We start from the raw sequence: 57,671 nt of genomic DNA, 5'->3' as shown, positions 1-57,671 counted from the left end.
GCAGGTAAAAGCAGCCAGAAGCCATATACTGATCGAGCTGGGAAAACAGCAGAAACAGAAGTTTATGGAATTTTATCTTGGCAGGGAAGTGGAGATCCTCTTTGAGGAAAAAGCTGAGATCCATGGAAAAACATACTGGATCGGGCATACCAGAGAGTATTTAAAAGTGGCGGCAGAGACAAAAGAAAAACTGGAGAATTGCATAAAAATTGGCAAAATTGGCGGATTTGTCGAAGATGGCGTTTTTATTTGCGCAATATAATGGTTGAATTTCCCTTCAAGATATATTAGAATAAGGATATGGTTTAGAGAACTATCCGGCGGCGGGCGTGCTCATTGGCTGTTTTACCCAATGGCCCATAGCTTATCAGTAAGTGATGATTTATGGAGCGGACGGTAACCCGAATAGTTACAAGTTTAGATAAGGGCGTGAGAGATTATGGAGAATAATTTAGGAAATACCCAGTATTTCAAAGTTAAGACAGAACCGGAAGTCCGGGTAAAGGAAGTTCTGGACCTGGTGTACAATGCCATGGCGGAGAAAGGATATAATCCGGTAAACCAGATTGTTGGATACATTATGTCCGGCGACCCGACTTATATCACCAGCTACAAAGGTGCCAGAAGCACCATCATGAAAGTAGAGCGTGATGAGTTAGTGGAGGAGCTTTTGAAGGAATATATCAAGAACGAATCCTGGAAGCGTGACTGATGATGAGGATCATGGGACTTGACTATGGCTCTAAGACAATAGGGGTGGCGATCAGCGACCCTCTGGGTCTTACTGCCCAGGGAATCGAAATTATCCGTCGGGAAGATGAAAATAAACTCAGAAAATCCCTTCGCCGGATAGAGGAGCTTATAAGCGAATATCAGGTGGAAGAGATTGTTCTTGGATTTCCCAAGAACATGAATAATACCATAGGAGAACGGGCGCAGAAGTCTCTGGAGCTGAAGGAAATGCTGGAGAGAAGGTGCAGTCTGCCCGTGGTCATGTGGGATGAGAGGCTGACTACTGTTGAGGCCAATCGTACACTTATGGAAAGCGGTGTACGGCGAGAGAACAGAAGTAAATACGTGGATATGATAGCTGCAGTGTTTATTTTGCAGGGCTATCTGGATGCAAAAGCAAACCCGGGTACAGTTTGATTTCAGCTTGATACCGTATTTGGATTATTGAGGGAAAGAAGGCTCGTTTCCGGGTTTGGGTGTTTATGCACGTAAAAAGAACGACAGAAAGGAAGAATGTATGGAGACAATTATTTTTGATGGAGAAGACGGAACAGAATTGGAGTTAGGGATTCTGGAACAGACAAGAGTGAACGGAAGCGTATATCTGCTGGTAGTGGACCCTGAGGATTCGGACGATGAAGGGGCGGCAGCATATATTTTAAAGGACATTTCAGAGGATGGCGACGAAGAAGGCTGCTACGTGTTCGTGGAGGACGACACGGAATACGATGCGGTTTACAAAGTCTTTGAGGCCATGTTAGAGGACATTGAATTTGAAAATTGAACGGAGAAATTGGAGGAATTAACTTGAAAAAAAACAACAACTCAAAATTGAAGATCATTCCTTTGGGCGGGTTGGAACAGATAGGAATGAATATTACTGCCTTTGAATATGAGGACAGTATTGTCGTAGTGGACTGCGGTCTGTCATTTCCCGAGGACGATATGCTGGGAATTGACCTTGTGATACCGGACATCACTTATCTGAAGGACAATATTGACAAAGTCAAAGGATTCGTTATCACCCATGGCCACGAGGACCATATCGGTGCACTTCCTTATGTAATGAAGGAGATCAATATACCCATCTATGCAACAAAGCTTACGATCGGATTAATCGAAAATAAATTTAAAGAGCACAATTTGCTCAGAAGTACCAAGAGAAAAGTGATCAAACATGGACAGTCCATTAATCTGGGCTGCTTTCGTATAGAATTTATCAAGACAAACCACAGCATCCAGGATGCGTCCGCACTGGCGATCTATTCCCCAGCGGGAATCGTGGTGCATACCGGTGACTTTAAAGTGGACTACACGCCTGTATTCGGAGATGCCATTGACCTGCAGCGGTTTGCGGAAATCGGAAAGAAAGGTGTACTGGCACTGATGTGCGACAGTACCAATGCGGAGCGCAAGGGATTTACCATGTCTGAGCGCACGGTTGGAAAGACCTTTGACAATATATTTGCGGAACATAAGAACACCAGGATCATTATCGCAACCTTTGCCTCCAATGTGGACAGGGTGCAGCAGATCATCAATTCTGCCTACAAATACGGCAGGAAGGTGGCTGTGGAGGGCCGGAGCATGGTAAACGTTATCGGCACGGCCTCTGAGCTGGGGTATCTGAAGATCCCGGACAAGACGCTGATCGAGATTGACCAGCTTCGGAATTACCCGGATGAGAAGGTTACGCTGATCACCACGGGAAGCCAGGGCGAATCCATGGCAGCCCTCTCCAGAATGGCAGCCAGTATTCATAAAAAAGTGACCATCAAACCAAATGATACGATCATTTTCAGTTCCAATCCCATTCCGGGCAATGAAAAGGCAGTATCCAAGGTTATCAATGAACTGAGCATGAAAGGTGCGGATGTTATCTTCCAGGATGCCCACGTATCCGGACATGCCTGCCAGGAAGAGATCAAACTGATCTATTCCCTGGTAAAACCAAAATATGCCATTCCGGTGCACGGTGAATACCGTCATCTGAAAGCCCAGGCAGGACTTGCCCTGGATTTGGGAATCCCCAAGGAAAATGTGTTTATCCTGCAGTCCGGCGACGTGCTGGAGCTGAATGAGGAGGAGCCAGCCAAAGTTACAGGCAAAGTGCGCACAGGCGCTATCCTGGTTGACGGACTTGGCGTGGGTGATGTGGGAAATATCGTGCTGCGTGACCGCCAGCATCTGGCAGAGGATGGTATCATGATCGTGGTGCTGACTCTGGAGAAGCGTTCCAGCCGTCTTCTGGCAGGACCGGATATTGTCTCACGGGGATTTGTGTACGTGAGGGAATCCGAAGATTTGATGGATGAGGCCAGAATCGTGGTGGAGGACGCCATAGATGTGTGCCTGGATAAGCATATAACAGACTGGGGCAAAATAAAGAATGTCATCAAGGACTCCCTGGGTGAATTCTTATGGAAGAGAACTAAGAGAAACCCCATGATCCTGCCGATTATCATGGAGGCTTAGGAAAATGAGTATAATCGACGTCTGCGTGGACAAGCTGGTACATGCGATCAAGAACGGTGTTGTCTACAAGCAGTATTGCACGGCTCTGGAGGAGATCAAGGCAATTCCGGGGCTGAAAGAACAGGTAGATGAACTGCGCAAGCTGAATTATCAGATTCAGGCGGAAGGTGATGAGATCAATCTCTATGATGCGATTGATGATGTAGACAGCAAGATGGATGAGCTGTGCAGGATACCGGAGGTAAACCGTTTTTTAGAAGCGGAGCTTACGCTGTGCAGACAGCTTCAAAGTATTGATGCGTCCATCCATCAGGGAATACAGCTGGATATTCCGGATCTTTAAGAATAAGGAGAACAACATGGCAAAAGGAATCAGAAAACAGGGTGCGGCATCTATTATGGCGAGTGGTTTTTTCAGGCTGGCAGTTTATGCCTGTATTGTATTTGCCGTCATTTTTGTGGGCAAATCTGCCTATGATTTCGGATATGCGATTTTTAATGAAGTTCCTGTGGCTGAGGGGGAGGGAACAGACATCACCGTGGTGATCAAGGATGGTTCCTCTGTTTATCAGATCGGCAAGATCCTGAAGAAAAAAGGGCTGATCGAGGATGCAAAGGTCTTTGTGGTGCAGGAAAAGCTGTCCAATTATAAGGACAAGCTGCAGGCAGGTACCTATATTCTGAATACCAATATGACGGCAGATGATATGATGGCGATCCTGTCCCGTGAAAATGTGGATGGCCAGCCCACCCAGGGCTCCGGTACAGACGGCAATTCTGCTGTGCAGGACACCTCCAAGGCAACCGGGGGAGACGGTACAGAGCAGGAAAGCGGAGATACCGGAGAAGGTGAAGAGGCCGGTACCGGTGAAGAACAGGAAGGCCAGCAGGCAGAATAGCAGAGGAAGTAAAAGTGATCGTTGATGAGAGAATGGTAACTTATATCAATTCCCTGGACCGGGGCAACACCCCCTTTCTCAATGAACTGGAAAGAAAAGCCAGGGAGGACAGGGTGCCCATTATCCGCAGGGAGATGCAGAGTTTCCTGAAAGTACTGCTTCAGATAAAACGTCCCCGCCTCATTTTAGAGGTGGGGACTGCTGTTGGGTTCTCCACACTTCTGATGAGCGAATATGCGCCGGCAAAGTGTGAGATCACCACCATAGAGAACTATGAGAAACGGATCCCCATAGCACGGGAAAATTTTAGACGGGCCGGAAGGGAAGAGCAGATCACCCTGCTTTGCGGGGATGCTGCCCAGGTGTTGAAAACCCTTGAGGGGCCGTTTGATCTTATTTTTATGGATGCTGCCAAGGCACAGTATATCCATTTTCTGCCCGAGGTGTTAAGACTTCTGCCATCCGGGGGAATCCTGGTATCTGACAATGTGCTTCAGGATGGGGATTTAATAGAGTCCCATTTTGCCGTGGAGCGCAGGGACCGTACCATTTATAAGCGGATGCGGGAGTATCTCTATGTGCTGAAGAACCATGAAGAATTGGAAACGTCCATTCTGCCTCTGGGAGATGGAGTGACTTTGAGTATAAAGAAATAAAAACAGGATGAAGAAAATGAGAGAAAAACCAGAATTACTGATTCCCGCCAGCAGCTTAGAAGTCCTGAAGATTGCTGTTATCTACGGCGCGGATGCCGTATATATCGGCGGTGAAGTATTTGGACTGAGGGCAAAAGCCCGGAATTTTTCCATGAAGGATATGGCAGAGGGTATGGGGTTTGCCCACAGATATGGGGTGAAAGTGTATGTGACTGCCAATATCCTGGCCCACAACAGGGACCTGGAGGGTGTGCGGGAATATTTTGAAGAATTAAGAGAGATAAAGCCGGATGCGCTGATCATTTCAGACCCCGGTGTTTTTATGATCGCAAAGGAAGTCTGCCCGGAAATCGAGCGGCATATCAGTACACAGGCTAATAATACCAATTATGGCACTTACCGGTTTTGGCATGATCTGGGAGCAAAGCGCGTGGTATGTGCAAGGGAACTTTCCCTGGAGGAAATCCGGGAGATCCGTGCCCATATTCCGGGGGATATGGAGATAGAGACCTTTATCCATGGTGCTATGTGTATCTCTTATTCGGGAAGATGCCTGCTGAGCAATTTCTTTACAGGAAGGGATGCGAACCAGGGGGCATGTACCCATCCCTGCCGCTGGAAATACTCCATTGTGGAGGAGACCAGGCCGGGAGAATATATGCCTGTCTTTGAAAATGAGAGAGGGACTTATATCTTCAATTCCAAAGATTTGTGTATGATCGAGCATATGGATGATATTCTCACAGCGGGAATAGACAGCCTGAAAATAGAGGGGCGTATGAAGACAGCCCTGTATGTGGCAACGGTGGCAAGGACCTACCGAAAAGCCATAGATGACTATTTTGACAGCCCGGAGCTTTACAAAAAGAATATGCCATGGTACCGGGAACAGATCATGGGCTGTACCTACAGACAGTTTACCACAGGATTTTTCTATGGCAAACCGGATGAGACAGCGCAGATATATGACAGTAATACCTATGCCAAGGATTACACCTATCTGGGATATCTGGAGGATAAGACACCGGAAGGGCTGTACCGCATCACCCAGAGGAATAAATTCCTCGTGGGAGAGACCATAGAGGTCATGAAACCGGACGGAGAGAACCGCCCGGTGGTTGTGAAAGCTATATATGATGAGGAAGGGAATTCCTGTGATAGCGCCCCGCATCCCCAGCAGATTCTGCATGTAGACCTGGGTGAAGGGCTTGATCTGTACGACATTTTAAGACGGAAGGAAGCAGTTCCGGAGCTTTAGGACAGCATTTTTTTCAATACGGGAGACATAAGAGCGGCTGATATTCAGCCGCTTAGCTATTTCCCTCTGTGTCAGTTCCTTTTCCCCGTAGAGTCCGTACCGCAGTTTCAGAACCTCCAGCTCACGTTCGTTCAAGACCTGGTCCAGGAGGCTGTAGAGCTTTTTGATATCTTCTTTCAGGGAATAATGATCCACCACGTCTACAGGTTCATTCTCGATCACATCCAGAAGATTTATCTCATTCCCCTCTTTGTCTGTACCGATTGGTTCGTAGAGGGAAACTTCCTTATTGGTCTTTTTCTTGGAACGCAGCAGCATAAGCAGTTCATTGTCAATACAGCGCGCAGCATAGGTGGAGAGACGGTTAGATTTCTCCCCATTGAATGTATGGATGGCTTTGATAAGCCCAATGGTTCCAATTGAAATCAAATCATCTAAATCTTCCTCAACCCCTTGATATTTTTTCACAATATGTGCAACAAGGCGCAGATTGCGCTCTATGAGAATATTTTTAGCTTCCTGGCTGCCCCTTTTGTATTCTTGAAGATAATATTTCTCTTCTTCGGAAGTCAAGGGCTTAAGAAATGTTTTCAAGCAGCTTTACCTCAAAGGGATTTAATTATAGTCTATGTGCAAATCCGTCAAATTGTGCTTTTCCCACTCATTTAGGGACGGGTAGGCTGCCCAAAAATTCAGTTTGTGCGTCTGGGATAAGGTTTTTTATCGTCTGTAAGGCCTGCCAGATAGTCCATACTGGTATCCAGCGCCAGGGCGATCCGTTTGCATTGTTCAAAGGTATAATAGCGTTTTCCATTTTCAATTTTAGAGTAGTCACTCTGGTCAATGCCGGTCAGATGCTGCATTTTGATCTGTGTATATCCTTTTTCCATTCTTAAATCTTTTAATCTGGATTTCATTGATACACTCCATTTCTTTCTTTTATGGCTTTCCATTGATAATCAATTATGGCGCTGTGACCTATTGACTCTAGGGTGAAATTGACCTATAATCTTAGGAAAAAGAGTAAAGGCAGAGGGCTGTTTATATGGGCGGAAATAGTAAAAGTCAGCAGCAGGACAAAGACAGTGTACAGGGCAGCATAAGTCTGCGGTCTGTGGAATGGAACTGCCTGGGGCAGGACATAGAAACGTACCGGACAGGAAGCGGGGAATACGCTTTATATATCATAACCAAAGGGCGTGGAAGTATAACGGCAGGTGGAATAGAATATGAAGCGGCCGAAGGAAATGTGCTGGCCGTCTTTCCGGAAAGGGATGTGAAAGCCGCAGGGAATGCGCAGGGTTTCTTCTATTATATCCGTCTTTGTTCCTGTGGTGCCCAGGTGGCGGAGTGTGCCAGGGAGGCAGGCTTTTTTGAGGACGCCCCGTTCCATCTCGTCAATTGTATGACAGAACTGATAAAAACAGTGCGGGGTATGCTGGAGTCAGAGGATGCCGGGTATGTGGAACGTCTGGAACAGAACTGCCGCATAACGAAAATATGGATCGACCTGATTGAAGACCACAGGGATTCCAAGGGGCAGATTCCGTACACGGCGGGAAATGACAGGTTAATGGAAATACAGGAGATCGCTGCATATATGAAGGAACATATGGAGCAGAATCTGAAAGTCGAGCAGATAGCAAAAAAATACGGAATGAACCGGAGCGGTCTTACCAGGCAGTTCCGAAGTGCAATAGGATGTCCCCCTCAGCAGTATCTTCTCCAGGTGAGAATGGACAGGGCAAAGGAACTGCTGCGGGATACAGAGTATACCATCGGGGAGGTTGCTGCCCGGGTGGGGTACAGGGATGCACTGGCATTTTCCCATATTTTTAAGGAGAAGTGCAGTATGGGACCGAAGGAGTACAGGAAAAGCTGTATCAAAGAATAAGAAGAGGGGAGATTCCTCTCTTCTTTTCATTGCACAGGAAGAAAAAATGTGATACAGTAAGGATAAGTCAGAAAGCGGGTTCCCGCGTTTCTTTCCAGGTGATTCCACCGTTATTTCAAAACTTATATTTTAAAATTAAAAATGTTTATGCCCGCACCGAAAGGGGTATTTCTGCCTGCTGCGGGGGAAAGGAGTATCTGTATGTTCAGCAGTGTGATGTCGGCAGCGATCTGCGGGGTGGACTGCGTCCCTGTACGGGTGGAGGCGGATGTGAGCAGCGGCCTGCCTGTATTTAATATGGTTGGGTATCTGTCCTCCCAGGTCAGGGAGGCCCAGGAGCGGGTGAGGACAGCGATCAGAAATACAAAGATCAGCCTGCCGCCCAAAAGGGTCACTGTGAATCTGGCGCCGGCGGATGTGAGGAAGGAGGGGAACCGGTTTGACCTGCCCATTGCGGCAGCACTCCTGGCAGCTTTTGGCTACATAGAGAAGGAGAAACTAAAGGGTGTCATGCTGGCCGGTGAACTGGGTCTGGACGGCAGGGTAAACCGGGTAAGAGGAATCCTTCCTCTGGCGGAGACAGCGGCGCAAAAGGGATGCTGGCTCTGCATTGTGCCAAAAAGTAACTGCAGGGAGGCGCTGGCAACAGGAAAGATAAGGGTTCTGGGGGTGGAATCCCTGCAGGATTTTCTGGATGCGTCAGGAAAAGAGAGGTGGGGTGTCAGGAAACAGACGCCGTATGGGAACGAGGAGTTCTCCGAACCTGTTTACAATGTGGATTTTGGGGAAATACAGGGACAGGAAACCGTGAAACGCGCGGCAGTGATCGCGGCAGCCGGGTTTCACAACTTGCTGCTGACCGGTCCCCAGGGGGCGGGCAAGACTATGATCGCCCGCAGGATTCCCACCATTATGCAAAAGCTTTCCAGGGAGGAGAGTCTGGAAGTTTCCAGAATCTACAGTGTTGCAGGGCTTTTGTCGGAAGACCAGCCCTTTCTGTCCGCAAGGCCTTTTCGTTCACCTCATCATACCATTTCTCCCCAGGCGCTGGCCGGAGGCGGCAGGATCCCAAGGCCGGGGGAAATCACACTCTCCCACAGAGGGGTTCTTTTTCTGGATGAAATTCCCGAGTTTTCCCACAATTCTATTGAAATATTGAGACAGCCTTTGGAGGAGCATAAGGTGATGATCGCCAGAACCGGGGGCTCTTATGAGTTTCCGGCGCACTGTATGCTGGTGGCTGCCATGAACCACTGTCCCTGCGGCAGGTATCCGGATCTGAAGCGGTGTACCTGTACAGACAGGGATATCAGCAGATATGCGGGGAGATTAAGCGGCCCCATACTGGATAGAATTGACCTCTGCGCAGAAGCGGCCTGTATGACTTACCGGGAGATTTCCGGCGGTAAGACAGGCCGGAGTTCGGCAGAACTTAGGAAAGAGGTAGAAAAAGCGTTTTTGACACAGCAGGACCGTTATCAGGGGCTGGGTATCTGCTATAATTCGGAACTTTCCGGGAAACAAGTGGAGAAATACTGCAGTGTCAGCCGGGAAGGCCGGCGTCTTTTGGAAAAAGCTTACGAAATGATGAATTTAAGTGCCAGGGCCTATCATAAGATTTTAAAGACAGCACGTACCATTGCGGACCTGGACGGTGAGGAGGAAATCAAGGAGGCACAGATCAGTGAGGCGGTCTGCTACAGGGGCCTGGAGAAAAGGAAGGTATAAAGTACATGGAAAAAGAGAAAATTTTCTGCTGTCCGAAAACGGGCAGGGCATATCCGGATAAGCTCAGACATTTTGAGGACATGCCGGAATATTTATATGTGAAGGGAAAGCTTCCTGACAGCCGGAAAAAGAGTGTGGCAATTGTGGGAGCCAGGCGATGCAGCAGTTACGGCAGTTCCCAGGCATATTATTTTGCAAAAGAGCTGTCAAGGTACGGAATCCAGATCATAAGCGGTATGGCCAGGGGGGTGGACGGCTGGGCACACAGAGGTGCCCTGGACGGGGGCGGGGAAACATTCGCGGTTCTGGGAAGTGGGGTGGATATCTGTTATCCCAGGCAGAACATGGACATATATAGAAGGATTCCGATCCGGGGAGGCATACTTTCTGAGTATGAACCCCAGACACCGGCCCTTCCCTATCATTTCCCCAGAAGGAACCGGATCATCAGTGCGCTGGCGGATCTGGTGCTGGTCATAGAAGCGGGAAGGAAAAGCGGTTCCCTGATCACAGTGAACTTTGCGCTGGAGCAGGGGCGGAGCGTCTATGCCCTTCCCGGGCGTCTGGGAGACGCGCTCAGTGAGGGATGCAACAACCTGATTTTTGAAGGTGCAGGCATTGCTAATTCCGTAGATATTATTCTTAATGAACTTCAGATTTCAGATAGATTAAAAGCAGATTTGGAAGCAAAATCAAACTTTAGGCTTGCAAGCCGGGAAGAAATGGTGTATAGTTGTCTGGATTTGAAGCCAAAATATCTGGAAGAGATTTTCCTTCAGGTAGAACTAAATCCTGGGGAAATTCAGGAAATATTATTGAAACTGGAATTGAAGGGGCTTGTAGCAGAGCCAGTCAAAAATTATTATGCCAGAACGGGAGGTTGAGATGGCGAAATATTTAGTGATTGTGGAATCACCGGCGAAAGTGAAGACAATCAAGAAATTTCTCGGTTCAAATTATGAGGTCATGGCATCCAATGGACATGTGCGGGATCTTCCCAAAAGCCAGCTTGGAATCGACGTGGAGAATGATTACGAACCTAAATATATAACGATCAGGGGAAAGGGGGATATCCTGGCGGGGCTTCGCAAGGCTGCTAAAAAGGCGGACAAGGTATATCTGGCAACTGACCCTGACCGTGAGGGGGAAGCCATTTCCTGGCATCTGTCCAAAGCGCTGAAACTGGACGAGAAGAAAATGCGCAGGATCACATTCAACGAGATAACCAAGACCGCAGTAAAAGCTTCTATTAAAGAGGCCCGCGATATTGATATGAACCTGGTGGATGCACAGCAGACCAGAAGAATGCTGGACCGTATGGTAGGTTACAGGATCAGTCCTGTACTCTGGGCAAAAGTAAAAAGAGGATTAAGTGCAGGCCGTGTACAGTCCGTGGCCCTGCGCATCATCGGTGACCGGGAGGATGAGATCAATGCATTTATTCCGGAGGAATACTGGACACTGGACGCGGAGTTTGCCGTAAAAGGGGAAAAGAAACCCCTGATCGCCAAATTCTATGGAAATAAAAGCAAAAAAATGAGCATTGGTTCCAGGGAAGAACTGGACAAGATACTGGAAGGACTTGAGGGCGTCAGCTATGAGGTGGCTGAGGTAAAGAAGAGCGAACGAAGCAAAAAACCGCCTCTTCCTTTTACGACCAGTACCTTACAGCAGGAAGCGTCCAAGGTGCTGAATTTTTCCACGCAGAAGACTATGCGCCTGGCGCAGCAGCTCTATGAAGGAATAGACATTAAGGGGAACGGTACCGTGGGTGTTATCACCTATCTGCGTACAGACTCCACCAGAATCTCTGAGGAGGCTGAATCAGCCGCCCATGCGTACATTACTTCTCAGTACGGGCCGGATTACACACTGACCCAGGAGAAGAAGGATGACAAGAAGAAAAAAATCCAGGATGCCCATGAAGCCATCCGTCCCACAGATATTACAAGGACGCCGGCTTCCCTGAAAGAATCCTTGAGCAGGGACCAGTTCAGGCTGTATCAGCTGATCTGGAAACGGTTCACAGCCAGCAGAATGCAGAATGCCAAATACGAGACTACGTCTGTGAAGATCAAGGGCGGGGAGTATTATTTTACGATGGCTGCCTCCAAGTTGAAATTTGACGGTTTTATGGCTGTCTATGTGCAGGAGGATGAGGAAAAGACAGAGAACGCCTTCCTGGCTAAGGGATTGGATGAGAGCACAGAGCTTTCTTTCCAGGGCTTCCATGAACAGCAGCATTTTACACAGCCGCCGGCACATTATACGGAGGCTGCCCTTGTAAAAGCTCTGGAGGAGCTGGGGATTGGACGTCCAAGTACCTATGCGCCCACCATCACCACCATTATTGCCAGGCGGTATGTGGCAAAGGAAAATAAAAATCTGTATATGACGGAGCTGGGCGAAGTCGTTAACAATATTATGAAGAAATCTTTCCCCAGTATTGTGGATGTGTATTTTACTGCCACCATGGAGGAACTGCTGGACAGTGTGGGAGAAGGGATCGTGCAGTGGAAGACTGTGATACGGAATTTCTATCCTGACCTTGAGGATGCAGTGCAGACGGCTGAGAAGGAACTGGAGGAAGTCAAGATAGAGGATGAGGTGACAGATGTGATCTGTGATCTGTGCGGGCGGAATATGGTGATCAAATATGGCCCTCACGGGAAATTCCTGGCTTGTCCCGGATTTCCGGACTGCAGGAATACAAAGCCTTATCTGGAGAAGATTGGAGTGCCCTGCCCTGTTTGCGGGAAGGATGTGGTGCTCCGCAGGAGTAAGAAAGGGCGCCGGTATTATGGGTGCGAGAATAATCCGGAATGCGAGTTTATGTCATGGCAGAAGCCTTCTAAGGAGAAGTGCCCGAATTGCGGAGGGTATATGCTGGAGAAGGGGAATAAGGTTGTTTGTGCGGATGAGCATTGTGGGTTTGTGATGGTGCGGAAGAAGGAGGAGGTGCAGCAGGAGGCATAGGAGTTGGGGGCTGAATGTTGTCGAATTGGATTTGTGGTTGGGCGGGGGGATTGTCTAAGGCGGACGATACCTGCCGCACAAAGTCCCTGGAGGCCAGTCGGCAGATGGGGATGGACTAATGGAAAAAAGCGGGAAGAATGGGTGAACCGGATAGAACCGCAGACAAAACTGATGTTTTGTCTGCTCAACTATCCTTAGAATTTGCTTTTGTGAAGCAAATTCTATCACCCATTCTTCCCGCTTTTTCCCATAAGTCCATCCAGCCATCTGCCTCCAATGCCCTCCAGGGACTTTGTGCGGCAGGTATCTGGTAGTGAGGAAAACCTGCGGGCGGGGAGTAGTTTAGTGAGAAAAGGTCTGTGGATGGGGGAAGAGTTGGAGAAAAGGGGAAAGTATCTGACAGGCGGGGAAAGAAAGGGAAGTCGGGGAAATTTCAATTGTTTTGAAAGTTAAGTTTGTGGGAAAGAGATAAATAGACAGAAAATAAAAAAATCATACATTGATTTCAGAATAATTGTGTGTTAAAATAAAAAAGGATATAGAGAATAGAAATTAGCGGTTATATTCTGTAGGAATAGAGTGAAAGGAGGTCGCTATGAGCGTACAGTTATTGGATAAAACCAGAAAGATTAACAAACTGCTTCATAACAACAATTCTTCTAAGGTGCTGTTCAACGATATTTGTGAGGTGATGGTGGAGACTTTAGACTCCAATATCCTGGTTATCAGCAGGAAAGGAAAGGTGCTTGGTGTAGGTACCTGTCCGGGTGTGGAGGAGATTACGGAATTGATTGACAGTGAAGTGGGCGGTTATATTGATAAACTGCTCAATGAGCGTCTGCTTGGCGTGCTGTCGACAAAGGAGAATGTGAATCTTCAGACATTGGGATTTGAAGGAGAGAACATCAGTAAGTATATGGCAATTATCAGTCCGATTGATATTGCAGGTGAGAGGCTGGGTACCCTTTTTATGTACAGGGATCAGAAGGGGTATGATATCGAGGACATTATTGTGAGCGAATATGGCACAACTGTTGTGGGGCTGGAGATGATGCGCTCTGTACATGAGGAGAATGCAGAGGAGAACAGGAAAATTCAGGTAGTGAAATCTGCGTTCAATACGCTTTCTTTCTCAGAATTGGAAGCGATTATCCATATTTTTGATGAACTGGATGGGGACGAGGGGATTTTGGTGGCAAGTAAGATCGCCGACAGAGTGGGGATCACCCGTTCTGTGATCGTCAATGCGCTGAGGAAGTTTGAGAGCGCTGGCGTTATTGAGTCCAGGTCTTCAGGTATGAAGGGAACATATATCAAAGTGCTCAATGAAGTGATTTTTGATGAGCTGGAAGAGATCAAAAAGCGCAAGCTGGTAAAAAAGCAGTAGTTAAACCGTGATTTAGGGCAAGAAAACCGGAGGTTATTCATATAGTAGGAAATAACCTCCGGTTTTCTTTGGGTTTTTATATTTTTATGGGAAAAACTGTATGCAGAGGGCGGGTTTTGGCTAAACTTTTGCTATGGATCATCCCATTGGATGGGGATTTCATGCGAAAATATAAAGATTCTAAAATAAATATAAAATTCAATGAAAATTAAAAAGATGAGAAAACAAGAGAATAATCGAGTAAAAAAAAGAAATAATTAGTAATGACTTGATTATTTGGAGATGAAAGAAGTTGCAGAAATGCGCCAGATTCACTAATATATGACTAACGGTTAGCACTCGAATCAAATGAGTGCTAATAACAAGCAGAGAATTTAAAAGGAGGCAATAGATATGAAATTAGTACCATTAGGAGACAGAGTTGTATTAAAACAGTTGGTTGCAGAAGAGACCACAAAATCCGGAATCGTGTTACCGGGCCAGGCACAGGAAAAACCGCAGCAGGCAGAAGTTGTAGCAGTAGGACCGGGCGGAGTGATCGACGGCAAAGAAGTTAAAATGGAAGTAGCTGCAGGCGATCAGGTGATCTACTCTAAATATGCCGGTACAGAAGTAAAGCTGGACGATGAAGAGTTCATCATCGTGAAACAGGGTGACATCCTTGCTGTTGTAAAATAACAGGCAGCAGGGAAGATTTTACAGATTCTCTATTAACATGAATAAAACCAGAAAACAGAAATAGACATTTTTTAATTTCAGGAGGAATCGAATCATGGCAAAAGAAATCAAATACGGTGCAGAAGCAAGAGCTGCCCTTGAAAGTGGTGTAAATCAGTTAGCTGATACTGTCCGCGTAACTTTAGGACCGAAAGGAAGAAACGTTGTTCTGGATAAATCCTTCGGCGCTCCGCTTATCACAAACGATGGTGTGACTATCGCAAAAGAAATCGAGCTGGCAGACGGATTTGAAAATCAGGGTGCACAGCTGATCAAAGAAGTTGCATCCAAGACAAACGATGTAGCTGGTGATGGAACTACAACAGCAACCGTTCTGGCACAGGCAATGGTAAATGAAGGTATGAAGAACCTGGCAGCAGGGGCTAATCCCATCATTTTAAGAAAAGGTATGAAGAAAGCGACAGAAGTTGCAGTTGATGCCATTCAGCAGATGAGCGGTAAGATTGAAAGAAAAGACCAGATCGCACGAGTAGCAGCTATCTCCGCAGGTGATGATGAAGTGGGAGAAATGGTTGCAGATGCTATGGATAAAGTAAGCAACGACGGTGTTATCACCATCGAAGAGTCCAAGACCATGAAGACAGAGCTGGACCTGGTAGAAGGTATGCAGTTTGACAGAGGATATATTTCCGCATACATGGCTACAGATATGGACAAAATGGAAGCAGTTCTGGACGATCCGTATATCCTGATCACAGATAAGAAAATCTCCAACATCCAGGATTTACTGCCGATCTTAGAGCAGATCGTTAAATCTGGTGCGAAACTGCTGATCATCGCAGAGGACATTGAGGGCGAAGCTCTGACAACTCTGATCGTAAATAAATTAAGAGGAACCTTCTCCGTAGCTGCTGTAAAAGCTCCGGGATATGGCGACAGAAGAAAAGAAATGCTGCAGGATATCGCGATCCTGACAAACGGTACAGTTATCTCTGACGAACTGGGTCTGGAGTTAAAAGATGTTACCATGGAGCAGTTAGGACGTGCAAAATCTGTTAAAGTTCAGAAAGAAAACACCATTATCGTTGACGGCGAAGGCAACAAAGCTGATATTGATGCAAGGATCGCTCAGATCAAACATCAGATCACTGAGACAACATCTGAATTCGATAAAGAGAAATTACAGGAAAGACTTGCAAAACTGGCTGGCGGCGTTGCAGTTATCCGTGTAGGTGCTGCTACGGAGACGGAGATGAAAGAAGCAAAACTGCGTATGGAAGACGCTCTGAACGCTACAAGAGCAGCTGTTGAGGAAGGTATCATCGCAGGCGGCGGATCTGCTTACATCCATGCATCCAAAGAAGTTGAGAAACTGATCGCCGGAATGGAAGGAGACGAGAAGACAGGCGCAAGAGTAGTTCTGAAAGCTCTGGAATCTCCTCTGTACCACATTGCAGCAAATGCAGGCCTGGAAGGTTCTGTGATCATCAACAAAGTAAAAGAAGCCGAGACAGGTGTAGGCTTTGACGCATTAAACGAGAAATACGTGGATATGGTAAAAGAAGGTATCCTGGATCCTACAAAAGTTACAAGAAGCGCACTGCAGAACGCAACAAGTGTTGCAGGTACTTTGCTGACAACGGAAGCTGTTGTTTCCAACATCAAAGAAGAAACACCGGCTATGCCGGCAGGCGGTGCTCCCGGAATGGGAATGATGTAATATATAATAGAAAATTCACATTTCTTATGCCGGTGTCATATGGACACCGGCATTTCTTTGTGATAGACTTATAAGCAAAAGCTGATACCTAAGGAGGAAAACATGAACGACGCGTACTCAGAGCTGCTCGTGAAAAAAGAGCAGACCATAAAGGAGAAAGCAATCAAGGTACTGGTTATCACATTGATCGTACTGGCAGCGGTTGTCGGTATTTTATTTACACCCATTGCCCTGGTTGTAGCTGTAGTGCTGGGAGTGGCTGCGTATTTTCTGCTGCCGAACCTGGACCTGGAATTTGAATATCTCTATGTGAACGGAGAACTGGACATTGACCGGATCGCTTCCAGAGCAAAAAGGAAGAGGATCAAGAGCCTGGATCTTTCTAAAATGGAACTTATGGCTCCCGTGCAGTCACACCGCCTGGACTACCAGAACCACAATAAAAATATTAAAGTTTACGATTTTTCATCCGGAAATCCATCCCATAAGATTTATGCAATGATCATCCCGGACGACAAAGAAGTCTGTAAAGTGCTGATCGAGCCGGACATGGAACTGATCAAAAATATTGAAAAAAGCTGTCCGAGAAAAGTTTTTACGGATTGACAGGTTTGTCGTAATTTGTTATATTATTTTACTATAAACAATCGAAGGGAGAACGAAAATGGGTAAGATTATTGGTGAAGGCATTACTTTCGACGATGTGCTGCTGGTTCCGGCGTATTCTGAAGTAATCCCCAATCAAGTTGATTTGTCGACTAATCTCACAAAAAAAGTGAAGTTAAACATTCCGATGATGAGTGCAGGGATGGATACAGTTACCGAATACCGTATGGCCATCGCCATGGCGAGACAGGGAGGTATCGGTATCATCCATAAAAATATGTCTGTGGAAGCACAGGCGGACGAGGTGGACAAGGTAAAGCGTTCCGAGAACGGTGTTATCACAGATCCCTTCTACCTCTCTCCTGAGCATACCCTGGAGGATGCCGACAATTTAATGTCGAAATTCCGTATTTCCGGTGTTCCCATCACAGAGGGCAGGAAGCTGGTGGGTATCATCACCAACCGCGACCTGAAATTTGAAGAGGATTTCAGCAAGCAGATCAAAGAAAGCATGTCATCAGAGAATCTGGTTACAGCCAGAGAAGGCGTAACTTTAGAGGAAGCGAAAAAGATCCTCGCAAAATCAAGAAAAGAAAAACTTCCGATTGTCGATGAAAACTTCAACTTAAAAGGTCTTATTACCATTAAAGATATAGAGAAACAGATTAAATATCCGTTATCCGCAAAGGACGAGCAGGGAAGACTGCTGTGCGGTGCCGCAGTAGGCATCACAGCCAATGTTATGGCCCGTGTGGACGCATTAGTGGAAGCACAGGTTGATGTCATTGTTGTGGATTCTGCACACGGACATTCCGCCAACATTCTCAAAGCAGTCAGAGAAATCAAAGCAAAACATCCGAATCTGCAGGTAGTTGCAGGCAATGTGGCAACCGCAGCAGCAACAAAAGCCCTGATCCAGGCCGGTGTGGATGCTGTGAAGGTTGGTATCGGTCCCGGTTCCATCTGTACCACACGTGTGGTTGCAGGTATCGGTGTACCGCAGATCACGGCTATTATGGAGTGCTACGCAGCAGCAAAAGAGGCGGGTATCCCGATCATCGCAGACGGCGGTATCAAATATTCAGGAGATATGACAAAAGCCATTGCAGCAGGGGCCAATGTCTGCATGATGGGCAGTATCTTCGCAGGATGTGACGAAAGCCCCGGAGACTTTGAGTTATACCAGGGGAGAAAATACAAAGTTTACCGCGGTATGGGCTCCATCGCCGCAATGGAAAACGGCAGCAAGGACCGCTACTTCCAGCAGGATGCCAAGAAACTGGTTCCGGAAGGCGTAGAAGGACGAGTTGCTTATAAAGGCCATGTGGAGGACACAGTCTTCCAGTTAGTGGGTGGTCTCCGTTCCGGTATGGGTTACTGCGGAGCAAAAGATATTGAGACTCTGAAACAGACAGGACAGTTTGTGAAGATCACGGCCGCGTCTCTGAAAGAATCTCATCCGCACGACATTCACATTACAAAAGAAGCACCGAATTACAGTGTAGACGAATAATAGGAAGCACGGGCATTGTGTATCTCCTATTGATACAAGAACAGAGGCTGTTGCTAAAGTGGCAACAGCCTTTTGTCTTTTGCAGGGGAAGTCATCCGTGAAGAGAAACGTACACCCCGCTGTATAGTGGGGATAAACAGTTGCGGTAAAAATACATAAATAATGGGGAGAAACGCTTATGGGACAAAGGAGAGGTCATAGCAGGAGAGATTACAGAAGGGTAAACAGAAGGAAACAGAGAAACAGAAGGCTTATGCTTTTTGGTCTGGTTCTTCTGGGAATTATTTTTGCAGCAGGGGTCATAAAAATCGTGACAGGGAGGATAGAGGATGCCAGGCTGGACAAGCTGCAGGCACAGGTTACACAGGAGAACGGCAGTTTTATAGGGGCGCCGCCTTTTGAGGTCAATCTGCTGGATGTGAATGAATACTCAAGGCCCGGTATCCCCCTGAAGAAAATAAAGGGCATCGTAGTGCACTATACGGCCAATCCGGGAAGTACAGCAGCGGAGAACAGAAACTATTTTGAAGGACTGAAAGACAGCCATGAGACAAAAGTAAGCAGCCACTTTGTTATTGGCATTGAGGGGGAGATCGTCCAGTGCATTCCCAGCTCAGAGATTGCCTATGCATCCAACTCCCGCAATGATGATACGCTGTCCATTGAGTGCTGCCACAAGGACGAGACCGGTGAGTTTACAGAGGCAACATATGATTCTCTGGTCAAACTGGTGGGATGGCTCTGCTACCGTTTCGGTCTGGAGAGCAGTGATGTTATCCGCCATTATGACGTGACAGAGAAAATCTGCCCCAAATATTTTGTAGACCAACCGGATGCCTGGGAACAGTTCAAAAAGGATGTGGATGGGCAGATTCAGGCGGTGGCAGAGGAAGTGAAGGCGGCAGACAGTAAGACAGAGTAAGCGGTATGGACGCCGCCAAGAAAGAAGAGGGGGTCCCATGCATTTATACAAAAAGATGAAAACATATTTTGAGGAGCATATCGTATCTTCTTTTGTTCTTGTGTTTTCACTGGCAGTCCTGGTAATGGCCCTTGTATTTCAGGGATATCTGAAAAATGAATACCTGAATTACCTGGTGGAGCAGAGCTTTGAAACGGAAAATGCGGTATTGGTTTCTGTACAGAAAAATGTGAATTACTCCATTAAAGAACACATAAATTTTGGCAGTGAGATGGTGGTATCCTCTGATATTTATAATAAGGTCCAATCTTTTTATGACAGTAACGGATATAATGCGTTATATAATACTTTGTCAGACTATGATTATATTAAAAATACTGTAGCGGTGGCTATTGTGGGTGAAGATGGCTTGATGTGTCAGTATGACAGGTATAAACGCTCAGACGGGGCCATGTGGGACAGTGAAAATGATAAGTATCTGCGTGAAATGTATCAGGAAGTCATGAAAAATACAAATAATTATTACATCCCCCTGTACATGGCATCCACTGAGCCGGACGTGCATCCACAGGATTCCGACCTGAGGCTTTTTCATGTGGCTTATCCCCTGATCGGCAACAGGACTGGTCTGAAGAAGGTGAAGTATGTCCTGATCGTTAGCTATAATATGGATGTATTTAAAGAATTTCTAAATACAGTGGAGATACCAAAAGTGAAATATGCCCAGGGATACATTGCAGATGAGAATGGGCAGATCCTATACCATAATATGGATAACTATATTGGCATTTCGGAGGATGACCTGGTTCGGGATGATGAGATACAGGTCATCAGCCGGCAGCTCGGTTATTTTGGATGGACAATGAACATTTTGATGGATGAACGAAAAATGCAGGAACACGTGGACCAGATTTATAACAGAGGCGTGATCATCTATATTTTGATCCTGGCTGCCTATATATTTCTGACGGTTTTCTTTATGCGCTATCTGCTAAAGCCGGTCACAAAGATTTCAGAGTCTATTAAAACCGTGAAAAAGGGCAATTTCCACAGTAAGATATCCATAGAAGGAAAACATGAGATCTGGCAGCTGGCAGATGAGTACAATCGAATGATAGAAGCTCTGGAAGAAAAGAATATAGCTATGAAAAGGCAACATGAGGAGACGCTCGCTTCCATTGAGCGCCAGCACCAGGCAGAGCGGGAGGCTCTGGAATCCCAGATAAATGCCCATTTTATATGTAATACTCTGGGCACGATCAATTATGAAGCCATAGAAGCGGGAAACCGGCAGGTATCTGTCCTGATCAAGAAACTATCTAATATACTCCGCTATACCTTTGACCAGAAATGCCAGGATGTGTATCTGTACCAGGAGATTGCCTGGATCGACCAGTATCTCTACCTGCAGAAGACAAGGTTTGAGAATGTATTTGACTATTCCATAGATTTTGAAGAGGAATATGGTTATTGGCCGTGCTGCAAACTTATGTTTCAGCCATTTGTAGAAAACTCTATCCTCCATGGCTTTGAGGGAAGGCATGGGGGCGGAATGGTTAAAATTACCGCGTCCGAGGAAAAGGGACGATTAAGGATAGAGATTAGAGACAATGGAAGCGGAATTGATGCAGATACGGAGAACGTGATAAAAAATATCTTAGAGTCAAAAGGAAAGGCACCTGTACTGCAGCGGCAAAAAGTAGGCATCGGAATTTTGAATGTGGTTACAAGAATGCGTATGTATTATGGAGAAAAGCTGGATATTCAGATGCACACATGTCCGGAGTCCGGAACCTCCTTTACATTCTGGATTCCTATCCCGGAATCAGAACTGAAAAAGCAAAGCGAAAGTGAGATATGCCTGGAGGAGGAATTGATGTGAGAATACTAATTGCGGAAGATGAGAAGAGGGCAAGCAGAGGCCTTAGAAATCTGATCATGATGGTATCAGACAAGCACGAAATAGTCGGTGAGGCTGCAGATGGGAAAGAAGCATTTGAGCTTATGAAGCTCTTGGAACCTGAGGTGGTCTTTACTGATATTAAAATGCCATATATGGATGGGATCGCGCTGATCAGAGCTGCCAGGGCCCAGGATATGAAGACGAAATTTGTTATTATCAGTGCGTACGAGGAATTTGAACTTGCCAGGCAGGCAATCTCTTTGGGCGTAACAGACTATCTGGTCAAACCTCTGGTGCCTGAAGATATTGAGGATATTATCCAAAGGCTGGAGGAGTACAACAGCATTACATGGGATAAGGAGAATCGGAATCTAAAAAGCAGATATCCCAATGCGCATCCGCTGATATTAAAGGCAATGCACATTATAGAATGTTCCTATGCCTCTAAAATCTCACAGAAAGACCTGGCTGCAGACCTGGGGGTCAGTGCTGAATATTTCAGTTATCTGTTCAGCAGAGATGTGGGGGAGAATTTTTCCAGATTTTTAAGAAGGTATCGCATTGAAAAAGCCCAGGAGCTTTTGCTGGAGGGAGAAATCTCAAAGGATGAAGTGCTGTACAGTGTGGGCTTTTCAGACCCAAAGTATTTCAATAAATGCTTCAAGGAAGAAACGGGAGTCAATGTGACGGAGTTTATGAAAGCGAGACGTTAATGTCTCGCTTTTTTGTGTGTAAAATGCTGCTATTATATGAAGATGATGTACAAAATATACAATGGAAAACAATGAATATTAATTTTTTACTCAAATATTAAAAAAATACCCTAAAAAATTAATCCCAATCTTAAAAGCGGCGGTTTTTGAAATATGATAGAGACGCTATAATAATGACATCCTAAGAAATGAAAAAACAAAAGGAGGAAACAAAATGAAGAGGAAAGTTGTTAAGACATTGGCGTTGACCATGACATCTGCAATGGTGCTGACAATGACCGCAGGCTGCGGCAGTTCCGGAGGCGGTGACACGAAAACCGACAGTGCTGATACGGGGACAGAGGATACCGCTGATGATGCGGATACCGGTTCCGCGGAGACGGAAACAGGGACAGAAGCCACTGCAGCAGACATAGGTGATCCAAATGGCGGAAAAGAAGTTACCCTCTGGCATTATTTTGAGCATGAGGCTGACGCGCTAAATGCAGTTGTAAAGAAATACAACGAGGAGCAGAGTGACATCTATATTGTACCTACTTTTGTATCACGTGACGAATTGATGAAACAGTATACCATCGGTGCAGTATCAGGGGAACTTCCCGACATCGGAATGGTGGATTCACCGGATATGGCTTCCTACATTTCTCTGGGTGTATTTGCTGACATCACGGAATATCTGGAAGGATGGTCTGATCTGGACCAGTTCTATGAAGGACCCCTGAGCAGTTGTATGGATGCGGACGGAAAGTATTACGGACTGCCCAATAACTCAAACTGTCTGGCACTGCTCTGCAACATGGATCTTCTGAAAGCAGCAGGTATTGAAAATCCCCCGACAACATGGGATGAGTTCAAAGAAGCCTGTGAGAAGACTACAGATGAGGCAAACGGCGTTTACGGATTTGCTATGTCTGCAATCGCAAATGAAGAGGGTACATTCCAGTTCATACCATGGCTGTATGGTGCCGGAGCAGACATTACAGATGTCTCCAGCGACAAGGCAGTGAATGCCCTGGCATTTCTAAGTGACCTGGTAAAAGAAGGATATATGAGTAAAGAAGCTGTAAACTGGGGACAGGGCGATGCGTATAACGCATGGATCGCAGGAAAAGCGGCAATGCTGGAATCCGGTACCTGGCAGATAGCTACATTAGACACTGACAACAAAGACGATGTGACTTGGGAATACAAATATGCTCCAATGCCAAAAGGCGAGCAGGAGGCAACGGTTATCGGCGGTGAGAACTTCGGCGTATGCAGCGGTTCCGAAAATGTGAAAGAGTGTGCAGAATTCCTGAAATATATGCAGTCCGCCCAGAATACAGCAGACTGGTGTGAAATCGCAGGAAAATTACCGGTTCGTGCAGACGCAGTTGAGCTGAAAGATTTCTGGACAGCAGATGAAAGATACAAAGTATTCAATGACTCCATGGAATTTGCAGTGGCAAGGGGACCTCACGAGTCCTGGCCTACAATTTCCGAAGCACTGTACAAAGCAGAGCAGGCAGCTTTACTGGGTGACAAGGACCCGGCAGAAGCATTGAAAGAGGCGCAGGCAACCATTTCACCTATTTTGGAAGAAACACCTATTGCAGTACAGAAGTAAAACAGAATATGTCGTAACAGTTCAGTTGTCTTGACTGTTACAATAAGTCTGGATGCTGACTGTAAGACAAGGTTTAGGGTGTATCCCGGCGATACATCTTAAACCTTTTTAAAAGAAAACAATAGGAATTTGGAAGAGGGGTGAAATCCATGAAAATGTCCATGGCGGCGAAAAAGAGAAGAGAAGGTTATACCTTTATCCTTCCGGGATTCATTTATATGCTGGTTGTTCTGGGATATCCGCTTGTTTACAACTTTGTACTCAGCTTTAGGAACGTAAATGTAAAGACCTTCAAAGGAGGAACCGACGTCTTTGTTGGCCTGTCCAACTATATAGAATTATTTCACAATGAAACATTTTTGATGGTATTTAAAAATACCTTTATATTTACCATTGGATGTTTGGTTGTGCAGTTTACGATCGGGTTTATTTTCGCGTTGTTTTTTTCAAAGAAATTTACACTTGCCGGCCCGATCCGTGGTATGATCTTGGTGGGATATATGATGCCCATGTCCGTTACGGCTTTGCTGGGCAAGAATATGTTCGACGTATCCAGCGGTGTGATCAATGACCTGTTTATGAAGTTAGGGCTGATCAATGCGCCTGTGGAGTGGCTTCTGAATGGAAGTACCGCCATGATCGCGATCATCGCGGTGAACTGCTGGGTTGGTATTCCGTTCAATATGCTGCTTTTGACTTCCGGTCTGACAGGAATTTCAACGGAGATTTACGAGAGCGCGGAGGTGGACGGCGCAAATCCGTTGCAGAGATTTCTCTATATCACACTTCCGCTTATGAAACCGGCTATTTTATCTGTACTTATGTTAGGTTTTATCTATACCTTTAAAGCATTCGACCTGATGTTTGTTATGACAAGCGGAGGACCTCTAAACTCTACGGATGTTCTTGGTACATATGCCTATACATTGTCCTTCAAACAGTATGAATTCTCCTTAGGTTCTACAGCGGCGATCATCTTGTTCGCATGTCTGTTCATTGTGGGACTATTCTACTTGCGTCTCATATCAAAGGAGGATGATTAGAATGGCAGGAAAAGTAAAAATATCAAGTTCCAAAGAAAAGAGAAAAAATATAATCAACTGTGTGATTGCGGTTATCATTGCCATTCTGTTCCTGTTTCCGATTTATTGGATCCTGGCTATGTCTTTTAAATCAGACGCAGAATCTTTCGGCAAATTGGTGACCTATTATCCTCACAACTTTACCCTGGAGCCCTGGATCAAAAATTTCCAGGATGCAGAGTTTCTGTCATCTCTGAGGAACAGCATCTGCATTGCCTTTTTATCCATGGTCATCTCACTGGTGTTTGGTATTCCGGCAGCTTACGGTATGGGGCGTTATAGAGTACCGGGCAGAAAAGTATTCCTGCTCACCTTCCTTGTGACCCAGATGCTTCCGGCATCCCTTATGCTGACACCTATGTACCTGATTTTCAACAAGCTGCATTTATTAGGAACTTACTTAGGCCCATCCCTGGCCATCGCTTCCGGGTCGGTACCGTTTATTGTTGTAACCCTGAGACCTTATTTCAAGAGCGTGCCCACGTCCCTGGATGATGCGGCCAGAATTGACGGCTGCGGCGTGTTCAGATCCTTCTTCAAGATCATGATCCCGGCGATCAAGACAGGTGTTATCACAGTTGTGGTTATATCCTTCCTGGGCGGCTGGAATGACCTGGCATACTCCATGACATTTAATGTGAAACCGGATATGCGTCCATTGACAGCCAATATCTATAAATTCCAGAGTAAGTACGGAACGAAATGGAACTGTATCATGGCATACGGAGCAATTTTGGTACTGCCGGTCATCCTGCTGTTTGTCTTCCTGCAGAAATACATTGTGGGCGGTTTGACGGCAGGTGCGGTGAAAGAATAAAAAGCGGCAGTTTATAATAGTGAGGATAAAAAATGACGGATATTATAAAAAGAGAAGATGCATCAACAGGAGATTTTCGTTCGGACAATGAGTTTTTACTGGGATATTTTGAGGAAAAGGATCATGCACTGTATTACCGCTATGATGCGGAGCATGTCATTGTGGAACCCTGGGGGAGAAACAGCCTCCGTGTCCGCGCATCCAAGATGCCGCAGATGCCTGATGAACTTTGGGCGCTGGATGGAAAGCCGGAGGGATGCGAAGAAGCCTTGGTTTTAATACATGATTTTTCAGCAGAGATCACCAATGGAAATATCAAGGCAGTAATAAATAATATCGGTAAGCTAACCTTTTATAACCAAAAGGGTGAAGTGCTTCTTGAAGAATATGTCCGCAACAGAGAGGACATGTTTGCTGATACCTGCAGTTCCCTGGAGGTAGAGGCAAGGGAATTCAAACCGATCATCGGAGGCGATTACCAGCTTACCATGCGGTTTGAATCCAATCCCCAGGAGAAGATTTACGGCATGGGGCAGTACCAGCAGAAGTTCTTAAACGTAAAAGGAGCAGAGCTGGAACTGGCACACAGAAATTCACAGGCCAGCGTGCCATTCGCATTGTCGTCTCTGGGTTATGGGTTCTTATGGAATAATCCGGCGATCGGACGTGTCAGCTTTAATAAAAATATTACCACATGGGAAGTAAAGTCCACCAAGAAACTGGATTACTGGATCACGGCAGGGGATACGCCGGCTGATATTGAGGAAGCCTATGCGGATGCCACAGGTAAAGTTCCCATGATGCCTGAATACGGAATGGGATTCTGGCAGTGTAAGCTAAGATACCAGACACAGGAAGAGCTTTTAGAGGTGGCAAGAGAGTATAAACGCCGCCAGATTCCCATAGATGTCATTGTTGTGGATTTCTTCCACTGGCCGAAACAGGGTGACTGGAGATTTGATGAGACATATTGGCCCGATCCGGATGCCATGATCGCCGAGCTGAAGGAGATGGGAATAGAACTGATGGTATCCATCTGGCCTATGGTGGACTATAAGAGTGAGAATTTTGTGGAGATGAAGGCAAAAGGGCTACTCACACGGGTGGAAAAAGGTGTCCGCATTGACAACACTTATATGGGCAATACCATCCAGTATGACCCAACCAATCCGGAAGCCAGAGAGTATGTGTGGAATAAGGCAAAACAGAACTATTATGACAAAGGCGTGAAGATTTTCTGGCTGGATGAAGCGGAACCGGAATATACCGTGTATGATTTTGAAAATTACCGTTACCACCTGGGGCCGAATATTCAGATCGGAAATGTCTATCCGGCAATGTATGCACAGACTTTCTTTGAAGGTATGAGAAAAGAAGGGCAGGAGAATATCGTCAACTTACTGCGCTGTGCCTGGGCTGGAAGCCAGAGATACGGAGCACTGGTATGGTCGGGGGATATCCACTCCTCCTTTGAAAGCCTTCAGAACCAGTTCGCGGCGGGCCTCAATATGGGGATCGCGGGTATTCCCTGGTGGACAACCGATATCGGCGGATTTTTCGGGGCAGACATCCATGATGAGGAATTTCATGAGGTGCTGATCCGATGGTTTGAATACGGTACCTTCTGTCCGGTTATGAGGCTGCACGGCTACCGTATGCCATACCAGCCTCAGTATGGGACCACAGGCGGGGCAGCGTGTGTATCCGGAGCCCCTAATGAAATCTGGTCTTACGGAGATAAGGTTTATGAAATCTGTAAGAAATACATTGAGATGCGTGAAGCCATGCGTCCCTATGTGCGCAGTCTGATGGAGGAAGCCCACGAGAAGGGAACTCCTGTCATGAGACCTCTGTTTTATGATTTCCCGGAGGATAAAAAGTGCTGGGATAATGAGACACAGTATATGTTTGGGCCTGAAATATTAGTTGCCCCGGTTATGGAAAAAGGCCGGAAGGAAAAAGAAGTATATCTTCCCGCAGGGGCTTCCTGGAAAAATGTATGGACAGACCAGACTTATCAGGGCGGCCAGACAGTCACTGTCCCTGCACCTATGGAACAGATCCCGCTTTTTACAAAAAATGGTTTTAAATTGAACTTCTAAACAGAAGGGGCTGCTGCACGTAAAACTGGGGCAGTCCTTTTGTAAAATAAGAAAAGAAGACCGGAGTGTGTTTGAAGAGTGGTTTGGCAGACTTTAAATATACGCTGGAAAGAGGAGGTATTTGAATGCTGAAACAAGTGGGTAACAAGTTATACAGAAGACAGGATAAGGAATTGCTTCTGATCGAGCCATGGGGGAAAAACAGCCTGCGCGTGCGTGCCACACAGCGAAGTGCTTTTATTCCGGATACGGACAGTGCGCTTCTTGAGCCTGAAGCCGCAGATGTGCAGATTTCCGTTGAAGGGAAAAAGGCAGTTATCACCAACGGCAAATTAACCTGTAAAGTCATGGACAATGGAGTGCTCCAATATTATAATCAGGATGGAAAGCTTCTTTTGGAGGAGTATGACCGTACCAGGGACATGTATGAGGGAAGCGGCAAATTTGCCAGTGCGCTGGAGATTCTGCCCCGCACGTTTAATCCTCGCCAGTGCTCCGATAATTTTAAACTGACTGTCCGGTTTGAAGCATATAAGGATGAGAAATTTTACGGTATGGGGCAGTATCAGCAGCCATATCTGGATATGAAGGGCTGCATCATTGAGCTGGCCCACAGAAACTCACAGGCAAGTGTTCCTTTTGCCATGTCAGACAGAGGTTATGGAATCCTCTGGAACAACCCGGCCATTGGCCAGGTTACTTTCGGAAAAAATGTTACGGAATGGACCGCAGAGTCAACCAAGCAGATGGATTACTGGATCACTGCGGGAGATACCCCGGCTGAAATCGAGGAGTCTTATGCAGATGCCACAGGTAAAGTTCCCATGATGCCGGATTACGGAATGGGATTCTGGCAGTGCAAGCTGCGTTACCAGACTCAGGATGAGATTCTGGAGGTTGCCAGGGAATATAAGAGAAGAGGCCTTCCCATAGATGTCATTGTTGCGGATTTCTTCCACTGGCCTCACCAGGGAGACTGGAAATTCGATAAAGACTATTGGCCGGACCCGGCAGCCATGGTAAGGGAATTGAAAGAGATGGGCATTGAACTGATGGTATCCATCTGGCCTACGGTTGACGCGGAGAGTGATAATTATGAGGAAATGACAGAGCTGGGCTATCTGACGCGTTCCGAGTATGGAAAGCGGATCGGACAGCTTGGGGACGCCTGCATTATAGATGTGACAAATCCTGACGGAAGAAATTATGTGTGGGAAAAGATAAAGAAAAATTATTATGACCTGGGCATTAAAATCTTCTGGCTGGATGAGGCGGAGCCTGAATTTACAGGATATGAATTTGAACATTACCGGTATTTCCTGGGCGCTGACATGGAAGTAGGAAATCTATATCCCAAATATTACGCGCGTATGGCTTATGAGGGCATGGAAGCACAGGGACAAGAGAACATCGTGAATCTTCTCCGCTGTGCATGGGCAGGCAGCCAGAAATACGGTGCCCTGGTTTGGTCAGGAGATATTGACTCCTCTTTCCGCGCGCTGAGAAACCAGCTTGCAGCAGGTCTTAACATGGGAATCTCCGGCATTCCGTGGTGGACAACCGATATCGGCGGGTTCCACGGCGGCAACATCCATGATGATGCATTTAAAGAGTGCTTTGTCAGATGGTTTGCCTTTGGTGCTTTCTGCCCGGTTATGAGACTGCACGGGTTCCGCGAACCGTTTAAAGAGCCTCTTGGAACCACGGGAGGAGGAAAACATATAAGCGGAGCGGAAAATGAAGTATGGAGCTACGGGGAAGAAGTATACGAAATCTGCAAAAAGTATATGGAACTGCGTGAGAAAATGCGCCCGTATGTGAAGACGCTGATGCAGGATGCCCATGAAAAAGGAACACCTGTCATGCGTCCGCTGTTCTATGATTTCCCGGATGACAAAAAAGCCTGGGAGATTGAGGACCAGTACATGTTTGGAAGCAAAGTGCTTGTCTGCCCTGTGCTGTATGAAGGTGTCAGAGAACGGAATGTTTATCTGCCGGAGGGTAAATGGAAAAATATCAATGACAACAGGATATACCAAGGCGGCGCGGAATATACGTGCGCTGCACCGTATGACAGCATTCCGGTATTTGTAAAAGCAGGGGAACTGGAAGACATTTTTTGATCTTATCAGGCAGCCGGGCGGGGCAGGATATCCGCCTGGCAAAGGGATATAACAAGGAAAGCAGGGATGACATATGGGCAACGGTACGATATTTGGTTATGACGGTAAATATGTAAAGGTGATAGATAAGATATTCAATACGATCGTGTTGAGTGTATTCTGGCTGATTGGATGTCTCCCCATCATAACGATCGGCGTATCCACAACTGCCATGTACTATACTGCAGTGAAGGTGATCAAAAAAGAAGAGGGATATGTACTGGAACAGTTTCTAAGATCATACAGAAGAAATTTAAAGGACGGTATTCTTCTCGAAATACTCTTCGCGGCGGTATTATTTATCCTGCAGTTAAATGTGGGAATTTTGCAGGCAGAGACTTCGGGATATATAGGCTTGTTTTTTATCTGTCTGTACTATGGTGTGAGCATTTATGCGGCGGGAATGCTCTGTTATGTATTCCCTGCACTTTCCAGATTTGAGATGCCTATGGGATGGATTTTGAAGCTGTCCATGTTCATGACAGGGCGTTATTTCCTGACAACGGTTGTGCTGCTGTTTATTTTAGTATCCTCTGCTGCGATCGTGGCATGGATACCCTATGCCATGATTGTTGTGCCGGGAGGAGCAGCTTTACTTTGTTCTGAGTTTATGGAGCGGGTACTCAAAAAGCATGAACCTAAAATAGAAGAACTGGAGGAATCACAGCTATGAGATTTACCAATGGATATTGGATGTTAAGAGAAGAAATGACCCCGGCCTATGCCGTAGAATACGCAGGCCATACCGTTAAGGGAGACGAACTGGTCGTTTATCTCCCCGGAAAACATATTGCAGGCAGAGGGGATGCCCTGAACATTCCCATGCTGACCATCACACTTTCAACACCCATGGAGGGGGTCATCAAGGTGTCTGCTGTCCACCATGCAGGCGCGCTTTATAAAGGGCCTTTTGCAGAAATAAAAAATGACCATCCCCATGCGGAAATTACTGAGACAAACGAGAGCCTTTCCTTTGCCAGCGGCAGTCTGAAGGCTGTGATCGACAAAACCCCCCATGCGTACAAGCTGGCTTTTTATGAGGGAGATAAATTCCTGACAGAGTCCAGTTTCCGCAACCTTGCACATATGCAGAACAGGGAAACCGGTAAGAAGTATATGGTGGAACAGCTTCTCATTGATGTGGGTGAGTATGTATACGGTCTTGGCGAGCGTTTTACACCGTTTGTGAAGAATGGGCAGACCGTTGAAATGTGGAATGAAGACGGCGGCACAGCCAGTGAGATCGCCTACAAAAATATACCTTTTTATATTACCAACAAGGGATATGGGGTCCTGGTGGACAATGAGGGGGATGTGGCCTATGAGATCGCCAGTGAGAAGGTGGAGAGGATCCAGTTCTCCGTGGAAGGGGAGCGTCTGGACTATTATTTCATCAGCGGGCAAAGCCCAATGGGGACCGTGGAAAAATACACAGAGCTGACCGGAAAACCGGCACTGCCTCCTGCCTGGTCTTTTGGCCTCTGGCTCACCACATCCTTTACCACTGATTACGATGAGGACACCACCTCCGGGTTTATACAGGGGATGGCTGACAGGGATATTCCGCTGCATGTGTTCCACTTTGACTGTTACTGGATGGAGGCCTTTGAGTGGTGTAACTTCAAATGGGACCCCAATGTGACCACAGATCCCAAATCCATGCTGCAGAGATACCATGACAGAGGTCTGAAGATCTGTGTATGGATCAACCCTTATATTGCCCAGAGATCCTGCCTGTTTGAGGAAGGCAGCAAGAAGGGATATCTGGTAAAACGCACAGACGGAAGTGTATGGCAGACGGATTTGTGGCAGCCGGGAATGGGGCTGGTGGATTTCACCAATCCGGATGCCTGCGTGTGGTATCAGAGCAAACTGAAGACACTTCTGGACATGGGTGTGGACTGCTTTAAGACGGACTTCGGTGAGAGGGTGCCTGTAAAGGATATTGCATATTTTGACGGCTCAGACCCGGTAAAGATGCACAATTATTATACATATTTATATAACCAGACCGTGTTCCGGCTTTTGGAGGAAGAAAGAGGAAAAGGAGATGCTGTGCTCTTTGCCCGCTCCGCAACTGTAGGCGGACAGAAATTCCCGGCACACTGGGGCGGTGACTGCTCCGCCACCTATGTTTCCATGGCTGAAACCCTGCGGGGGGGATTGTCCCTTGCTCTTAGCGGTTTCGGTTTCTGGAGCCATGATATCAGCGGATTTGAGCAGACAGCTCCCGCGGATATTTACAAACGCTGGTGCCAGTTCGGGCTTTTAAGCTCACACAGCCGTTTGCACGGTTCTTCCTCTTACCGTGTGCCATGGCTTTTTGATGGGGAAGCCTGCGTGGTGCTGAAAGAGTTTGTCAACCTGAAATGCCGTCTTATGCCGTATCTGTACGGACAGGCTGTACGTGCTCACGAATACGGGACACCGGTTCTGCGGCCTATGTTCCTGGATTTCCCAACAGACAGGGCCTGCGACACACTGGACCGCCAGTACATGTTCGGTTCCTCTCTGCTTGCGGCGCCCATATTTAAGGAGTCAGGCGAAGTGGATTACTATCTGCCAAAGGGAACCTGGGTGAACCTGATCACAGGGGAGACAAGAGAAGGCGGCAACTGGTATAAGGAAGTCCATGACTATCATTCCCTGCCATTGATGGTGAAAGAAAATACAATTCTGCCTATGGGAAATAATGATCAGGAACCAGAGTATGATTTTGCGGACGGCGTGACCCTTCTTCTGTCTGTGTTTGCGGATGGAAAAGAAGCGGAAGCGGAAATTCCGGACTGCAGGGGGAATGTGGTGATGAAGGCTCATGCCCGGTGTCATGACGGTGAGATCATGGTACATGTGGATGGTGGAAATGGAAACTATTCGGTAAAGAGCCTTGCGGGACAGACATTTAAAATGGTATAAGAAATGTAACTGTAAAGATGCTGGATAATGACAACAGGATACAAAAAGAGATGGCACAGAACCGTGGGAACTGGTTCTGCGCCATTTTTTTATATTTTACTCCAGATTTAGTTTTTTTGACAAGATATATCTGCTGCCAAAGAAGAAGAAAATACCGGCTAAGAGATACCATACGGTTTCTGCGATATAAGAATAGTTTACCACGGTCTCACCGGCACGTGTAACCATTAGGGTCGCTCCGATACCGCCGGGAAGAGTGACTCCGGTAATGATAAGATTTACGATATTGCTTACAATAACAATGCCAAAGAAGGACAGTACAGACCCCATAACTTTATGAGTCTTAAATTGGCTGCCCAGGCAGATGGCAAAGATCAACAGCCCTGTAGAGAAGCAGAAGAAATCAATGAAAATGGACAGCAGATAAATAATGGTATTCATGATATCTGAAAATCCGCTCAGGGAACTGAGGTTTTGCCACATTTGCCGCAATGCATAAGTGACAGCAGGCCAGGTCTCCTTATTGATCAGCAGGATACCGATGGAAATAACTACAAAAATGATGTCAAGTATCGTCCAGATCCAATATATAAACATTTTAGACAGCAAGAGCTGTGTTGGTGTTACCGGAAGCGTGTGGGTCAGGTAGCCCTCATCAGAAAAGAAACTCTTCTGTATATGCATAGCCAGATAGAGCATGGTCATAAGCAGGACTGCCATGATTCCCAAAATATAAACGATCACATAAAACATAGTTGTGATTCCCATGACGGCGTTACTGGAATCAGAGAGAGATTTTGAAAAATAAATTTGAAATCCCATACGCCCGATAAGTGCATAAACTAAAAGCGCTCCGTGTACAATAAATAGTAGTGTGGAAACAGACCTCCACTCATATTTAAATAGTTTCTTTAACATTTGAACACCTCCCGGAACAGACTATCCACAGAAATGCCTTTTGCCTGGCGGATATTGTCCACACTGTCCTGCATACGGATATGGCCGTTCTGAATAAAGATCACGTCATCCAGTATGTTTTCCACATCGGAAATCAAATGGGTGGAAATAAGGATAGTTGCATTTTCATCGTAGTTGTTGATAATGGTAGAAAGGATATAATCCCTTGCCGCCGGGTCCACACCTGCTATGGGTTCATCCAGGCAGTACAGGCTGGCTCTGCGGCTCATGACCAGTATGAGCTGTACTTTTTCCTTGGTACCTTTGGACATGGTGCTTAAACGGTCATTAGGATTGATATTCAGCTTCTGCAGCATGTCATAAGCCCGGGACCTGTCGAAATCTGCATAAAAGTCACAGAAATAGGATATTAAATCTGAGACCTTCATCCAACGGTTCAGATAGGTGCGTTCCGGAAGATAGGATACTATTTTCTTTGTCTCCACACCAGGTGCCTTGCCGTCAATAAAGATTTCGCCTTCCGTGGGAACCAGAAGGCCGTTCAGCAGTTTGATCAATGTGGTCTTGCCGCTTCCGTTAGGGCCCAGCAGACCGATAATTTTACCACGCTCCAGTGATAAGTCGATGTGGTCGAGTGCCAGTTTATTGCCGTAACGTTTTGTCAGGCCCCGGCAATCTAAAATCGTACTCATTTTTTCTCCTCCTCGCTCACTTTTTGGATCAGCCCTATAATGTCCTCTTTAGACAGGCCTATTTTTTCCATTTTTTCAAGAAACTCTTTGATTTGTTCAGAAGCTAGTTCTGTTTTCAGATCATCTATCATACTAAGGTCCTCCGTAATGAATCTTCCGCTGGTTCTCTGGCTGTATACCAGATTGGTACGTTCCATCTCTGACAAGGCTTTCTGCATTGTGTTGGGATTCACACCAGCGGTCTGTGCCAGATCCCGCACAGATGGAAGTTTACTCCCCGGCGGGTAGATGCCGGCGATGATATCCGTTGTGATACGTTCGATCAGTTGTACATAGACTGGCCGATCTGGATTTAGTTTCCACGACATATAATGTAACACCTCCTGTATTACTGTACTAATTGATTAATACAATAATACGCGTTTGAAGGGCCATTGTCAATAGGTTTTAAAAAAAATACAAAAGAATTTGAAAAACACTCTATTTAGGCATTGCAATTCCCAAATTATATGTTACAATATTGTTACGGAAAAATTAAAAGGTGAGAGTATGAACTTATACGAAGCGATATTTTCAAGGAAATCAGTCCGAAGCTATGAGATGGAGCCGGTGAAGGCTGCTCTGCTGAGTGAGATCAAAGAGTATTACAGCCAGATTGAAGGGTTAAATCCCGGTATCCATACGGAGATTTCTATTATAGATAATACTAAGGGACAAAATAAAAGAATACATCTTCTGGGGGTGAAGGCTCCATACTATATTGCCTTTTACTCAGAGGAGAAAGACCGCGCCATGATGAACGCGGGTTATATTATGGAGCAGCTAGCGCTCTTTATGTGTGCCAAAGGTCTGGGAACCTGTTTCTTTAGCGGTGTGAAGCCAAAGGCAGGGAATCCGCACAAGGGGAATCTGAAATTTGTGATCCTTATGGCGTTTGGATACAGCCGGGGCAGCCATACCAGAAAGGCCGTGGAGGCCAAGCGGATGGACCTGCAGGACCTCTGTGTGTACAAGGAGGTTCCCAGGCAGTGGATGAAGCAGCTTCTGGATTCCGCGCGCCTGGCGCCGTCTAGTTTGAACAGTCAGCCATGGCGGTTTGTGGTTTACGATAACAGAATCCATGTATTTGCCAAGAAGCATAATATGAACCACCTGGGCAAATATGAGGAATTTAATTTTGGTATCATGTTTTCTCATCTTATGATCGTTGCTGAAGAATTGTGGCTGGACGTGGATTTGATCCGTCTGGAGGATATTACGCATAAGAATTTCCCGAACAGCCAGTATATATTGAGTGCTATTTTAAGGACGTGATCAAGGATCATGTCCTTTTCTGTTTTTTATGATGGACAATTAGGCATACAGCGGTATATTGTGTAAAGAGACGGCTCTTGGACCCAGAGGGCGGAATCCCGTGAGATGGAATGCATCGGCACCGGGGCCGTTCCTGCCTGATAAGAACCCCAGGCCAAGTCGGCTCGAAGTTGAACCGTAGGAAAAGAAAAGCGCCCCAACGGCACAGAGCCAGACGAGCGCATAAATGACAGGATTCGACTATTACACTTGCTATTTTGGTTATAGAAATAATGCAATAGCGCAATAGACAAGTAGCAGCGCCATAATAAAATTAACACTTTTCGTATGTTTGGAAAGATACTTGCAAAAAAACCAACCAAACAGCGCCCACACAAAAGAACCAGAGGCCCCTATCAGTGCCAAAAGAATTGTAAACCCAGCGATAGCCCCAAAGGAGTGATAAACGGGCAAAATATAAAGCGTCATAGCAGTAATTGCATAAATGTAAATTTTCGGATTGGCAAACTGCAATACCATACCGGAAAGAAAACTAGCCGCATTACCGCTGTCAGCACTCGGATCAATAGAACTCTTCCAGACTTTCCACGCAAGATAAAGCATATAGACAGCCCCTAAGACCTGCATAATAATCTTTACCTTCGGGAGCATGGTAAAAAGTGTTGTACTGAAAATTGAACAAACCGTCATGACAATAGTAAATCCAGCGAGTATTCCAAGATTAAAACGGAAACTGCGGCGAAAACCAAGCCGTATTGCATTACTCATAGATAGTAAATTGTTAGCTCCGGGTGTATATGCCGTAATAAAACAATAAATCAGAAAATCGGATAAATAAAACAATTTGGGCCTCCTATACCTCCATAAAGTGGAAGGTTTCTATTTGAAAAATGATAGATAGCCGCTGATAAAAATAATCAGCACAATATATCCTCGCCACAACACCCGGCGGCAAACTCTTTTTTCTTGAATTTCTTTTTTATAGAACCTACGTCCATGTCACAGAGGCTTTTTGACGGGCGAACCATCGGTTTTACCGTTACCCAATCCAGCCGGCCATAGCCATGACTTACAATAGAATGGATCATCTGTTCGTCAACAACATGTTCCCGCAAAAGTTCATAACATTTTGCACAGTGTTCCTCTGGATAAAGCTCAAGATCAATGTCATGCAACATTCCGGCAGCCGCCCAATATTCCTCATTTTCAGGCTCAAATTGACGTGAAAAATACCCCATAATACCAGATACAATTTCCCCTTGAAGTAAATGGAAATCACCCTGATCGTAGTTCCTTAGCAATTCACGTGCCTCATTAAGTTTTGGTACCATTTTTGATCACTCTCCTCTTTACAATCCTTATTGGAAACTATATAATAGTACAAAAAGAATAATATATTGCACTGTTACGATATAATAATACATCTTGTGCATTATATTGTCAATAGAGAGGAGAGATTTTTATGGATCCTATGAATTTGATTATCGCTAAAAACATTCGGAGGCTGCGCGAAGAAAACAAACTTAGCATGGACGAACTGTCAAGATTAAGTGGTGTCAGTAAAAGTATGCTTGCACAGATAGAACGTGGGGAGGGAAATCCAACTATATCTACACTCTGGAAACTCTCAAATGGTATGAAAGTACCTTTTGACGCTCTAACACTTCGTCCAAAAAGTCCTTATGAAATTGTAAAAACTTATGAATTACAACCGTTACTAGAAGATGGGGGGAGGGTCAAAAACTATTCTATCTTTCCGGATGATGAAAACCGTAGATTTGCAGTCTACTATCTGGAATTAGACGAGGAAAGTTATTGGGAATCAGAGTCTCACCTAAAAGGAACTACGGAATTTATTACAATATTTGCGGGGTGTATTGAAATTAACGCAGATGGTCAACATTTTACCGTTAATAAAGGTGAGAGTATACGGTTTAGAGCTGATACTGTGCATTCATATAGGAACGTTGGAAATGAGACAGCACTTTTGCATATGATACTTTACAATCCGTAATTATTTTGTGTACTTATAGCGCCGCGCTAAACGGCAGGCGGTGCAAGTGTCTATACACTACGCCGGACCTCCCTGTACTCGGCGTAGAGCTCCTTTTTCTCCGCCGTCAGCTTGCGGCATTCCTCTTTGAGCGTATCCATTTTGGGGAGCTTCGCGCCGTTTAGCATGGGGCTGGTCGCCCGCGCCGCCGCCCGGATAAATCCGGCGTATCGGTCAAGAACGGCTTTCATGGCGGTGCGTCTCCATTTCCCGGCGTAGTGTGCTTATCAGCTTTTCCAAATAGAAGGCGTTGCGCTTCTTATCGGCCTCCGCCGTGTATTTATAGTTCGGGTGCTTTTTCAGGTCATACTTCGGGGAAAAGAACGGGCGCAGGCCCCGCGTCCGGCTCTCTGTGTACATGGAGATTGTCTCTTTTCCCAGTACCTCCCAGATTTCCTTAATCGAGGAGTGTTCCCGGCCCCCGAGGAAAAGGCATTACTCTGGCTCATGGCCTGGTAAAATAAGCAAATACTGTACTCGCGCGACCGACCTTATAACAGCGCAGATTTTTTCGAGCTGGAGCACCTAGCCCGTATTCGCGGCCTCGTCCCACAACAGAACCTTTGATATCCATCAGCCCTCTGTGTTTATAAAACTGCCATCCTGTGATTGGAAAAATGCAGGAACTTCTGGAAGAGCTAGTGAGAAAAGCGGGGAGTGTTTATGCATAGAAAAATGCAGAACGTAAAAGGACGGGCATCTTTCAAAGATGTCCGTCCTTTTGACAAAAAAATAGAGCGCGAGACGGGACTCGAACCCGCGGCCTCGACCTTGGCAAGGTCGCGCTCCACCAACTGAGCCACTCGCGCATGTCTTAACGACAAGACATAATATACTATACCTTTCGCCAAATGTCAACATGTTTTTGGGAAATAATTTAAAAAATTTTCCAGAAGAATTTGCTGACAAGCAACAGTTCAGTAGTAAACGGTCTTCTAAAAGGAAATCATCAAAGAGGGAGGGCAGGGGAAGAACCGGAGAATATGGGAATAGGGGTAAAAAAAGGAGGGCCGGACTTTTTAAAAGCCCGGCGTATGAAAAAGAAAATTTTTATATAAAGGTGATTACCTTTCTATGTATCTAATATTAAACCACAAATGTGATGAAACTGTGGTGAAATATTAAAAGAATTGTGAATGGAATTTGAATGTTTTGTGAAAGGGATTTATTGCAAGAAGAATTATACAAAATAATTTACCATTATGCTCAATTTATGCTATAATAGACGAAAAGCTGGTCAGACGCCCTCAGGCGCCTGGGGTTTCGTAAGAGGCCGGGCGGCGGGCAGAGAGCAGCACTGCATTAGGAGGTGCTTCATTATGAAAATGATATTTGCGATCGTGCACAAAGAAGATGAAGGATTCGTGGTAGAACGTCTGAATAAGGAACGCATCAGTGTGACAAAGCTTGCCAGTACAGGCGGATTTTTGAGAAAAGGAAATGCCACGCTGATGATAGGTACTGAGGACGACAAAGTGGAAATGGTGCTCCAGGTCATCAAGGAGGAGTGTTCCAGAAGAAAAGAGATGCTCATCAACCCAACCTACTCGGCTGGAACAAAAGGCCCGGTACTGGGATATTCCGCGCCGCCGGTCACTATTGATGTGGGCGGGGCTACCGTATTTATCGTGAATGTGGAACAATATCTGAAACTGTAAAGGCGGATACAAGAGATGATAGGAACACTGGTAAACTGCGCAACTATTTTGACAGGGAGTTTTATAGGCAGCAGACTGAAAAAGGGAATCAGGGAAGAACATCAGGAGATCATGATGCAGGCTATGGGGCTGGCAGCCACTGCGTTGGGGATCAATGCCATAGTCAAGTATATGCCCCAGAGTGAGTACCCGGTCCTGTTTATTGTGAGTCTGGCTCTTGGCGGGCTTCTTGGAGAGAAGATACATCTGGAGGACAGGTTTAAAAAGTTTGTCACCGGCTTTTCCAATGGGAACCTGGCACAGGGGCTTTCCACAGCCATACTGCTGTTCTGCGTGGGCACGCTGTCTATTCTGGGGCCCATGGAGAGTGCTTTGAAAGGGGACAATACTTACCTGTTTACCAATGCCATGCTGGATTTTGTGACGTCTTCTGTGCTGGCGTCCACGTTTGGATTGGGAATTGCGCTGGCTGCTATTGTTTTATTTTTCTGGCAGGGATTTTTCTACTGCCTGGCGCTGCTGCTTTCAGGGGTTATGAGTCCGGCGATCATGGCGGAGATCTCTATCATCGGAGGCATCCTGATCTTCAGTTCCGGCCTCAGCATTTTGGGGATCAAGAATTTCAGAACCATGAATATGCTGCCGGCATTTCTGGTTCCGGCAGTGTTCTTTATCATCAAATCATTTTTATAAACAGAAGATCCATACCCATTTTACCGGGGGACAGGATACGGCAGAAGAAAGGGGATAGACATCGTGGTCAGAAAGACAAATGTAGTGGCACAGCAGAATGTGCGGGGCGGAGAGGGAACCGTGGAATTCCATCACATCCTGAAGGAGGAAGAGCTTTACGGGCATGGAAAGCTATATGCAAAAGTAGTGTTAAAGCCTCACAGCTCCATCGGCATGCATCAGCACGTGGGCAATACAGAACCTTATTTTGTGCTGAAAGGAACCGGGGTTTTCGTGGACAATGACGGCAGCCGCACAGAGGTGCATTCCGGGGATGTATGTGTCATTGAACCGGGACAGAGCCACAGCATGGAGAACAACACGGACGAAGATTTTGAAATGATGGCGCTGATCTACAATGAGGCGGCAAAATAACCGAAACAAATTTTAGGAGGGGAAACCCCTCTGATAAAATCTGACAAAAAGGACGTTTTCACGTGGGTGGAAATGTCCTTTTTTGTAAAATCCACTTGTGAAACATAATATATAATGTTAAAATTATCACATAAGCATATGCTTGTGTATGTTTCTAATTACATACAAAAATTTCAGGAAAAAAGCGGAGGAATTCAAGATGAAGAAACTGAAAGTGACCAAAGGCGCAAAGTGTATGGCATGTCTGGAGTGTGTAAGAGCCTGTTCAACAAGCTTTTATAAGGAGTTTGACCCCGACAAATCCTGTATCCAGATCATTGACAAAAAGGGCGACGCAAAACCAATGGTCTGCGTACAGTGCGGAAAATGCGCAGAAGCCTGTCCGGAGGGCGCGATCACACAGAATGCAAAGGGCGTTTACATGATCAGCAAGAAAAAATGTACCGGATGCGGCAAATGTGTTGAGGCATGTCCTTTCCATGTAATGGTAAAAGCAGAGGAGTCACCTACAAGCAGCAAATGTATCGCTTGCGGTATCTGTGCGAAAGCATGTCCGATGGACGTACTGGAAGTTGTAGAAGGCTAAGCATATGTAAGGAGGCTGCCGCAGTTACTGTGCGGCAGCCTTTTGGGTTTCCGGATGATTGAAAATTGGCGGCAGGGGACCTTGCTGTCTTAAAAAGGGGGTTTTTACATGGTACATGGCACAGCAGTGCTGAAATCAGAATACGACGGACTGGGGCTGTCTGTCTTGTGGGTAGTGCCAAAAGAGGGAAGTAAGGGCGTGGTTCAGATTTCCCATGGCATGAGCGAGCATAAGGAGAGGTATCTGCCGTTTATGGAATATCTGGCAGAGAGGGGATACATTTGTGTGATCCATGACCACCGGGGACATGGAAAAAGTGTACATAATCAGGAAGAACTGGGATATCTCTACGGCGGAAAGAATAAAGCCATGGTGGAAGACCTGCATCAGATCACTTTGTGGATCAAGGCGATATTTCCCAAATTGCCGGTGTATCTGCTGGGACACAGTATGGGTACCCTGGCAGCCAGGAATTACCTGAAATATTTTGACAATGAACTGGAAAAGCTGATCCTGACCGGACCGCCCTGCCAGAACCCGGCGGTGGACCTGGGCCTTCTCATTGTCAGGCTGCAGAAACAGAAAAAGGGAGGACGATATCCCAGTAAACTGCTGGAGGCCATGTCCTTCGGTTCCTTTGCCCGCCGTTTTGCAGGGGAGAAGAGCCGCTTTGCCTGGATCTGTTCGGATGAGGAAGTGGTGAAAGCGTATGAACAGTCCCCCCTGTGTGGCTTTACTTTTACAGCAGATGGGTTTGAGGGACTGTTGATGTTGCTCAAGGAGACATACAGTAAGGACGGATGGAGACTGCAGAACCCGGAGCTGCCTATTTTGTTCCTGGGAGGCCGGGATGACCCTTGTATCGGAAACGGAAGAAAGTTTGTCAAGGAGCTTCAGCATATGAAACTGGTGGGATATACACATGTGACAGGAAAGCTCTATCCGGGGATGCGCCATGAGATTTTGAATGAGAAAAATAAATTGACAGTATTCCAAAATATTTATCAATATCTGGAAAAATAAGGTGATTATTTTGAAATTATCTCCAACATCCCGGTTGAAAAACAAAAAAGATAATGTTATAGTTAATTTGTATTTATAAAAGAAGTACATATGTTATCAAAAGGAGGATGAGCATGAAGAAGAAAATTTTAGGTATCTTATTGTCTCTGACCATGGCCGGCGCAATGCTGGCAGGCTGCGGACAGCAGCAGGGAGCAGAGGACAAGAAGGAAGAGACCAAAAAGGAAGAAACCAAGACAGAAGATACCAATACGGACAAAGCGGACAAGCAGGACGACAAAGCTGACGACACCAAGGCAGAAGGAACCGGCAAGTTTGCCCCTGTTGCCAAAGAGGATCTGAAAGTGGGTGTTATCCATATCACTGACCCGGCAGAGGGTTCCGGATACACATATACACATGATCAGGGTATTGTGGAGATGCAGAAAGAACTGGGACTTGACGACAGCCAGATCATCCGCAAGAACAATATCCCCGATACAGACCCGACCAAGACAGAGCAGGCGATCAGAGAGTGTATAGAGGATGGATGCCAGATCATTTTTGCCACAAGCTTTAACTACATGGATACCTGTGAACAGCTTGCGCAGGAATTCCCGGATGTGATTTTCTCTCACGGCACAGGATATAAGTCCAATGACACAAACTTCAACAACTATTTCGGAAGAATTTATCAGGCCAGATACTTATCCGGTATTGTTGCTGGTATGAAGACAGAGAGCAACAAAATTGGTTATGTTGCAGCTATGGGTTCTGAGAACTCTGAGGTTACCGGCGGTATTGATGCTTTTGCCATCGGTGTTGCGGAAGTAAACCCGGATGCGGAAATCCACGTAAAAGTTACGAACAGCTGGTTCTCCCCCACAGAGGAGACCAATGCGGCAAAAGCTTTGATCGCAGCAGGCTGTGATGTGATCGGACAGCACTGTGATACACCGAATCCCCAGACAGAGGCAGAAGCAGCAGGCGTATGGGGCGTTGGTTATAACTCAGATATGAGCAAGGATGCTCCGGCAGCAACACTTACCTCTGTTATCTGGAACTGGGGTGTATATTATAAACAGGCCGTACAGAAAGTGATCGACGGAACATGGACACCGGAAATTTATTTCGGCGGCATGGATGACGGTCTTGTAGATATCACACCGATCAATGAGGAACTGTGCGCACCGGGAACCAAAGAAAAAGTGGAAGAAGCCAGAAGAAAGATCATGGAAGAAGGCTTCAATGTATTTGACGGTGTCCTGGAGACAAACGACGGCAAAGCTGTAGGTACAGAAGGCGGTACACTGGATGATGCGACCATCACCGGAGGCATCAACTGGTATTACAAGAATGTGGTTGTAGATTAATGGTAATGGATCAGTCAGGCCTGTGCATTGACTGCGCCGGCTGTGTATAAGGGCAGCGGCAGGTATTTGCCAAGAGGGAATACAAAATGTGAAAAATCATTTTGTATTCCTTCTTTTCTTATGATACAATTATTCTGTATGTTTGTGTCTAAAATTGTAACGGATGGTGTATGCGTTACCAAAACAGAAAGAAACGAGAGGTGACACAGTTGGCTTTAGACAAGGTAGAGAATGCCATTGAGCTGAGAGGTATCACAAAGACATTTGGCAGTGTTGTGGCGAATGACCATATTGACCTGGATGTCAGAAGAGGAGAGATCCTTGCACTTCTGGGTGAGAATGGTTCCGGAAAGACCACATTGATGAATATGATTTCAGGCATTTACCACCCGGATGAGGGGAGTATCCATGTAAACGGCAGGGAAGTAGTGATCAATTCCCCTATGGATGCAAAAAAGCTGGGAATCGGCATGATCCATCAGCATTTTAAACTGGTGGATGTGTTTTCGGCCATGGATAATGTGGTGATCGGTGCAGAGGGAAAGAGGATCAAGCCAAAGGAGCTGAAGGAAAAAATCCTGGAGCTGACCAAAAAGTTTGGTCTTGAGGTTGACCCGGAGAAGAAAATATACAATATGTCCGTCAGCGAGAAGCAGACCGTGGAAATTTTGAAAGTCCTGTACAGAAATGCTGACATATTGATCCTGGATGAGCCCACCGCAGTGCTCACACCCCAGGAAACACAGAAGCTCTTTGCAATATTGAGAAGAATGAAAGAGCAGGGAAGTGCTATTATCATCATCACCCACAAGCTGAATGAGGTTATGGAAATCAGTGACCGGGTGACCATTCTGAGAAAAGGCAGAAGTATTGATACGGTAAATACGGCAGAATCCAACGAAAAGCAGCTTACCGAGCTGATGGTTGGCCGGCCGGTCACTTTGGAGATAGACCGTCCTAAGTGCGAAAATGTACACATAAGATTAAAAGTGGTGGATCTGTCTGTAAAAAAAGCGGACGGAACCACTGCCCTGAAAGATTTGTCTTTTGAAATAAAGGCAGGGGAGATCCTGGGTGTGGCAGGCATTGCAGGAAGCGGGCAGAAGGAACTGTGCGAAGCCATTGCAGGTCTGCTGCCTGTGGAGACAGGGGCGATCCTGCACAACAAGGAGAATATTATAGGAAAGACGCCAAAGCAGATCAATAACTTAGGCATCAGCCTTGGCTTTGTTCCCGAGGACAGGCTGGGCATGGGGCTTGTGGCCTCCATGGGTATGGTGGACAATATGCTGCTGAAATCCTATGACAAGGCAAAGGGGATCTTTGTGGACAGAAAGCCCGCCAAAAAGCTGGCTGAGGAGCTGGTGGAGCGTCTGGAGATCATGACGCCAAATGTGGAGACACCTGTGCGCCTGCTCTCCGGCGGCAATGTGCAGAAGGTACTGCTGGGAAGAGAGATTGAATCGGAGCCGTCCGTTTTGGTCACAGCCTACCCTGTCAGGGGCCTGGATATTAATTCTTCCTACACAATTTATGATCTGCTGAATGAGCAGAAGAAGAAAGGCGTTGCTGTTATGTTTATCGGTGAGGACCTGGATGTGCTTCTGGAGATTTCGGACAGGATCATGGTCCTCTGCCATGGAGAGGTGACCGGTATCGTGGAGGCTGCGGCAGTCACAAAAGAAGAGCTGGGCCTCATGATGACAGGCTCAAAAAGGGAAGGGGTGAAGGCTGATGGATGAGACAAGGAAGAAAGAGCCTCTGATTCGTGTTGAAAAGAGAAAAGAGCGCCCCGCAAAACAGGTGCGGCTGCTGCGTCTGGCTTCGGTACTGCTTGCCATTGTAGCCGGCGGCCTCTTTATTCTCTGTATTGGATATAATCCGTTTTCTGTATATGCAACCATTGTCTCTGGCGCGTTCAGAAGCAGCATGGCATTCCAGGCCACAATTAAAGTGATGGTGCCCCTGCTCATACCTGCCCTGGGACTTACCCTGGCATTTAAGATGCGTTTCTGGAACATAGGAGCTGAGGGACAGATCATCATGGGCGCAGTGTTTGCCACATTTTTTGCCCTGTTCTGCTGGGACTTCCCGCATTGGCTGCTCATGATCTGCATGTTTTTGGCAGGTATGCTGGGTGGTGCCCTGTGGGGGATCATTCCTGCGTTCTTTAAAGCAAAATTTGGTACCAATGAGACACTTTTTACACTGATGCTGAATTATATCGCACTGTATCTCATCTCCTTTTTAAGAGATGGCCCATGGCAGGACCCCAATTCATCAGGCTTTCCAAAGATCGCAAGGTTTGGGGAGAACGCGCAGCTTGACAAACTGTTCGGCGTGCATGTGGGATGGCTGATCGGGCTTGTGCTGGTAGCAGTGGTGTACATTTACCTGAAATACACAAAACAGGGATATGAGATCAGCGTGGTAGGCGAAAGCCGTGCCACGGCCCAGTACGCGGGTATGAATTACAAGAAGATCGTACTGCGCACCATGGCTTTCTCAGGCGCTATCTGCGGTATTGCAGGTATGGTGCAGGCCAGCGGTTCTGATTTGACACTCACCACGTCAGTGGCAGGCGGTGTGGGGTTCACAGCCATTATCGTGGCGTGGCTGGCCCAGCTTAACCCGGTGGGGATTTTGGTGGTATCTTTCTTATTCAGTGTGCTGGAAAAGGGAAGTACGGTCATGCAGTCCTCCTACGGACTGTCCGCATACTCTGCTGACGTGCTGCAGGGGATCATCCTGTTTTTTGTACTTGGATGTGAATTCTTTGTCAGATACCGGTTTGTTACCCGTAAGAAGGGAGGTAAGGCGTAATGGATTTTTTTACTAACTTTTTTGTGGCGGCGGTCCTTGCAGGTACTCCGCTTTTATTCGGGATTTTAGGTGAGATCATCAATGAAAAATCAGGCCATCTGAATCTGGGTGTGGAAGGTATGATGTCCATCGGTGCATGCGCGGGATTCATGATGGGATATAAGACAGATAATCTGCTTTTGGCCCTGGCGGCTGCATTTGCGGCGGGTATGCTGGGAGCCCTTATCTATGCTGTGCTCACGGTGACTTTTATGGCGGATCAGAATGTTACCGGTCTGACCCTCACCATTTTTGGTATTGGACTGAGCAACTTTTTTGGTGATTTTGTCAGGGAAAAGACAGGGGCTGCCTCCCTGAAACTGCCTGCGGGCATTCTGGACAGCCTTGGCAAGGTGGATATTCCGGTGCTGTCGGATATCCCGGTGCTGGGTAAATTGTTTTTCAATTATAATATCTTTGTTTATCTCGGAATTGTTGCAGCCATTCTGTGCGGTATATATCTGCACAGGACGAAAGCAGGCCTGAATATCCGCGCAGTGGGTGAAAATCCCGCGGCTGCAGATGCGGCAGGCCTTCCGGTAACAAGGCTGAAATATATGAACCTGATGCTGGGCGGAGGGATCTGCGGTATTGGCGGTGCCTACTGTTCCATGATCATCTGTAACGGTGTATGGATCAGCAACTGTGTAAACGGTCTTGGATGGATTGCCGTTGCGCTTGTTATCTTTGCCACCTGGAACCCAAATAAGGCTGTGTTTGCGGCGCTGGTGTTCGGTGCATTCAGTGTGCTGAAATACTATGTGCCAAAATCAGTCATCAAGATACCGGACTCCATTTTTGATATGGTGCCGTTCTTTATGACAATACTTGTGCTGATTGTCACATCCATCCGTTCTTCTAAGGAAAATTCCCAGCCGCAGTCCTGCGGTGTGAATTATTTCCGCGAGGAGAGATAAGGATTCACGAAAGAAAAGCCAGATTCCCGGGCGGGAGCCTGGCTTTTCGTGAAGGTACAGGAGAGTGTCAAAAATATGTGGATAGGAGGCAGGATATGTCAACAAAATCAGAGCTTCTGAAGCTGCTTGAGAGTCACAGGGGAGAATATCTGTCCGGGGAGGAACTGGCGTTAAGGCTTGGATATTCCAGAACAGCGGTGTGGAAGGCTATGAAAAGCCTCCGTGAGGAGGGATACCGGATCGCGGCTGTGAATAACAGAGGATATGCCCTTGAGACGGATAATGATATTTTGTCTGTGGAGGCAGTGAAAATACATCTGGAGCACCCGGATGTGTTTATGCAGGTGGAAAAGGAGATCTCATCCACCAACCAGTATTTGAAAAAAAGAGGGATTGAGGAGAACCTTCCCCATGGTTCTTTTGTGGCAGCGGAGGCCCAGACAGAGGGGAAGGGCAGGCGTGGGCGCAGCTTTTACTCCCCCGCGGGCAGCGGCCTCTATTTAAGTGTGCTGATGCGGCCAAAGAGAACGGCCCAGGAGAGTCTGACACTGACGGCAGCGGCAGCAGTTGCTGTCTGCCGGGCCGTGGAGCAGATTTGCGGTGTCTTTCTGGGCATCAAATGGGTCAATGATTTATATTTGGGAGAGCGGAAAGTCTGTGGTATCCTCACAGAGGCTGTCACGGATTTTGAGACCGGGGATATTGAACTGGTGATCGTGGGGATCGGCCTGAATCTTCGTATGCCGGCAGGCGGTTTTCCCAAGGGTTTATCCGGTACCGCCGGGGCTGTATTGGAGGATGATGTGTATGTGAACAGGAACCTGCTGACTGCCGGAATCATTAATTATCTGCTTGAGGAGGCAGAGAAGGAGGGGATTCCGGAGGAGTATATATCCAGAAATATCGTACCCGGCAGACACGTCCGGGTAGCTTACGGTACACAGGTGAGAAGTGTGGAGGCGGAAAAGATCCTGCCGGACGGCAGGCTTCTGATCAAAAACGAACAGGGGGAGGAAGAAATCCTTCCATGTGGGGATGTGTCACTGAACCTCCATGAGGACAGAGAATGATCAGCCGCGGCGTCTGTTTTTACTTCTGCTTCGGCGCAGGGCGTTCCAGCAGAGAAACTGTACCAGAATAATGCCTGCAAAAGCACCGATGCTGTCTATCATCACATCCCTTTTAGAGGGGCCTCTTCCCGCTACAAAGGACTGGTGGAATTCGTCGGTGCAGGCAAATCCCACACTGATGATCCCTGCAAATAGAATCAGTAATATACCCCGCAGCCCGTAAACATACAGGGGAAGGGACACACAGACAGCCAGTACAAAGTATTCACTCATGTGTGCCAGCTTCCTGACCGGGGTGTGGATCTTGTCTGTGTAGTAGGCGATCCGTTCTTCGCTCATATGTTTGTTTAATATTTTATCTGCTGTTACAATGACTTCATGGCTTATTTTATAGCTGAGATTACCGGATTGTGCGCCCGTCTGGCTGGAAAAAGAAAAGATCATGTACATGACCAGCAGTGCCGGGAGAAAAGAAAACGGCTTCAACAGCAGTATGAAAAATTTCTTCATATTTGTTTCCTCATTTGTCTTTATAAATTTACGGATAACTGCTCAGCATCCTTGCGGAACGGCTTTTGACCATGGGTTGTCTGCCCGGCTTCAAAAGGCTGTCTTACGGTCAGCACAGTGAATGCCCAGGCCTGCTGAATAGTTACATTTATGGTTACCTTCTGGTGACTATATCATGTTTTGGGGGCAGTGTAAAGTACAGGGATCGGGCAAAGAGGAACAAAAATTTTTGGAAAAACAGTTTGACAAGGAAAAAGAACAGTTTTATACTTAGTAATAAATAGAATGAAAAAGGCAGAGAAAAGAAGAGTACATTCTGCAGACTGGCAAAGAGAGCTTCAGTTGGTGAGAAGAAGCGCAGCAGGCTGAATGGAAGATGGTCTTGGAGCCGCGTACCGACTACAGAAGTATAGGCTACGATGGGAGCGCCCATTACAGCGCCGGAGTATAAGGAAATACATGGAGTGGTTTGGATTTCCCGTACTTGCAAAGGTCAGCATCGTGAGGTGCGGATAAATCAAGGTGGTACCACGAAGCGTAATGCTCTCGTCCTGATTGTATTTACAATTAAGGATGGGAGCTTTTTTTGGCCGCTTTGTACTTTTTTATTGCCGGAAAAGGAGGAGATTATGAGTAAACAGACACAGGAAACAGGAGGGGCGCCCAAATGGTCGGGCAGCTTCGGATTTATTATGGCAGCAGCAGGGTCTGCTGTGGGAATGGGAAACTTGTGGCGTTTCCCAATGCTTGTGGGGGAGAGCGGAGGCGGTGCCTTTGTCCTGGTATACCTCATCTGCATTTTTCTGGTGGGCATTCCGCTGATCATCGCTGAGATCAGTATTGGCCGAGCAGGAGGAAAAGATGCCTTTGGAAGCTATAAGGCCCTGAACGCCAAATGGGGCGGCGTGGGTATACTGGCTGTGATCACAAGTTTTATCGGACTTTCTTATTATGCTGTTCTGGGCGGCTGGGTCATCCGGTATATTTTTGTTTCTGTGACAGGACTGCCGGAGAGCAGCGAAGCGTTTTTTATGTCATTCACAGGTAATACAGGAAGCCAGGTTATCTATTATCTGGTATTTATGGTTATAACTGTGGCAATTGTTGTGATGGGAATTCAGAAAGGAATTGAAAAATCATGTAAGATCATGATGCCTCTTCTGATTGTCTGCCTGATCGTCATTGTCATTCGCTCCTGTACCCTTCCTGGCGCAGGGGAAGGGATTAAGTTCTTCCTGAAACCGGACTTCTCCAAACTGACACCGGGAGCTTTCCTGTCAGCACTTGGACAGGTGTTTTTCTCCCTGTCACTGGGAACCGGAGCTACCATTACATACGGGGCATATCTGGGGAAAAACCAGAATATACCTAAGAGTGCCGTTAGTATTGCATTTTTCGACACCATGGTGGCTATGATCGCGGGGTTTGCCATTCTTCCGGCTGTATTTGCCTTTGGCTTCTCACCCACAAGCGGACCGAGCCTGATGTTCCAGACCCTTCCCGCAGTTTTTGACGAGATGACAGGAGGAAAGATTTTTGGAGTTGTATTCTTTGTGTTAGTGCTTTTTGCAGCGGTTTCTACCAGCATTGCATTTTTGGAGGTAGTGGTTTCCTTTGCTGTGAATACCTTTAAAGTCAGCCGCGCAAAGGCTTCCGTGATTTCCGCAGTGCTGATCACCTGCCTGGGTATTCCATGTGCCCTGAGCTTTGGAATCTGGAGTGACATCAAGATCGCAGGAAAAACCTTCTTTGACCTGGGAGATTACCTGGTGTCCAATGTATCTCTGCCAATCGGCGGAATCCTGGCCTGTATCTTTATCGGCTGGGTGTGGAAGAGCAAAAACGCAGAGAAGGAAGTTACGAATGAAGGGAAGATCAGCTTTAAGCTGGTTTCTGTATGGTCAGTGCTGATCAAATTTGTGCTGCCGGTTGTGATTTTCATTATTTTTGTGACTTCCAATCCGTGGATTATAGATCTGTTTCAGTAAAAAAGAACGTTAGCCGCCCGGATGTATGGTATCTGCCGCATCCGGGCGGCTCTTAGAGATGCGTGTTCTCAAAATAACAGTTGTCAAATATTTTCACGGAAGTTATAATAAAGTGGCAGTATATTGTCAACAGAAAATCAGCAAGCCCCAATAATATATTGAAAGAGATAAAATAACGGCAGAAACGAGATAAAAAACTAAATAAATATGCTTAGAAATCTCTCTGGACTTGCCGAGATGGAATGAAACAAATAGAAAAGCGAGGATGAGACATGAGTCAGGCAGATCATATTTTTATGGATATGTGCCGTGATATCCTGGAAAACGGCACGGATACAAAGGGCGAGAAGGTCCGCCCAAAATGGGAGGATACCGGGGAAAGTGCCTACACCATCAAACGTTTTGGGGTGGTGAACCGGTATGATTTGAGAAAAGAATTTCCAGCCCTGACACTGCGCAGGACGGCTCTCAAAAGCTGCATGGATGAGATCCTCTGGATATACCAGAAAAAATCCAACAACATTCACGAACTGAAATCTCATATCTGGGATGCATGGGCGGATGAAAACGGCTCCATCGGAACCTGCTACGGAGATGTGGTGGGGAGAAAGTTCATCTATAAAGGGGAGGAGACCGACCAGATGGATTACGTTCTTCGGCAGTTGAAGGAGAATCCCTACAGCCGCAGGATCATGACAAACCTGTATCAGTTTGAATACCTGAACAGCGGCGCCCTGGACCCTTGCTGTTACAGTATGACTTACAATGTGACAAAGGAGCCGGGGGAGGAGAAGCTCATTTTAAATGGGGTTTTGAACCAGCGTTCCCAGGATATTCTGGCAGCAAATAACTGGAATGTATGCCAGTATTCCATCCTTCTTATGATGGTGGCTCAGGTCAATAACATGATTCCCGGAGAATTGCTGCATGTGATCGCGGATGCCCATATCTATGACCGTCACGTGCCGGCCATCAGGGAGCTGATCTCCAGGACACCGTATGAGGCGCCTAAGGTAACCCTGAATCCGGAGATAAAGGATTTTTATGATTTTACCACCAATGATTTAATTGTGGAGGATTATCAGGCTGGGCCGCAGATCAAAAATATACCTATAGCAGTCTGAAAATCGTTAAGCAAAGGAGAGACAGAATGAATATAATCGTAGCGGTAGATAAGAATTGGGGAATCGGCAAAGACAACCGTCTTCTTGTAAGTATTCCGGCTGACATGAAGTTTTTCCGCACAACCACCACAGGCAAAGTAGTGGTGATGGGGAGAAAGACGCTGGAGAGCTTTCCGGGGGGACAGCCCTTGAAAAACCGTACTAATATTGTCCTGACCAGGGATGTGAATTATAAGGTAAAAGGTGCTGTGATCGTGCACAGTGTGGACGAACTCATGGAGGAACTGAAAAAGTATGACAGTGAAGATGTTTATGTCATCGGAGGGGACAGCGTTTACAGCGCTCTGCTGGATCACTGTGATACGGCACATGTGACAAAGATTGATTTTGCCTATGAGGCAGATACCTGGTTTCCGAATCTGGACGAGAGAAAAGACTGGTCAGTGGCAGGGGCCAGTGAGGAGCAGACATATTTTGACTTGGAATACCAATTCGTGCAGTATAAAAGAAATAAAGAATAATACCTGAAGGTTTCAGCAGATAAGATCAGGCCTCCGGAAGATGGAATTCTTCCGGAGGCCGTGTCAGTTGTGTGGTTCTTTCTGTATAGCATGTATAAAGGCGGCACAAGAGAGAGGCCATGTTCCTCCACCCCGCTCAAGGGTAGGCATATTTCCGGATGCGTTTCCCTAATGTCATGGGAGCCTTATTCGATAACCTGGATCCAACCCTCAGGAGCTTCCAGTCTTCCCATCTGGATGCCTGTGAGTGTATCATACAGCTTCTGGGTTACAGGACCCATCTGTTCCATGCCTGCCGGCAGTACGATCTCTTTGCCGTGGTCTACGATCTTACCCACAGGAGAGATAACGGCAGCCGTACCGCATAGTCCGCATTCAGCGAAATCTTTGACTTCTTCCAAGAGAACTTCTCTTTCCTCAACCTTCAGTCCAAGATAATGTTCAGCAACATAGATCAGGGAACGTCTGGTGATGGAGGGCAGAATGCTGCTGGATTTTGGAGTGACTACAGTGTTGTCTTTGGTGACAAACAGGAAGTTGGCACCTCCGGTCTCCTCCACCTTTGTTCTGGTACCTGGGTCCAGATACATATTCTCGTCAAAGCCCTGGCTGTGGGCATCCACGATAGCGTGAAGGCTCATGGCGTAATTCAGGCCTGCTTTGATATGGCCGGTGCCGTTTGGCGCGGCCCGGTCAAAATCGCTGACACGGATGGTCAGAGGCTTTACGCCGCCTTTGAAGTAAGGTCCTACAGGAGTGGTGAATACACGGAACTGGTATTCATCGGCAGGCTTCACACCGATGACCGGATTGCTCCCAAACATATAGGGGCGGATATACAGGGTGGCTCCTGAGCCGTAAGGAGGAACATAGGCGGCATTTGCCTTTACGGTTTCAATAACTGCTTTTATGAAGCGTTCTTTTGAAAACACTGGCATTTCCAGGCGGCGGGCAGAATTTTCCATGCGCTCACCGTTTAAGTCAGGGCGGAAGGTGACAATGCGGCCGTCTTCTGTGGTGTAAGCCTTAAGCCCCTCAAAAACGGTCTGTGCATACTGCAGGACACCTGCGCATTCGTTGATCGCCACGGTGTCGTCCGTTATCATTGCGCCCTCATCCCAGGCGCCGTCCTTATAATTAGAAACATAGCGGTAGTCGGTTTTCATATATGTAAAACCGAGGTTAGACCAGTCAATGTTCTTCTTTTCCATAGTGAATCCTCCATTCTGCCGATAGATACGGTATGTAATAAAATATTTTTTATCATTATAGAACTTTAATCCATGAATTGCAAGAGATGCCGCATTGCTTTTTTCTCTTATTTCATATATAATCGTATTCAAACGGAGATGTATGTGAAACAGGTTTTAGTTTTGAAAAACTGGAGAGATAAAAAATGGCAAATAATGATTGGAATAATCTGGGCAGAGATATTAAGGATATCGTACAGGATGCCCTGGACACAGGAAATTTTAACCGGTTGAACCGGGACTTGGGCGCTACGCTGGAAGACGCCCTTAGTAATGTGGCCAACAGCGTGAAAGATGCGGCAAAAAGCGGCATGGACCAGGCCAAGAACGGTATGGATCAGGGGCCGGGCTATAAAGGCCCCGGGCGATACGGCAGGTCTTATGGAGGACCCGGCACCCGCAAAACTTGCGCGGGCAGCTCCTCATGGAATGACAGGAGCTATTCCCAGGACGGGGCGCAGACAAGGCCGAGGTATCACTATCCAGAGACAAAACGTGTGAAGGAAGCAAGAGAAAAGTTTGCCCTCTATATAAATACCAGCGGACCAAGAGCCATGGGTATATTATTTACCACACTGGGCTTTGCGCTGCTGGCTATGTTTGGCGTTACGCTGACTGTGCTGGGAATCTGCTCGCTGTTCATAGGTTCTCTGGCTGAGAAAATGGGGATATTTGTCTCTGTGTTTGGTCCCGCAATAGGGATCAGCGGTATCATGGGAATCTGTGGGAACAAGCTGAGAAAAAAAGTGAACCGTTTCCGCTCCTACATACACACCCTGAACGGCAGGACGTATGCGGAAATTTCAGAGCTGGCAAAGGGCGTCAGAAAACCGGAGAAATTTGTCCGCCGGGATTTAAAGCGGATGATCAAGAAATATATGTTTCTGGAAGGCCATCTGGATGATTCGGGTACCTGTCTGATCACCAGTGACGAATCTTACAAACAATATTTGGAGACAAAGAAACAGGCGGAGATCCAGCAGAAGACAAAAGAGCAGGAAATCAAAAAAGAAGAGGAAACAGCGGGAGATAAGGATTTATCCAAGGAAACCCGTGAGGTTATAGAGGAAGGCAATGCCTACATGGAACAGATACGGAAGAGCAACGACGCGATTCCGGGCGTGGAGATATCCAACAAAATGTATCATCTGGAAAATGTGATCCGCCGGATCTTCAAACGTGTGGAACAGCATCCGGAGCTGATTGACGATCTGCACAAATTTATGGATTATTATCTGCCCACCACAGTGAAGCTTCTGCAGGCCTATGAAGAGCTGGACAAACAGGACGTGGAAGGCGATAATATTAAAACCGCAAAGAAAGAAATTGAAAATACACTGGATACGATCAATCAGGCATTTGAAAACCTTCTGGACAGCTTTTTCAGGGATACAGCCTGGGATGTATCCACGGATATATCTGTTTTGAAGACCATGCTGGCACAGGAAGGCCTTACCGGCGGTAAAGATTTTCAACAGGATAAGTGAGGATTTTCACCCTAAAATAAGATGGATGGCAGCGGCGGGCGGAGCGGAATCGGTATCCCACACTGGCATGAGGCTGAGTAATACATGGATATAAGATGTAGTCGTACTCTGTGAAATTACCGAGGCGCGGAAAGAAGTAAAAGAAGGAGTAAGAGATGAGTGACGAATTCAAGGATTTTACAGTAACACCTACACTGACGTTTGATGCGCCAAAGGAGGAGGCGCCGGTTGTGGAAATAAAAAAAGAGGAGCCGGTGGAACCCCAGCTTGACGAGAGCGTGCTCTCCGATGCGGAGCGGAAAATGGTGGATGATTTTTCGAGACAGATTGATATCCGCAATTCTGCAGCTATTCTGCAGTATGGGGCAGGTACCCAGAAAAAGATGGCGGATTTCTCAGAGGAGGCTCTGGAAAAAGTAAAGACAAAGGACCTGGGCGAAGTGGGAGACCTTCTTGGCGATGTGGTGACACAGCTCAAAAGCTTTGACGCTGCCGAGGAGGAAAAAGGCCTGCGCGGTTTCTTCAAACGTGGTTCCAACAGAATAGAAGCCATGAAGACCAAATATGCCAGGGCTGAAACCAATATAGGAAAGATCGTACAGACCTTGGAGCAGCACCAGATTCAGCTTATGAAGGATGCTGCCACCATGGACAAGATGTATGCCCTGAACCTGAACTATTTCAAAGAACTTTCCATGTACATTCTGGCAGGAAAGAAGAAGCTCCGGGAAGTGAGAAACACAGACCTTCCCCAGCTTATGGACAAAGCCCAGAGAAGCGGCCTTCCGGAGGATGCCCAGGCAGCCAAGGATTTGGATTCCATGTGCCAGAGATTTGAAAAGAAGATCCATGATCTGGAACTCACCCGCATGATCTCCATTCAGACAGCCCCCCAGATCCGTCTGGTCCAGGGCAATGACACCCTGATGGCAGAGAAGATCCAGTCCACCCTGGTAAATACCATTCCCCTGTGGAAAAGCCAGATGGTCCTGGCTCTGGGTGTGGCTCATTCCTCTGAAGCTGCAAGGGCACAGAGGCAGGTGACAGACATGACAAATGCCCTGCTCCAGAAAAATGCGGAGACACTGAAGATGGCTACCATCGATGCTGCAAAAGAATCCGAGAGAGGCATTGTGGATATCGAGACTCTGAAACATACAAACGAGTCACTGATCAGCACATTTGATGAGATTATGAACATCCAGAAAGAGGGACACCAGAAGCGTATGGAAGCGGAGGTGGAGATGAACCGTCTGGAAGGGGAACTGAAACAGAAACTTTTAGAGATCAACCGGTAAATGCGAAGCGGGCGTGTCCGGGGCAGAAAAGCCCGGACACGCCCAAACACGCTTATAATACAGGAGGCAGTAATATGTATCGTGACCATACAAAAGTGGTGCGGATAGGTGAAAAAAAAATAGGAGGGGGAAACCCTATTCTGATCCAGTCCATGACCAATACAAAAACAGAGGATGTAAAAGCCACGGTGGCACAGATTCTTGCTTTGGAAGCGGCAGGGTGTGAGATCGTCCGCTGTACGGTTCCGAGCTGGGATGCGGCAGAGGCCCTTGGGGAGATCAAGAAACAGATCCATATTCCCCTGGTGGCTGACATTCATTTTGATTACAGGATGGCTGTTGCCGCAATGGAGAAGGGGGCTGACAAGATTCGTATCAATCCGGGCAACATTGGAGGGCCGGAGAAAATAAAGGCCGTTGTGGACACTGCAAAGGAGCGGAATATCCCCATCCGGGTGGGTGTCAATTCCGGTTCCCTGGAAAAAGAGCTGGTGGAGAAGTATCACGGTGTGACTGCGGAGGGGCTTGTGGAGAGTGCGCTTGACAAGGTGAAGATCATTGAGGATTTTGGCTATGACAACCTGGTGATCAGCATCAAATCCTCAGATGTGCTCATGTGCATCAAAGCCCATGAACTTTTGGCAGAGAGGACGCATTATCCTCTCCATGTGGGAATCACAGAAGCAGGCACCCTGTACTCCGGCAATATCAAATCCGCTGTTGGCCTTGGCGTTATTTTGTATCAGGGGATAGGGGACACCATCCGGGTATCCCTGACCGGGGACCCGGTGGAGGAGATCAAGTCAGCAAAGAGGATCTTAAAGACCCTGAATCTCCGAAAAGGAGGTATAGAGGTGGTGTCCTGCCCTACCTGCGGAAGAACGCAGATAGATTTGATCGGACTTGCAAACCAGGTGGAAACCATGGTGCAGGAGTTCCCTCTGGACATTAAGGTGGCTGTTATGGGCTGTGTGGTCAACGGCCCCGGTGAGGCAAAAGAGGCGGATATCGGTATCGCAGGCGGCAAAGGTGTGGGCCTGCTGATCAAAAAGGGTGAGATCATCCGAAAAGTTCCGGAGGCAGAGCTTCTTGGAACCCTTAGGCGGGAACTGGAGAACTGGGAGAAATAGTGTTTTACGGAAAGGAAGCTTAAAGATGGAAAAGAATTTTCTGGATGTCTTCCCCAATCTGGAGGT

General features: G+C 46.7%; 57 protein-coding genes, 1 tRNA gene and 1 pseudogene (2 of these 59 only partly in view). 47 read left to right on the top strand and 12 right to left on the bottom strand.

Annotated features, from left to right (window positions below):
• The 9 genes from mtaB to A4V09_RS15235 all read left to right on the top strand — a co-directional run.
• Positions 1-262: the 3' end of a tRNA (N(6)-L-threonylcarbamoyladenosine(37)-C(2))-methylthiotransferase MtaB gene (mtaB, locus tag A4V09_RS15275; protein ID WP_065543110.1), read on the top strand. It extends 1,043 nt beyond the left edge of the window; the window shows 262 of its 1,305 coding nt (coding positions 1,044-1,305); its start codon lies beyond the left edge, outside the window; the stop codon is at positions 260-262.
• Positions 263-439: 177 nt separating this feature from the next.
• The gene (locus A4V09_RS15270; protein WP_018596061.1) at positions 440-712 is read left to right on the top strand and encodes an IreB family regulatory phosphoprotein; all 273 of its coding nucleotides are present in this window, start codon (positions 440-442) and stop codon (positions 710-712) included.
• 2 nt (positions 713-714) lie between these two features.
• A complete protein-coding gene (ruvX, locus tag A4V09_RS15265; RefSeq protein ID WP_065544807.1) occupies positions 715-1,149 on the top strand; it encodes a Holliday junction resolvase RuvX in 435 nt (144 codons plus the stop codon).
• Positions 1,150-1,249: 100 nt separating this feature from the next.
• Positions 1,250-1,516, top strand: a complete 267-nt coding sequence (locus A4V09_RS15260) for a DUF1292 domain-containing protein (RefSeq protein WP_065543109.1) — start codon at positions 1,250-1,252, stop codon at positions 1,514-1,516.
• A 23-nt stretch (positions 1,517-1,539) separates the two neighbouring features.
• Positions 1,540-3,207: a ribonuclease J gene (locus A4V09_RS15255; protein ID WP_029470224.1), complete on the top strand. Its 1,668-nt coding sequence runs from the start codon at positions 1,540-1,542 to the stop codon at positions 3,205-3,207.
• Between the two features lie 4 nt (positions 3,208-3,211).
• Positions 3,212-3,550: a YlbF/YmcA family competence regulator gene (locus A4V09_RS15250; protein WP_018596065.1), complete on the top strand. Its 339-nt coding sequence runs from the start codon at positions 3,212-3,214 to the stop codon at positions 3,548-3,550.
• Between the two features lie 16 nt (positions 3,551-3,566).
• A complete protein-coding gene (locus tag A4V09_RS15245; RefSeq protein ID WP_065543108.1) occupies positions 3,567-4,106 on the top strand; it encodes an endolytic transglycosylase MltG in 540 nt (179 codons plus the stop codon).
• Between the two features lie 14 nt (positions 4,107-4,120).
• A complete protein-coding gene (locus A4V09_RS15240; RefSeq protein WP_065543107.1) occupies positions 4,121-4,762 on the top strand; it encodes an O-methyltransferase in 642 nt (213 codons plus the stop codon).
• Positions 4,763-4,778: 16 nt separating this feature from the next.
• Positions 4,779-6,020: a peptidase U32 family protein gene (locus A4V09_RS15235; protein ID WP_065543106.1), complete on the top strand. Its 1,242-nt coding sequence runs from the start codon at positions 4,779-4,781 to the stop codon at positions 6,018-6,020.
• Here A4V09_RS15235 and sigK read toward each other — a convergent pair.
• Entirely contained in the window at positions 5,988-6,614 is a 627-nt protein-coding gene (gene sigK / locus A4V09_RS15230; protein WP_065543105.1) for an RNA polymerase sporulation sigma factor SigK, read from the bottom strand. The two genes, A4V09_RS15235 and sigK, sit on opposite strands and share 33 nt — an antisense overlap.
• Positions 6,615-6,712: 98 nt before the next feature.
• The gene (locus A4V09_RS15225; RefSeq protein WP_065543104.1) at positions 6,713-6,937 is read right to left on the bottom strand and encodes a helix-turn-helix domain-containing protein; all 225 of its coding nucleotides are present in this window, start codon (positions 6,935-6,937) and stop codon (positions 6,713-6,715) included.
• Positions 6,938-7,065: 128 nt separating this feature from the next.
• Here A4V09_RS15225 and A4V09_RS15220 point away from each other — a divergent pair, with 128 nt between their 5' ends.
• The 19 genes from A4V09_RS15220 to yicI all read left to right on the top strand — a co-directional run bounded on the left by A4V09_RS15220 (position 7,066) and on the right by yicI (position 32,745).
• Complete coding sequence (locus A4V09_RS15220) at positions 7,066-7,914, top strand: helix-turn-helix domain-containing protein (RefSeq protein WP_065543103.1); 849 nt, start codon at positions 7,066-7,068, stop codon at positions 7,912-7,914.
• Positions 7,915-8,115: 201 nt separating this feature from the next.
• Positions 8,116-9,642, top strand: coding sequence for a YifB family Mg chelatase-like AAA ATPase (locus tag A4V09_RS15215; RefSeq protein ID WP_065543102.1), 1,527 nt, complete (start codon positions 8,116-8,118; stop codon positions 9,640-9,642).
• Positions 9,643-9,647: 5 nt separating this feature from the next.
• The gene (gene dprA, locus A4V09_RS15210) at positions 9,648-10,526 is read left to right on the top strand and encodes a DNA-processing protein DprA (protein ID WP_065543101.1); all 879 of its coding nucleotides are present in this window, start codon (positions 9,648-9,650) and stop codon (positions 10,524-10,526) included.
• Between the two features lies 1 nt (position 10,527).
• Positions 10,528-12,618 carry a type I DNA topoisomerase gene (gene topA, locus A4V09_RS15205; protein ID WP_065543100.1) on the top strand — a complete coding sequence of 697 codons (2,091 nt, stop codon included), beginning with the start codon at positions 10,528-10,530 and terminating at the stop codon, positions 12,616-12,618.
• A gap of 595 nt (positions 12,619-13,213) precedes the next feature.
• Positions 13,214-14,005 (top strand): GTP-sensing pleiotropic transcriptional regulator CodY, encoded by a 792-nt coding sequence (gene codY / locus A4V09_RS15200; protein ID WP_018596076.1) that lies wholly within the window; start codon positions 13,214-13,216, stop codon positions 14,003-14,005.
• Between the two features lie 393 nt (positions 14,006-14,398).
• Positions 14,399-14,683, top strand: a complete 285-nt coding sequence (locus A4V09_RS15195) for a co-chaperone GroES (protein ID WP_065543099.1) — start codon at positions 14,399-14,401, stop codon at positions 14,681-14,683.
• 94 nt (positions 14,684-14,777) lie between these two features.
• Positions 14,778-16,403, top strand: coding sequence for a chaperonin GroEL (groL, locus tag A4V09_RS15190; RefSeq protein ID WP_065543098.1), 1,626 nt, complete (start codon positions 14,778-14,780; stop codon positions 16,401-16,403).
• A gap of 102 nt (positions 16,404-16,505) precedes the next feature.
• On the top strand, positions 16,506-17,009 hold the full coding sequence (locus A4V09_RS15185) for a DUF6106 family protein (RefSeq protein ID WP_065543097.1): 504 nt from the start codon (positions 16,506-16,508) through the stop codon (positions 17,007-17,009).
• Between the two features lie 58 nt (positions 17,010-17,067).
• The gene (gene guaB / locus A4V09_RS15180) at positions 17,068-18,522 is read left to right on the top strand and encodes an IMP dehydrogenase (RefSeq protein WP_065543096.1); all 1,455 of its coding nucleotides are present in this window, start codon (positions 17,068-17,070) and stop codon (positions 18,520-18,522) included.
• 178 nt (positions 18,523-18,700) lie between these two features.
• Positions 18,701-19,444, top strand: a complete 744-nt coding sequence (locus A4V09_RS15175; RefSeq protein ID WP_065543095.1) for a peptidoglycan recognition protein family protein — start codon at positions 18,701-18,703, stop codon at positions 19,442-19,444.
• Positions 19,445-19,481: 37 nt separating this feature from the next.
• A complete protein-coding gene (locus tag A4V09_RS15170) occupies positions 19,482-21,326 on the top strand; it encodes a sensor histidine kinase (protein WP_065543094.1) in 1,845 nt (614 codons plus the stop codon).
• The gene (locus tag A4V09_RS15165) at positions 21,323-22,060 is read left to right on the top strand and encodes a response regulator transcription factor (protein ID WP_065543093.1); all 738 of its coding nucleotides are present in this window, start codon (positions 21,323-21,325) and stop codon (positions 22,058-22,060) included. The genes A4V09_RS15170 and A4V09_RS15165 overlap by 4 nt, the downstream gene beginning before the upstream one ends.
• Positions 22,061-22,274: 214 nt before the next feature.
• A complete protein-coding gene (locus A4V09_RS15160) occupies positions 22,275-23,666 on the top strand; it encodes an ABC transporter substrate-binding protein (RefSeq protein WP_065543092.1) in 1,392 nt (463 codons plus the stop codon).
• Between the two features lie 149 nt (positions 23,667-23,815).
• Positions 23,816-24,709, top strand: coding sequence for a carbohydrate ABC transporter permease (locus tag A4V09_RS15155; RefSeq protein WP_089280621.1), 894 nt, complete (start codon positions 23,816-23,818; stop codon positions 24,707-24,709).
• Between the two features lies 1 nt (position 24,710).
• The gene (locus A4V09_RS15150) at positions 24,711-25,565 is read left to right on the top strand and encodes a carbohydrate ABC transporter permease (RefSeq protein WP_065543090.1); all 855 of its coding nucleotides are present in this window, start codon (positions 24,711-24,713) and stop codon (positions 25,563-25,565) included.
• A gap of 32 nt (positions 25,566-25,597) precedes the next feature.
• Positions 25,598-27,667, top strand: a complete 2,070-nt coding sequence (locus A4V09_RS15145) for a glycoside hydrolase family 31 protein (protein ID WP_084043618.1) — start codon at positions 25,598-25,600, stop codon at positions 27,665-27,667.
• Between the two features lie 125 nt (positions 27,668-27,792).
• On the top strand, positions 27,793-29,790 hold the full coding sequence (locus tag A4V09_RS15140) for a glycoside hydrolase family 31 protein (protein ID WP_065543089.1): 1,998 nt from the start codon (positions 27,793-27,795) through the stop codon (positions 29,788-29,790).
• 73 nt (positions 29,791-29,863) lie between these two features.
• Positions 29,864-30,502 carry a YesL family protein gene (locus A4V09_RS15135; RefSeq protein WP_065543088.1) on the top strand — a complete coding sequence of 213 codons (639 nt, stop codon included), beginning with the start codon at positions 29,864-29,866 and terminating at the stop codon, positions 30,500-30,502.
• Positions 30,499-32,745, top strand: coding sequence for an alpha-xylosidase (gene yicI, locus A4V09_RS15130; protein WP_065543087.1), 2,247 nt, complete (start codon positions 30,499-30,501; stop codon positions 32,743-32,745). The genes A4V09_RS15135 and yicI overlap by 4 nt, the downstream gene beginning before the upstream one ends.
• Positions 32,746-32,841: 96 nt before the next feature.
• On the opposite strand, the gene A4V09_RS15125 is transcribed toward yicI, so the two are convergent.
• From A4V09_RS15125 to A4V09_RS15115, 3 genes are read right to left on the bottom strand one after another with little or no spacing between them, the layout of a single operon-like run.
• The gene (locus A4V09_RS15125; RefSeq protein ID WP_065543086.1) at positions 32,842-33,663 is read right to left on the bottom strand and encodes a hypothetical protein; all 822 of its coding nucleotides are present in this window, start codon (positions 33,661-33,663) and stop codon (positions 32,842-32,844) included.
• Positions 33,657-34,355: an ABC transporter ATP-binding protein gene (locus tag A4V09_RS15120; RefSeq protein ID WP_065543085.1), complete on the bottom strand. Its 699-nt coding sequence runs from the start codon at positions 34,353-34,355 to the stop codon at positions 33,657-33,659. The genes A4V09_RS15125 and A4V09_RS15120 overlap by 7 nt, the downstream gene beginning before the upstream one ends.
• A complete protein-coding gene (locus A4V09_RS15115; protein ID WP_065543084.1) occupies positions 34,352-34,723 on the bottom strand; it encodes a GntR family transcriptional regulator in 372 nt (123 codons plus the stop codon). The genes A4V09_RS15120 and A4V09_RS15115 overlap by 4 nt, the downstream gene beginning before the upstream one ends.
• A gap of 181 nt (positions 34,724-34,904) precedes the next feature.
• On the opposite strand from A4V09_RS15115, the gene A4V09_RS15110 reads away from it, so the two are divergent.
• Positions 34,905-35,669 carry a nitroreductase family protein gene (locus A4V09_RS15110; protein ID WP_065543083.1) on the top strand — a complete coding sequence of 255 codons (765 nt, stop codon included), beginning with the start codon at positions 34,905-34,907 and terminating at the stop codon, positions 35,667-35,669.
• 261 nt (positions 35,670-35,930) lie between these two features.
• On the opposite strand, the gene A4V09_RS15105 is transcribed toward A4V09_RS15110, so the two are convergent.
• Positions 35,931-36,512, bottom strand: a complete 582-nt coding sequence (locus tag A4V09_RS15105) for a LysE family transporter (protein ID WP_065543082.1) — start codon at positions 36,510-36,512, stop codon at positions 35,931-35,933.
• Between the two features lie 74 nt (positions 36,513-36,586).
• Positions 36,587-37,000 (bottom strand): hypothetical protein, encoded by a 414-nt coding sequence (locus tag A4V09_RS15100; protein ID WP_065543081.1) that lies wholly within the window; start codon positions 36,998-37,000, stop codon positions 36,587-36,589.
• A gap of 131 nt (positions 37,001-37,131) precedes the next feature.
• Here A4V09_RS15100 and A4V09_RS15095 point away from each other — a divergent pair, with 131 nt between their 5' ends.
• Positions 37,132-37,683: a helix-turn-helix domain-containing protein gene (locus A4V09_RS15095; protein ID WP_065543080.1), complete on the top strand. Its 552-nt coding sequence runs from the start codon at positions 37,132-37,134 to the stop codon at positions 37,681-37,683.
• Positions 37,684-37,733: 50 nt separating this feature from the next.
• Here the strand turns inward: A4V09_RS15095 and A4V09_RS15090 are convergent, their stop codons facing one another.
• From A4V09_RS15090 to A4V09_RS15080, 3 genes and pseudogenes are all read right to left on the bottom strand, one after another.
• Complete coding sequence (locus A4V09_RS15090) at positions 37,734-37,913, bottom strand: hypothetical protein (RefSeq protein ID WP_065543079.1); 180 nt, start codon at positions 37,911-37,913, stop codon at positions 37,734-37,736.
• Positions 37,914-37,941: 28 nt separating this feature from the next.
• A pseudogene (locus A4V09_RS26510) lies at positions 37,942-38,280 on the bottom strand (TraM recognition domain-containing protein); the annotation flags it as partial.
• A gap of 178 nt (positions 38,281-38,458) precedes the next feature.
• Positions 38,459-38,531: transfer RNA gene (locus A4V09_RS15080), tRNA-Gly, on the bottom strand.
• Between the two features lie 510 nt (positions 38,532-39,041).
• Here A4V09_RS15080 and A4V09_RS15075 point away from each other — a divergent pair.
• The 10 genes from A4V09_RS15075 to A4V09_RS15030 all read left to right on the top strand — a co-directional run bounded on the left by A4V09_RS15075 (position 39,042) and on the right by A4V09_RS15030 (position 48,297).
• The gene (locus A4V09_RS15075; protein WP_018596100.1) at positions 39,042-39,380 is read left to right on the top strand and encodes a cyclic-di-AMP receptor; all 339 of its coding nucleotides are present in this window, start codon (positions 39,042-39,044) and stop codon (positions 39,378-39,380) included.
• Between the two features lie 15 nt (positions 39,381-39,395).
• Positions 39,396-40,073, top strand: a complete 678-nt coding sequence (locus tag A4V09_RS15070; protein WP_065543077.1) for a DUF554 domain-containing protein — start codon at positions 39,396-39,398, stop codon at positions 40,071-40,073.
• Between the two features lie 63 nt (positions 40,074-40,136).
• Positions 40,137-40,487 (top strand): cupin domain-containing protein, encoded by a 351-nt coding sequence (locus A4V09_RS15065; RefSeq protein ID WP_065543076.1) that lies wholly within the window; start codon positions 40,137-40,139, stop codon positions 40,485-40,487.
• A gap of 199 nt (positions 40,488-40,686) precedes the next feature.
• Entirely contained in the window at positions 40,687-41,073 is a 387-nt protein-coding gene (locus A4V09_RS15060; protein ID WP_065544805.1) for a 4Fe-4S binding protein, read from the top strand.
• Positions 41,074-41,181: 108 nt separating this feature from the next.
• Positions 41,182-42,096 (top strand): alpha/beta fold hydrolase, encoded by a 915-nt coding sequence (locus tag A4V09_RS15055; RefSeq protein WP_065543075.1) that lies wholly within the window; start codon positions 41,182-41,184, stop codon positions 42,094-42,096.
• Positions 42,097-42,209: 113 nt separating this feature from the next.
• On the top strand, positions 42,210-43,448 hold the full coding sequence (locus A4V09_RS15050) for a BMP family ABC transporter substrate-binding protein (RefSeq protein ID WP_065543074.1): 1,239 nt from the start codon (positions 42,210-42,212) through the stop codon (positions 43,446-43,448).
• A 170-nt stretch (positions 43,449-43,618) separates the two neighbouring features.
• Complete coding sequence (locus tag A4V09_RS15045) at positions 43,619-45,190, top strand: ABC transporter ATP-binding protein (protein WP_065543073.1); 1,572 nt, start codon at positions 43,619-43,621, stop codon at positions 45,188-45,190.
• Positions 45,183-46,271, top strand: a complete 1,089-nt coding sequence (locus A4V09_RS15040) for an ABC transporter permease (RefSeq protein ID WP_065543072.1) — start codon at positions 45,183-45,185, stop codon at positions 46,269-46,271. The genes A4V09_RS15045 and A4V09_RS15040 overlap by 8 nt, the downstream gene beginning before the upstream one ends.
• Positions 46,271-47,227: an ABC transporter permease gene (locus A4V09_RS15035; protein WP_065543071.1), complete on the top strand. Its 957-nt coding sequence runs from the start codon at positions 46,271-46,273 to the stop codon at positions 47,225-47,227. The genes A4V09_RS15040 and A4V09_RS15035 overlap by 1 nt, the downstream gene beginning before the upstream one ends.
• Before the next feature lie 95 nt (positions 47,228-47,322).
• Complete coding sequence (locus tag A4V09_RS15030) at positions 47,323-48,297, top strand: biotin--[acetyl-CoA-carboxylase] ligase (protein ID WP_065543070.1); 975 nt, start codon at positions 47,323-47,325, stop codon at positions 48,295-48,297.
• Here A4V09_RS15030 and A4V09_RS15025 read toward each other — a convergent pair whose 3' ends face one another.
• A complete protein-coding gene (locus A4V09_RS15025; protein WP_065543069.1) occupies positions 48,298-48,807 on the bottom strand; it encodes a VanZ family protein in 510 nt (169 codons plus the stop codon).
• Between the two features lie 629 nt (positions 48,808-49,436).
• Between A4V09_RS15025 and A4V09_RS15020 the strand changes: the two genes are divergently transcribed.
• From A4V09_RS15020 to A4V09_RS15010, 3 genes are all read left to right on the top strand, one after another.
• Positions 49,437-50,795 carry a sodium-dependent transporter gene (locus A4V09_RS15020; protein ID WP_065543068.1) on the top strand — a complete coding sequence of 453 codons (1,359 nt, stop codon included), beginning with the start codon at positions 49,437-49,439 and terminating at the stop codon, positions 50,793-50,795.
• A gap of 272 nt (positions 50,796-51,067) precedes the next feature.
• On the top strand, positions 51,068-51,919 hold the full coding sequence (gene thyA / locus A4V09_RS15015) for a thymidylate synthase (protein ID WP_065543067.1): 852 nt from the start codon (positions 51,068-51,070) through the stop codon (positions 51,917-51,919).
• Between the two features lie 26 nt (positions 51,920-51,945).
• A complete protein-coding gene (locus A4V09_RS15010) occupies positions 51,946-52,440 on the top strand; it encodes a dihydrofolate reductase (RefSeq protein WP_065543066.1) in 495 nt (164 codons plus the stop codon).
• 185 nt (positions 52,441-52,625) lie between these two features.
• Here the strand turns inward: A4V09_RS15010 and A4V09_RS15005 are convergent, their stop codons facing one another.
• Positions 52,626-53,651: a branched-chain amino acid aminotransferase gene (locus A4V09_RS15005; protein WP_065543065.1), complete on the bottom strand. Its 1,026-nt coding sequence runs from the start codon at positions 53,649-53,651 to the stop codon at positions 52,626-52,628.
• Positions 53,652-53,836: 185 nt separating this feature from the next.
• On the opposite strand from A4V09_RS15005, the gene A4V09_RS15000 reads away from it, so the two are divergent.
• The 4 genes from A4V09_RS15000 to A4V09_RS14985 all read left to right on the top strand — a co-directional run.
• Positions 53,837-55,177, top strand: a complete 1,341-nt coding sequence (locus tag A4V09_RS15000; protein ID WP_065543064.1) for a 5-bromo-4-chloroindolyl phosphate hydrolysis family protein — start codon at positions 53,837-53,839, stop codon at positions 55,175-55,177.
• A gap of 155 nt (positions 55,178-55,332) precedes the next feature.
• The gene (locus tag A4V09_RS14995) at positions 55,333-56,475 is read left to right on the top strand and encodes a toxic anion resistance protein (RefSeq protein ID WP_065543063.1); all 1,143 of its coding nucleotides are present in this window, start codon (positions 55,333-55,335) and stop codon (positions 56,473-56,475) included.
• A 74-nt stretch (positions 56,476-56,549) separates the two neighbouring features.
• Positions 56,550-57,605: a flavodoxin-dependent (E)-4-hydroxy-3-methylbut-2-enyl-diphosphate synthase gene (ispG, locus tag A4V09_RS14990; protein WP_065543062.1), complete on the top strand. Its 1,056-nt coding sequence runs from the start codon at positions 56,550-56,552 to the stop codon at positions 57,603-57,605.
• Between the two features lie 25 nt (positions 57,606-57,630).
• Positions 57,631-57,671, top strand: partial view of a PolC-type DNA polymerase III gene (locus tag A4V09_RS14985; RefSeq protein WP_065543061.1) — the start only. It continues 4,516 nt past the right edge of the window; only the first 41 of its 4,557 coding nucleotides appear in the window; its start codon is at positions 57,631-57,633; the stop codon falls past the right edge of the window.

The sequence above is a fragment of the Blautia pseudococcoides genome (assembly GCF_001689125.2).
Lineage (GTDB): Bacteria > Bacillota > Clostridia > Lachnospirales > Lachnospiraceae > Blautia > Blautia pseudococcoides.
The sequence above is the reverse complement of the archived record's forward strand: the minus strand, read 5'-3'. Positions and strand labels throughout refer to the sequence as shown.

Excerpts from the sequence above, each read along its gene's own strand:
- A4V09_RS15195 (WP_065543099.1), top strand. The coding sequence starts at position 14,399 with ATGAAATTAGTACCATTAGGAGACAGAGTTGTATTAAAACAGTTGGTT.
- A4V09_RS15000 (WP_065543064.1), top strand. The coding sequence starts at position 53,837 with ATGGCAAATAATGATTGGAATAATCTGGGCAGAGATATTAAGGATATC.
- A4V09_RS15120 (WP_065543085.1), bottom strand. The coding sequence starts at position 34,355 with ATGAGTACGATTTTAGATTGCCGGGGCCTGACAAAACGTTACGGCAAT.
- A4V09_RS15045 (WP_065543073.1), top strand. The coding sequence starts at position 43,619 with ATGCGTTACCAAAACAGAAAGAAACGAGAGGTGACACAGTTGGCTTTA.
- codY (WP_018596076.1), top strand. The coding sequence starts at position 13,214 with ATGAGCGTACAGTTATTGGATAAAACCAGAAAGATTAACAAACTGCTT.
- groL (WP_065543098.1), top strand. The coding sequence starts at position 14,778 with ATGGCAAAAGAAATCAAATACGGTGCAGAAGCAAGAGCTGCCCTTGAA.
- ruvX (WP_065544807.1), top strand. The coding sequence starts at position 715 with ATGAGGATCATGGGACTTGACTATGGCTCTAAGACAATAGGGGTGGCG.
- A4V09_RS15260 (WP_065543109.1), top strand. The coding sequence starts at position 1,250 with ATGGAGACAATTATTTTTGATGGAGAAGACGGAACAGAATTGGAGTTA.
- A4V09_RS15125 (WP_065543086.1), bottom strand. The coding sequence starts at position 33,663 with ATGTTAAAGAAACTATTTAAATATGAGTGGAGGTCTGTTTCCACACTA.
- A4V09_RS15030 (WP_065543070.1), top strand. The coding sequence starts at position 47,323 with ATGTCAACAAAATCAGAGCTTCTGAAGCTGCTTGAGAGTCACAGGGGA.
- yicI (WP_065543087.1), top strand. The coding sequence starts at position 30,499 with ATGAGATTTACCAATGGATATTGGATGTTAAGAGAAGAAATGACCCCG.
- A4V09_RS15090 (WP_065543079.1), bottom strand. The coding sequence starts at position 37,913 with ATGAAAGCCGTTCTTGACCGATACGCCGGATTTATCCGGGCGGCGGCG.
- A4V09_RS15160 (WP_065543092.1), top strand. The coding sequence starts at position 22,275 with ATGAAGAGGAAAGTTGTTAAGACATTGGCGTTGACCATGACATCTGCA.
- A4V09_RS15050 (WP_065543074.1), top strand. The coding sequence starts at position 42,210 with ATGAAGAAGAAAATTTTAGGTATCTTATTGTCTCTGACCATGGCCGGC.
- A4V09_RS15185 (WP_065543097.1), top strand. The coding sequence starts at position 16,506 with ATGAACGACGCGTACTCAGAGCTGCTCGTGAAAAAAGAGCAGACCATA.
- A4V09_RS14995 (WP_065543063.1), top strand. The coding sequence starts at position 55,333 with ATGAGTGACGAATTCAAGGATTTTACAGTAACACCTACACTGACGTTT.
- A4V09_RS15175 (WP_065543095.1), top strand. The coding sequence starts at position 18,701 with ATGGGACAAAGGAGAGGTCATAGCAGGAGAGATTACAGAAGGGTAAAC.
- A4V09_RS15215 (WP_065543102.1), top strand. The coding sequence starts at position 8,116 with ATGTTCAGCAGTGTGATGTCGGCAGCGATCTGCGGGGTGGACTGCGTC.
- A4V09_RS15225 (WP_065543104.1), bottom strand. The coding sequence starts at position 6,937 with ATGAAATCCAGATTAAAAGATTTAAGAATGGAAAAAGGATATACACAG.
- A4V09_RS15110 (WP_065543083.1), top strand. The coding sequence starts at position 34,905 with ATGAACTTATACGAAGCGATATTTTCAAGGAAATCAGTCCGAAGCTAT.
- ispG (WP_065543062.1), top strand. The coding sequence starts at position 56,550 with ATGTATCGTGACCATACAAAAGTGGTGCGGATAGGTGAAAAAAAAATA.
- A4V09_RS15060 (WP_065544805.1), top strand. The coding sequence starts at position 40,687 with ATGAAGAAACTGAAAGTGACCAAAGGCGCAAAGTGTATGGCATGTCTG.
- A4V09_RS15025 (WP_065543069.1), bottom strand. The coding sequence starts at position 48,807 with ATGAAGAAATTTTTCATACTGCTGTTGAAGCCGTTTTCTTTTCTCCCG.
- A4V09_RS15070 (WP_065543077.1), top strand. The coding sequence starts at position 39,396 with ATGATAGGAACACTGGTAAACTGCGCAACTATTTTGACAGGGAGTTTT.
- guaB (WP_065543096.1), top strand. The coding sequence starts at position 17,068 with ATGGGTAAGATTATTGGTGAAGGCATTACTTTCGACGATGTGCTGCTG.
- A4V09_RS15115 (WP_065543084.1), bottom strand. The coding sequence starts at position 34,723 with ATGTCGTGGAAACTAAATCCAGATCGGCCAGTCTATGTACAACTGATC.
- A4V09_RS15100 (WP_065543081.1), bottom strand. The coding sequence starts at position 37,000 with ATGGTACCAAAACTTAATGAGGCACGTGAATTGCTAAGGAACTACGAT.
- A4V09_RS15270 (WP_018596061.1), top strand. The coding sequence starts at position 440 with ATGGAGAATAATTTAGGAAATACCCAGTATTTCAAAGTTAAGACAGAA.
- A4V09_RS15145 (WP_084043618.1), top strand. The coding sequence starts at position 25,598 with ATGACGGATATTATAAAAAGAGAAGATGCATCAACAGGAGATTTTCGT.
- A4V09_RS15150 (WP_065543090.1), top strand. The coding sequence starts at position 24,711 with ATGGCAGGAAAAGTAAAAATATCAAGTTCCAAAGAAAAGAGAAAAAAT.
- A4V09_RS15010 (WP_065543066.1), top strand. The coding sequence starts at position 51,946 with ATGAATATAATCGTAGCGGTAGATAAGAATTGGGGAATCGGCAAAGAC.
- A4V09_RS15170 (WP_065543094.1), top strand. The coding sequence starts at position 19,482 with ATGCATTTATACAAAAAGATGAAAACATATTTTGAGGAGCATATCGTA.
- A4V09_RS15135 (WP_065543088.1), top strand. The coding sequence starts at position 29,864 with ATGGGCAACGGTACGATATTTGGTTATGACGGTAAATATGTAAAGGTG.
- A4V09_RS15155 (WP_089280621.1), top strand. The coding sequence starts at position 23,816 with ATGAAAATGTCCATGGCGGCGAAAAAGAGAAGAGAAGGTTATACCTTT.
- A4V09_RS15235 (WP_065543106.1), top strand. The coding sequence starts at position 4,779 with ATGAGAGAAAAACCAGAATTACTGATTCCCGCCAGCAGCTTAGAAGTC.
- A4V09_RS15040 (WP_065543072.1), top strand. The coding sequence starts at position 45,183 with ATGGATGAGACAAGGAAGAAAGAGCCTCTGATTCGTGTTGAAAAGAGA.
- thyA (WP_065543067.1), top strand. The coding sequence starts at position 51,068 with ATGAGTCAGGCAGATCATATTTTTATGGATATGTGCCGTGATATCCTG.
- A4V09_RS15140 (WP_065543089.1), top strand. The coding sequence starts at position 27,793 with ATGCTGAAACAAGTGGGTAACAAGTTATACAGAAGACAGGATAAGGAA.
- A4V09_RS15250 (WP_018596065.1), top strand. The coding sequence starts at position 3,212 with ATGAGTATAATCGACGTCTGCGTGGACAAGCTGGTACATGCGATCAAG.
- A4V09_RS15055 (WP_065543075.1), top strand. The coding sequence starts at position 41,182 with ATGGTACATGGCACAGCAGTGCTGAAATCAGAATACGACGGACTGGGG.
- topA (WP_065543100.1), top strand. The coding sequence starts at position 10,528 with ATGGCGAAATATTTAGTGATTGTGGAATCACCGGCGAAAGTGAAGACA.
- A4V09_RS15095 (WP_065543080.1), top strand. The coding sequence starts at position 37,132 with ATGGATCCTATGAATTTGATTATCGCTAAAAACATTCGGAGGCTGCGC.
- A4V09_RS15005 (WP_065543065.1), bottom strand. The coding sequence starts at position 53,651 with ATGGAAAAGAAGAACATTGACTGGTCTAACCTCGGTTTTACATATATG.
- A4V09_RS15220 (WP_065543103.1), top strand. The coding sequence starts at position 7,066 with ATGGGCGGAAATAGTAAAAGTCAGCAGCAGGACAAAGACAGTGTACAG.
- dprA (WP_065543101.1), top strand. The coding sequence starts at position 9,648 with ATGGAAAAAGAGAAAATTTTCTGCTGTCCGAAAACGGGCAGGGCATAT.
- A4V09_RS15075 (WP_018596100.1), top strand. The coding sequence starts at position 39,042 with ATGAAAATGATATTTGCGATCGTGCACAAAGAAGATGAAGGATTCGTG.
- A4V09_RS15020 (WP_065543068.1), top strand. The coding sequence starts at position 49,437 with ATGAGTAAACAGACACAGGAAACAGGAGGGGCGCCCAAATGGTCGGGC.
- A4V09_RS15035 (WP_065543071.1), top strand. The coding sequence starts at position 46,271 with ATGGATTTTTTTACTAACTTTTTTGTGGCGGCGGTCCTTGCAGGTACT.
- A4V09_RS15245 (WP_065543108.1), top strand. The coding sequence starts at position 3,567 with ATGGCAAAAGGAATCAGAAAACAGGGTGCGGCATCTATTATGGCGAGT.